Source organism: Pseudomonas sp. NPDC078416 (assembly GCF_050268485.1).
Taxonomy (GTDB): Bacteria; Pseudomonadota; Gammaproteobacteria; order Pseudomonadales; family Pseudomonadaceae; genus Aquipseudomonas.
In genome coordinates, this window is the sequence record NZ_JBNNGV010000027.1 from 1 (window position 1) to 54,593 (window position 54,593).

The following is a 54,593-nucleotide window of genomic DNA, read 5'->3' on the forward strand; positions in this document are numbered from 1 at the left end:
TAGCGCGGGTTGTACTCGCGCTTGAGCACCTGGGCGCGGGAGGTACCGTCTTCGTGGACGACTTCCGGCACGCGGGTTTTCCACTCTTCCGCCACCGACAAGGCGTTCACCTACAACATCGACTCCCTGGCTGTCTTCAAGCAGAAAGACGCCGGCACTGCTGCCGGTCAGCAGGACATCGCCAAAATCGTGCTGGGTGAAAACTTCCAGAAAGTCTTCAGCATCAACAAAGGCTCGATCCCGGTTCGCAACGACATGCTGGCTGATATGGGCAAGTACGGTTTCGACTCGTGCGCCCAGACTGCTGCGAAGGACTTCCTGGCTGACGCCAAAACCGGCGGCCTGCAGCCAAGCATGGCTCACAACATGGCTACCACACTGGCCGTGCAGGGCGCTTTCTTTGATGTCGTGACCAACTACATCAACGACCCGAAAGCTGATCCGGCCGACGCCGCGAAAAAGCTGGGCGCTGCGATCAAGTCCGCTAAATAACGCGTAGCAGCAAAGTCTGTAGGAGCGCGCTTGCCCGCGATTGCGGTGTGTCATTGAACGACCATTGTCTGATTTGACGCATCGCGAGCAAGCTCACTCCTACAGAAGGCGGCGCGTTTGCACTCTTCATTTTTCTGTACTGGATTTCACCATGAGTTCTGTTGCTGTGTTCAGCAAAGCCTCGCCGTTCGATGCACTGCAGCGCTGGCTACCCAAACTGGTGCTGGCGCCCAGCATGTTCATCGTATTGGTGGGCTTTTACGGCTATATCCTGTGGACGTTCGTTCTGTCGTTCACCAACTCCACTTTCCTGCCGACCTACAAATTCGTGGGTCTGGCGCAATACGCACGGTTGTTCGACAACGACCGCTGGTGGGTAGCCAGCAAAAACCTCGCGGTGTTCGGTGGCATGTTCATCGGCATCAGCATGGTGGTTGGCGTCCTGCTGGCGGTCTTTCTGGACCAGCGCATTCGTCGCGAAGGCTTTATTCGCACCATCTATCTGTACCCGATGGCGCTCTCGATGATCGTCACCGGTACGGCCTGGAAATGGCTGCTGAACCCGGGCATGGGCCTGGACAAACTGCTGAGGGACTGGGGCTGGGAAGGCTTTCGCCTGGACTGGCTGATCGATCCGGACCGCGTGGTCTACTGCCTGGTTATCGCTGCGGTATGGCAGGCATCGGGTTTCATCATGGCGATGTTCCTGGCGGGCCTTCGCGGCGTCGATCAGTCGATCATCCGCGCCGCGCAGATTGATGGCGCGAGCATGCCGAAAATCTACTGGAAGGTCGTGCTGCCAAGCCTGCGTCCGGTGTTCTTCAGTGCGGTCATGATTCTGGCGCACATCGCTATCAAGAGCTTCGACCTGGTCGCTGCCATGACGGCGGGTGGCCCGGGCTACTCGTCCGACTTGCCGGCGATGTTCATGTACTCGTTCACCTTCAGCCGTGGCCAGATGGGTATGGGTTCCGCCAGCGCGATTCTGATGCTCGGCGCGATTCTCGCCATCCTCGTGCCTTATCTGTATTCCGAGCTGAGGGCCAAGCGCAATGACTAGTCTCGCCAACAAGCCCGCCCTGAGCCTGAGCCGCGTCGCCATCTATGCGGTGCTGATCGTCGCGGTGTTCATCTATCTGGTACCGCTGGTGGTCATGCTGTTGACCAGCTTCAAGTCGCCGGAAGACATCGGCAGCGGTAACCTGCTCAGCTGGCCGACCGAAGTCACCGCCATCGGCTGGATCAAAGCCTGGGCGACGGTAAAGGGCTACTTCTGGAACTCGTTCCTGATCACCGTCCCGGCGGTACTGATTTCCACCACCATTGGTGCGCTGAACGGCTACGTGCTGTCGATGTGGCGCTTCCGCGGTTCGCAGTTGTTCTTTGGCCTGCTGCTGTTCGGCTGCTTCCTGCCGTTCCAGACCGTCCTGCTGCCTGCGTCCTTTACCCTCGGCAAGATGGGCCTGGCCAGCACCACCACAGGTCTTGTTTTCGTCCACGTCGTATACGGTCTGGCGTTCACCACACTGTTCTTCCGCAACTACTACGTGAGTATTCCCGAGGCACTGGTGAAAGCGGCACGACTGGACGGTGCGGGGTTTTTCACCATCTTCCGCCGGATCATTCTGCCGATGTCGACGCCAATCATCATGGTCTGCCTGATCTGGCAGTTCACTCAGATCTGGAACGACTTCCTGTTCGGCGTCGTGTTCTCCAGTGGTGATTCGCAGCCGATCACGGTCGCGCTGAACAACCTGGTCAATACCAGCACCGGCGCCAAGGAATACAACGTTGATATGGCGGCGGCGATGATCGCCGGGCTGCCGACCCTGCTGGTCTACGTGGTCGCAGGCAAGTATTTCGTGCGCGGGCTGACGGCCGGCGCAGTCAAGGGGTAATCATGGCAACGCTTGAACTACGCAATGTAAACAAGACTTACGGGGCCGGTCTGCCGGACACCCTGAAGAACATCGAACTCTCCATCAAAGAAGGTGAGTTCCTGATTCTGGTCGGCCCTTCGGGCTGCGGTAAGTCGACCCTGATGAACTGCATCGCCGGGCTGGAAAACATCACCGGCGGCGCGATCATGATCGGTGATCAGGACGTCAGCGGCATGAGCCCGAAGGATCGCGACATCGCGATGGTGTTCCAGTCCTACGCGCTGTACCCGACCATGAGCGTGCGCGAGAACATCGAGTTCGGGCTGAAGATTCGCAAGATGGCCCAGGCCGACATCGACGCCGAAGTGGCGCGGGTCGCCAAGCTGCTGCAGATCGAGCACCTGCTCAACCGCAAGCCGGGGCAACTCTCCGGTGGTCAGCAACAGCGTGTGGCCATGGGCCGGGCGCTGGCCCGTCGTCCGAAGATCTACCTGTTCGACGAACCGCTTTCCAACCTCGACGCCAAACTGCGCGTCGAGATGCGTACCGAAATGAAGCTGATGCACCAGCGCCTGAAGACCACCACGGTCTACGTGACCCACGACCAGATCGAAGCCATGACCCTGGGCGACAAAGTGGCGGTCATGAAGGACGGCATCATTCAGCAGTTCGGCACGCCGAAGCAGATCTACAACGATCCGGCCAACCTGTTCGTGGCGAGCTTCATCGGCTCCCCGCCGATGAACTTCATCCCGCTGCGCCTGCAACGCAAGGACGGTCGTCTCGTCGCACTGCTGGACAGCGGTCAGGCCCGCTGCGAGCTGCCGATGAGCATGAATGACGCGGGTCTTGAGGACCGTGAGGTGATTTTGGGCCTGCGTCCCGAGCAGATCGTGCTAGCGTCCGGTGATGCTGCCGGTCTGCCGACCATTCGCGCGGAAGTCCAGGTGACCGAGCCGACTGGTCCGGATACGCTGGTATTCGTTACCCTCAACGAGAGCAAGGTCTGCTGCCGTCTGGCGCCGGATATTGCCCCTGCTGTGGGCGAGACCTTGACGCTGCAGTTTGATCCGGCGAAGGTTCTGCTGTTCGACGCGAAAACCGGCGAGCGACTCGGCGTGCTGGCACCGAGTCAGTCGGTGGAGAACATGGGGAATGTCACGCGGCTCAACCGCAACTGATCCCGACGTGCAGGAGCACTGCACAAACGAGCACCTGTGACGGGTGGATGTCTGCCGTACCAAACCCGTCATGCACACGATGTACGTGGTTACAACGCTGTTCAAAAGCTAATAACAATAAAACGAGGATCCAAGGGATGAAAAAGGTACGTAACAAGTCGCTTAACCAGTTTCAGCTGATCGGTGGGTTGTCTGTCCTGAGCGCGTTGACGATTTCCGGAACGGCGTCTGCAATGGAGCCTTTCAAAGCCAGCGAGCACATGACCGGTGACTGGGGTGGTCTGCGTCAAGAGCTGTACGACAAGGGTTACGACTTCCCGATCGAGTACGTGGGCGAAGCCGCCAGCAACCTCAACGGTGGCTATAACGACGACACGACTGCCCGCTACAGCGACCAGTTCGCGTTCGGCGTACAGATGGACCTGCAAAAAATCCTCGGCTGGCACGACGCGGAATTCAAGCTCGCGATCACCGAGCGTAGCGGCAGAAACATTTCCAACGACCGTATCGGCGATCCGCGTGCCGGCACGCTCAGCTCCTCCCAGGAAGTCTGGGGCCGTGGCCAGACCTGGCGTCTGACCCAGATGTGGGTCAAGCAGAAGTACTTCGACGGCAAGCTGGACATCAAGGTTGGTCGTTTCGGTGAAGGCGAAGACTTCAACAGCTTCCCTTGCGACTTCCAGAACCTTTCGTTCTGCGGCTCGCAGGTCGGTAACTACGTAAACACCTGGTACAACTGGCCTGTCAGCCAGTGGGCTGCACGCGTGAAGTACAACATCACGCCTGAGTTGTTCGCCCAGATCGGTGTCTACGAGCAGAACCCTTCGTACCTCGAAACCGGCAACAGCTTCAAACTCAGCGGCAGCGGCTCGAAAGGCACCGTCGTACCGGTTGAAGTGGTGTGGTCGCCAAACGTCAACTCGTTGCCGGGCGAATACCGTCTGGGCTACTACGTGAGCAACCCGAGCGCCGACGATCTTTACGAGAACGAAAACGGTCAGCCTCAGGCAATCGCCGGCGGTGACTTCAAGTCCCACAAAGACAAGCACGGCTGGTGGGTTGTGGCTCAGCAACAGCTGACTGCTCACAACGGCGACGCATCCCGTGGTCTGAGCATTTTCGCCAACGCGACGGTGCATGACAAAGCCACCAACTTCGTCGACAACTACCAGCAGGTCGGCTTCGTTTACAAAGGCCCGTTCGATGCACGTCCGAAGGATGACATCGGTGTCGGCATCGCGCGTATCCACGTGAACGATGATGCCCAGGACAACCGTCGTCTGGTCAACGCCGTCAACGGTATCGAGGACTACGACAACCCAGGCTACCTGCCGATCCAGAAGACCGAATACAACTCGGAAATCTACTACGGCGTGCACGTAACCGACTGGCTGACCGTGCGTCCCAACCTGCAGTACGTGAAGAGCCCGGGCGGTGTGGACGACGTTCAGAACGCACTGGTTGCCGGTATCAAGATTCAGTCGAAGTTCTAAGTTAAAAGCGGACGCTCCTCCGCGCTTCACAAACGATCAAGGGTCGTGTGTGCTTTACGGGCAGCCTGGCTGCCCGTTTTTTTTCGCGCTGTTTATTCCGCCGCAATGGCTCCGCGTTTGGAGCATTTTTTCTCGCGTGACGTGTGACCGCTATCTGGAGTGCGACAACGATGCCCTTCAGGGACCCCGGCTCAGCCGAGCATCCCCTTCAGCGTTTCTTCACCTCGGTGCGACCGCAACCGACCTTTCAGTGGGAACGCTACCAACAGCGTGATGTGCTGGTGATCAATCATGCGCAATGCCAGGCCGTGTTCAGTCGGCAGGGCGCTCAGCTGCTGCATTTCGAACCTGCCGGGCAGAAGCCCTGGCTGTGGTGTGCCGCGCACTGGCCTCTGGTCGGGGCGATCCGCGGCGGCGTGCCGGTCAGTTGGCCCTGGGTCGGTCGTCATCCGGGGGAGAGCGGCTGGCCGGCCAACGGCTGGGGCCGACTGCTCGACTGGAAATTGGTCGAAAGCCACGAGCACGAGGCGGGCGTGACCTTGCGCTGGCAACTCAAATTGTGGGACTGGCAGGCCGATCTCTACGCTGAGCTGGGGCAGGCGATGGAGCTGCGCCTGGAGACGCGTCACGACGACAGCGAGCCCTGCCACTTCGGCCATGGCTTGCACGCCTACTGGCGCATCAGCGATGTGGCGGACGTTGCGTTGCAGGGGCTCGACGGTGCCCACGGTTATGACGAACTCAGCCGCAGCGCCTGCGAGCAGAGGGGTGAGTTGCGCGTACAGGGCAGTTGTCAGCGGGTGTTCGAGCACGCCGGCATGCTTGAGTTGCAGGATGACGCCTGGCAGCGCCGGTTGAGCATCGACACGGGCGACAGCGACAGCACTGTGGTCTGGCACCCGGGCAGCCGACCCTTGCTCGGTGTAGGTGGCGATGAAGCCATGGGTTTTTTGCGGGTCGAGGCGGCGTCAGGTGTTGATGACTGCCTGAGCCTGGCGCCCGGTCAGCACGCCAGTTTGAGCCTGCAGGCGACGTTGGTGCACTGAGCGACGTGGCGACAAATGCGGTGGATCGACTCCCGCAAATGAGGCGCTCTCTTAATTCAACTCATCGTCGGCCGGGTACCGACTCGCGTTCAGGCTTTCCTTGATCTTGCGCAGATGAGGCTGAAAGTCGACACCCCGACGCAGGGTCATGCCGGTCGCCAGCACATCCAGCACCGTCAGCTGGACGATCCGCGACGTCATGGGCATATAAATGTCGGTGTCTTCCGGCAGCGGGATGTTCAGGCTCAACGTGCTGGCCTTTGCCAACGGCGAGTCGGCCGCCGTCAGGCCCAGCACCGACGCGCCGTTCTCCCGGGCGATGCGCGCCACTTCCACCAGCTCGCGAGTGCGCCCGGTGTAGGAAATGATCACGAACAGCTCGCCGGTGTGGGCCACCGAGGCCAGCATGCGCTGCACCAGCACGTCGGCATGGGCCGTGACCGCGAGATTGAAACGGAAGAATTTGTGCTGCGCGTCCAGTGCCACCGGCGCCGAAGCCCCGAGGCCGAAGAAGTGGATCTGCCGCGCCTGAATCAACAAGTCGACCGCTTTGCTGATCAGGTTGGGATCGAGCACCTGGCAGACGCTGTCGAGGGACGCGATGGCACTGCCAAAAATCTTGCGGGTGTAGGCTTCCGGGTTGTCATCGGCTTCCACCGCGCGGCTGACGTAGGCGGCGCCGCTGGCCAGGCTCTGGGCCAGCTGCAGTTTCAGCTCTGGATAACCACTGACATCGAATGAGCGGCAGAAACGATTGACCGTCGGCTCACTGACTTTCGCGGCCTGGGCCAGCGCAGCGATGCTGAACCGCGTGGCCTGCTGCGGATTGCTCAGAATCGCCTCGGCGACCTTGCGCTCGGCCTTGTTCAGCTCTTCCAGACGACTCTGGATCTGCTCCAGAAGATTGCGTACACGGTCCATTGTTTGTCCTTCTGATGAAACGGCGACAGGCCGGGCAACAGGCCTTTATTTGCAGAGTGGGAATTTGGGCCTTTAGCCTGTCGCAAAGGTGGCCTATCGTACTGAGGGCCTGTGGTGATCACCACTCTAATGTGGTTCTGGTGGAAATGTTGTGGTTATTACTACATTCGGCCTTGAGTAACGCCTTTAAAAAAGGTATTTGTAGCTTAACTTGATAAAAGAACCAACATTATGCTCTCGATTACGGTTGAACCGTGCACTTTTGCGTTGTTTGGCGCCTTGGGTGACCTGGCGGTACGCAAACTGTTTCCTGCGTTGTACCAGCTTGATCGAGCTGGACTGCTGCATGCCGAGACCCGAATTATTGCGTTGGCCCGTGAGCCAGGGACCCCTGAAGAGCACCTGGCCTACATCGACAAAAGCCTGCGTCGTTTCGTCCCCGAGGCGCAGCTTGAGACCGAGCACGTGGAGCGTTTTCAGGCCCGCCTGAGTTACCTGCACGTGGACTTCCTCAAGGGCGAGGATTACGTCGCGCTCGCCGAAGCGGTTGGCGACGCGCCGACCATGATCGCCTACTTCGCGACTCCGGCGTCGGTCTACGGCGCCATCTGCGAGAACCTCGCGCTGGTCGGGCTGACCGACCGCACTCGCGCCGTGCTGGAAAAACCCATCGGCCACGACCTCGCGTCGTCCCGTCGCGTCAATGACGCCGTTGCCAAGTTCCTGCCTGAAACCCGCATCTACCGGATCGACCACTATCTGGGCAAGGACACGGTGCAGAACCTCATTGCCCTGCGGTTTGCCAATAGCCTGTTCGAGACGCAGTGGAACCAGAACCACATCTCCCACGTGGAAATCACCGTGGCGGAGAAGGTTGGCATCGAAGGGCGCTGGGGCTATTTCGACCAGGCCGGTCAACTGCGCGACATGATTCAGAACCACCTGCTGCAGCTGTTGTGCCTGATCGCGATGGACCCGCCCAGCGACCTGTCCGCCGACAGTATTCGTGACGAGAAGGTGAAAGTACTTAAGGCACTGGCGCCGTTCACGCCGGAGCGCCTTGCCACCCAAGTGGTGCGCGGTCAGTACATCGCCGGCTACAGCGAGGGCAAGCCGGTCCCGGGTTATCTGGAGGAAGAAAACTCCAACACCCAGAGCGACACCGAAACCTTCGTCGCCATTCGTGCCGACATCCGTAACTGGCGCTGGTCGGGCGTGCCGTTCTATCTGCGTACCGGCAAGCGCATGCCGCAGAAGCTGTCGCAGATCGTGATCCACTTCAAAGAGCCGCCGCACTACATCTTTGCCCCTGAGCAGCGCTTGCAGATCAGCAACCGCCTGATCATCCGCCTGCAGCCCGATGAAGGCATCTCGCTGCAAGTGATGACCAAGGATCAGGGGCTGGACAAAGGCATGCAGCTGCGCAGCAACCCTTTGCAGCTGAGCTTTTCCGACGCCTACCGCAGCGCCCGTGTGCCGGACGCCTACGAGCGGTTGCTGCTGGAGGTCATGCGTGGCAATCAGAACCTGTTTGTCCGCAAAGACGAAATCGAATACGCCTGGCAATGGTGCGACCAGTTGATCGCTGGCTGGAAAAAGGCGGGCGACGCGCCCAAGCCTTACCCGGCCGGTTCCTGGGGGCCAATGAGCTCCATTGCTTTGATTACGCGTGACGGGAGATCCTGGTATGGCGATATGTGAACTTGAATTTCCGGCGGGTCTGAAGGCCCACGAATTCGACAATGCTGAAGTGCTGGCGAACGCGCTGGCCGATCACGTGGCCGAGCGACTGACGGCTGCGATTTCCAGCAACCCGCACGGCACCGCGACATTGGTGGTGTCCGGCGGCAAAAGCCCGGTGGCGTTTTTCAAGGCGCTGGCGCAGAAGCCACTTGAGTGGTCGAAAGTCTGCGTCAGCCTGGCCGACGAGCGCTGGGTGCCGACCGAGCACGCTGACAGCAACGAAGGCCTGCTCAAGCGTTTCCTGTTTCAAGGGCCGGCGGCCGAGGCGGAGCTCTTTAGCCTGTACCGTGCGACCACGACAGTGGATGAAGCCGCGGCTGCAACTGACGAGGCGCTCAGGGAGCTGCCGAAGATCGACGTGCTGATTCTGGGCATGGGCGACGACGGCCACACTGCGTCGCTGTTCCCCAACAGCCCGCATCTGAAGGAAGCGCTGGACCTCAACAGTGAGCGTCGTTGCCTGCCCATGCTCGCACCGACCGTCCCGCATCAGCGTCTGACCCTGACGCGTCCGGTGCTGGCGTCGGCAGCGACCACCATCCTGTCCGTTTCCGGCCAGGCCAAACTCGACACCTTGCGCGCGGCACTGGCAGGCGATGACCTCGCCGAAATGCCCGTGCGCGCGTTCCTCAACCCGTCTCTAGAGATCTACTGGTGCCCATAAGCAAAGGATCAGCCGCCATGGAAAATACCCAAGTGAAACAGCCGTTGAATAGCATGGCGAGCAAGATTGCCCAGATCGACGCACTCTGCGCGAAAGCGAAGATTCTGCCGGTCATTACCATTGCCCGTGAACAGGATGTTCTGCCGCTGGCCGATGCCCTGGCCGCTGGTGGCCTGAATGCGCTGGAAATCACCCTGCGCTCCGAGTTCGGCCTCAAAGCCATTCGCATGCTGCGTGATGCGCGCCCAGAGCTGAGCGTTGGCGCCGGCACCATTCTCGACCGCCACATGCTCAAGGCGGCCGAGGAAGCGGGTTCACAGTTCATCGTCACCCCCGGCAGCACCCAGGATCTGCTGGAAGCCGCCGCGCTGAGCGAATTGCCGCTGCTGCCAGGCATCAGCAGCGCTTCGGAAATCATGATCGGTTACGCGCTGGGTTATCGTCGCTTCAAACTGTTCCCGGCGGAAATCAGTGGCGGCGTTGGTGCAATCAAAGCACTGGGCGGTCCATTCCCGGAAGTGCGCTTCTGCCCAACCGGCGGCGTCAGTGCGGCCAACCTGAAAAGTTACATGGCGCTGCCCAACGTGATGTGCGTCGGCGGTACCTGGATGATCGATAACGCGTGGGTGAAGAACGGCGACTGGCAGCGGATTACCGACGCCACTGCCGAAGCCATCGCGTTGTTCGACTGAGTCTGGATTTGCCGGTCAGGCGCAGGCTTCGACAGCTTCCGTTCAAGTGGAGGCTGGTTAACTGCTGAGCATGATCCGTTTATGGCGCCCTTCGGGGCGTTGCTGCAGAAGTCGTTGTTGCATGGCTTTTTAACGGTGTTCCTTGGTCGGGAACGCCGTTTTTTTTTGCGCTGTTTACACGCAATACATATGTACCGCACAGGCAGCACCCGGAGCGCTTATCTTTACCGCTCCTTTGTAGTTCGTTTCTCGATGGATTTACGGCGCCTTCGTCATGAAGGCGCCGTCTTTTTTTCTGCGGTCCTTTCGGGGGCCTTGATCCCGGCGCTGAATGTGGGTGCAGGCCTCACGCCAACGCGCGGAGCGCTGCCACCAACTGGTCAACGTCCTTTGCCGACGTGGTGAATCCCGGCGTGATGCGAATGCACGTCCCGCAGGCCGAACCTTCCCGCGTCACCGCAAAAATGCCGTGTTCATCGAGCAGGCGCTTGACCATGAGTTCCTGATCCACGTGACGGCTGAACCGGAATGACGTGATCCCGCAATACAGGCGTGGGTCGTCCGGCGTCAGCACATCGATGCCTTCAATGGTGCGCGCCTGAGTGACCCATAGGTCTCGCAGGTAAGCCAGGCGTGCGCCTTTGGCCGGAGCACCGCCCATGGCCCGATGGTCGGCGAACACTTTGGGCAGTGTCATCAGCGCCGGGATATTCGGCGTCCCGTACGGCACGCGGCCGAGGATGTCGTCCGCACCGTAGCGTTCGTCTGCCATGTCGGGGTCGATGGCACTCAGGCGTTCCTGCTTCACATAGATGAAGCCCAGGCTTAGCGGCGCGCCGATCCATTTCTGCAGGTTGAAGCCGGCGAACGACACGCCAAGGTCGGCAAGCTCGAAATCCAGCAGACCCAAGGCATGGGCACCATCCAGAATGACCTCAATGCCATGGGCCTTGGCCAGCTCGGCGATGGCCTTCACCGGCATCACCAGCCCGGTCCGATGGGTGACGTAAGTCAGCGCCACCAGCTTGAGTCGTGGGTGAGCGGCAAACGCTTCGCGGTAGGTCTGCAGCAACCCATCGTGGCTCGCGGGGTGCTGATGAGTGACTTCGATCACCTCCACACCACGGTTCTTCGCCAGCCAGCGCATGCCGGTCTGCACGCTGTTGTAATCCAGGTCGCTGACCAGCACCTGGTCGCCAGGCATGAGGCCGTTGTAGTTGCGGATCAGCGCTTGCACCGATTCCGAAGCGGAGCGGGTGAGGGCGACTTCGCGCGACGGCACGTTGAGCAGATCGGCAAGGTCTGCGCGAATGGTCTCGCTGTCCTCGGTATCAAACTTCTGCCGCACGTAGACCGAGTTGCTGCGATTGACGTAAGCGAGGTTCTGCTCGTAATCCTTGAGTGCCGCGCGGGTCATGCGGCCGAAATAGCCGTATTCGAAATTCACCGGTCCGGGCTCGACATCGTATTGCGCCGCGACCTGCTGCCAGAACGCTTCGTCCCGAGCCTGTTCATCCGCCCATTCCGTTATTGCGTATGCAGTGCTGTTCATAAAGCGGCTCGCTTTTATCAGTGGACGTTTTAGTTGAAGCGTATGGGCGTTTTCGAAGGGCCCGGCCGCAGCGGTTCGCGCGGTCGCGTGCGCAGAGGGTCCAGCAGTGCCGAGAGGCCGTTGTGATCGATCTCGTGCATCAGTGCCAATAGGCTGCCCAGCTCGCCTGCGGGAAAACCCTGTCGGGCAAACCAGTTCAGGTAGTCGCCCGGCAGATCTGCCAGCAATCTCCCCTGATACTTGCCGAACGGCATTTCGCGCGTCACTAACAGCTTGAGTTTCTCCGGGTTCATCCAATAACCGCTTATCCGTTCGAGTGAACTGGAAAGATACGTGCATTCTGCAATTGCGCAAACACACAGATCATGCAGAAAGCGCGGCGCGACTGTCGCTTGATATTATTAAGTCATTGAAAAATATGGATATTTATTATCGGAAAAAACTGGCATGCACAGTGCAATATCTACCCTATCGAGTGTTTCGTTAACCAGACCTTTGATAAACCTGCCAGAAAGGAACCGCAAAATGTCGGATATCAACAAAGAAGCCATCTCTATTCTGAATGACTTGATCGAGACCAGCATTGACGGTGAGAAAGGTTTTCACACTGCTGCTGAAGACGCCAAGAACCCGGAAATCAAGGCCTACCTGCTTTCCCGCTCTTCTGGCTGCAAGACTTCTGTAGCCGAGCTGCAAGCTGAAGTGCGTGCACTGGGCGGCGATCCAGAAGATTCTTCCAGCATTGCTGGCGGCGCACACCGTCTGTGGGTCAACCTGAAAAGCGCACTGAGCGGCAAGAACGACGAAGCAGTCCTCAACGAAGTCGAAAGCGGTGAAGACCACGCGCTCAAGGCTTACAAAGAAGCGTCGCAGAAAGCGACCGAGAAAAACCTGCCGGTCAACGTTACCAGCTTGATCCAGCGTCAGCTGCAGGGCGTACAAGCGAACCATGACAAGGTCAAAGCCTTGCGCAACACCGTTCGTGCTGCCAACAAGTAATTCGCGGTAGTTCGAAAAAGCGCCAGCCAGTCTGGCGTTTTTTTATGCCTGCTGTTCGGCTGAGGGCGTAACGTACGGTTCGACTTCCACGCGATTCCTGCCATTTTTCTTGGCACGGTACAGGGCACGATCTGCAGCATGAAACAGCAGTTCGGGCTGATCGTGGGTTACCGGCAGATGCGTGGCGACGCCGATGCTCACGGTGATGGGCACTGTGTCTTCGGCAAAGGGCGGAAGCGCTTCGATTGCCTGACGCAGCTTTTCTGCAATGACACAGGCACCTGCCTTGTCGGTTTCCGGAAGCACCACCATGAATTCTTCACCGCCATACCGGGCGGCGAGGTCACCCGGCCTGCGGATGCTGGCGGCCAGCGTTTGGGCAACGCTGCGCAGAGCGACGTCGCCGCCATGATGCCCGTGCCGATCGTTGAAAGCCTTGAAGTGGTCCACGTCGATCATCAGTAGGGCAAGAGGCCTGCCCGAACGCATGCCGCGCGCCCATTCCTGCTTGAGCACCTGATCCAGCCTGCGCCGATTGGCCAGGCCGGTCAGCCCGTCTGTAGAGGCCAGCCCGGCCAGTTCGCGCTCGGCGTTCTGTCGCAGGCGCAGCTGGCGGCCCAACAGCCAGGACAGCAAAAGGATTCCGACGCACAGCAAACCGGTCGCGCCCGCCACCAGCAGCGCATTGCGTTTCCATACGGCGTAGACGTCATCCCGCGATTGAGCGACCACGACAATCAAGGGCAAGTCTCCAACCCGTGAGAACGTGTAGAGCCGCTGCGCACCATCGAGCTCGGACACCGCCGCAAAGCTGCCGTTGACCTCTTGCAGGATGCGTTTGAAGTTGGGGCGCATGCTGAAGTTCTGGCCGACAAAGGTGCGATTGTTTTCATCGGGTTGCCGGGCGAGCAGGACGCCATCCGCGCTTAGCAGGTTCACAGTGCTGGTAGGGCCGATGTCCAGCGTGCGAAACAATTGGTCGAAGTAGGACAGGCGCATTGATGCACTGGCAATGCCGACAAACTGGCCATTGGCGGAGGGGAGGCGGCGACTGAAGCTGATGCACAGGTCCTTGAAGCCCCAGCGCGACAGAAAAGGTCCGTCGACCACCAGTGCCAGCGAGCCGCTGTCCCGGTGTTTCTGAAAACCCGGCCGATCGGAAAAGTTGTCCTGCCGAGGCGTCAACGAGGTGGAGTCGGCGACGATGCGCCCGGTGTCATCGAGCAGCACCAGGTCGCCCTTGTAAGGCGCCGCCGTGGCCCGGTCGAAGAGCACCAGCTGCCGTAACTCCGGCGAAATCGTCATGACATCGGGGCGTCGCCATGCAGCGATCAGGCCCTGAAGAGAGGTGTCGTACAGCTCGGCATTACGCTGCACATCAGCGTCGATCAGCTGTACCACATTGTTGGCCGAGCGCACTGCGGCTTCGTTGGCGGTGTCCAGCTCCCGAAACAGCAACCAGGTCACGATGGCGAGGATGGCTGCCACGGCCACGGCGCTGCCCAGCATCAGCATCTTCTCGGAACCTGATCTGATCCCTCGCGAAAATGGAGGCATGGCTGTCAGTGGCATCGATCATCTCTGACGGGGAATGGAGGCGTCGTGCAGGCTAGGGACTTATTCGCCTTCGTCAAACTTGTTGTTGATCAGTTCCACCAGTCCTGCCAGCGCGGCATCGGCGTCCTCACCTTCGGTGGCCAGGTGGATCAGGGTGCCCTTGCCGGCAGCCAGCATCATGACGGCCATGATGCTTTTGCCATCGACCATGGTTTCCGGCGTCCGGCCAACCCTGATCTGACACGGGTACTTGCCGGCGACACCCACGAACTTGGCGGCGGCCCGGGCGTGCAGACCCAGCTTGTTGATGATGGTGATTTCTAGAGCGGGCATCGCGATGGAGGTCCTTTCAGCTTAGGTCGCGGTGGCGGACCTGAACATTCTTGAGCGATTGCTGCAGCACCTGACCCAGACGTTCGGTCAGGTAGACAGAGCGGTGGTGTCCGCCGGTGCAGCCAATGGCAATAGTGACGTAGGCGCGGTTGCTGGCGGCGAAGCGGGGCAACCACTTATTAAGGTACGAAAAGATGTCCTGAAACATTTCTTCGACGTCCGGTTGCGCCGCGAGGTAATCGGTAACCGGCTTGTCGAGGCCCGACTGCTCGCGCAGCTCGGGTTTCCAGTAGGGGTTGGGCAGGCAGCGCACGTCGAACACCAGGTCGGCGTCCACGGGCATACCGCGCTTGAAGCCGAAGGATTCGATGAGGAAGGCGGTGCCCGGTTCGGGTTTGTTCAGCAGGCGCAGTTTAAGAATGTCGCGCAGCTGGTAGAGATTCAGGTGCGTGGTGTCGACGGTCAGATCCGCCAGGTCGATGATCGGGCCGAGCAACGTCTTCTCGTCACGGATCGCTTCGGCCAACGAGCGCGTTGCCGTGCTCAGCGGGTGACGACGGCGAGTTTCGGAAAAGCGCTTGAGCAGGGTTGATTCATCGGCGTCGAGGAACAGCACGTCGCACTGGATATGCCGGGCACGAACCTCGGCGAGCATCCGCGGGAATCGCGTCAGGTGACTGGGCAGATTGCGCGCGTCAATCGAGACCGCCAGCAGGGGCTCAGCCAATTCGGTATTGATCAGTGCGCGCTCGGCCAGTTCCGGGAGCAGCCCGGCGGGCAGGTTATCGACGCAATAGAATCCGCTGTCTTCAAGGACATCGAGGGCCGTGCTCTTGCCGGAGCCGGAGCGGCCGCTGACGATGATCATGCGCATGATCAGTGACCGTTCTGGACGTCGATCACGACGTTGTAGAGCTCTTCAGCGGTTTTGGCACCGCGCAGCCGCTTACGCACCTCGGCCTGATCAAGCATGCTGGCGATCTGGCGCAGCAGTTCGAGGTGGGCATCGGTGGCCGCTTCCGGGACCAGCAGCACAAACAGCAGGTCAACCGGTGCGCCGTCGATGGCGTCGAAATCAATGGGTTTTTCGAGATGCAGCACGGCGCTGACAGGCGTTGAACAGCCCTTCAAGCGGCAGTGGGGAATGGCGATGCCATTACCGAATCCGGTAGAGCCGAGCTTTTCACGGGCAATAAGACTTTCAAACACCACCTGCTCATCAAGATCAGGCACTTGCTTGCTGATCACGTTGGCGATGTTTTGGAGTACGGCTTTTTTGCTGCCGCCTGGCACGTTCACAAGTGAACGGCCAGGGGTCAGGATATTTTCAAGTCGGATCATGAGTGGGGAGTGTCAGCGAGCAGTCGCGCCTTGCAGCAGACTTTGCTGTTTTTCCTTATGTTTTTTGAGTTGGCGGTCAAGCTTGTCGGCAAGCAGGTCAATGGCTGCATACATGTCGTCGTGTTCGGCGTTGGCAACCACTTCAGCGCCAGGAACGTGCAGGGTGGCTTCGATCTTCTGCTTGAGCTTCTCGACCTCCATCGTGACCTGCACATTCGTGATCTTGTCGAAATGGCGTTCCAGTCGGGCGAGTTTCTCGCCGATGTAGGTCCGCAGAGGTTCGGTCACTTCCAGCTGGTGTCCACTGATGTTGACTTGCATACAGCTTCTCCTTCGTTGCCAGTGCATTAAGAGGCAGGCGTAATGCCTGCCACTGGAACGCTTTGACGTGTGACCTTTACATCAGTCGCTTGCGTTCGCTGGACGGCGAAATCCCAAGGGATTCGCGGTACTTGGCGACTGTGCGACGGGCCACTTGAATGCCTTGTGCTTCCAGTAAACCAGCGATCTTGCTGTCACTCAACGGCTTTTTCTGATTTTCCGCAGCGACCAGTTTTTTGATGATCGCGCGAATCGCCGTGGACGAGCATTCGCCGCCTTCGGAGGTGCTGACGTGGCTGGAAAAGAAATATTTGAGTTCGTAGATCCCGCGCGGCGTGTGCATGAACTTTTGCGTGGTCACCCGGGAAATCGTCGATTCATGCATGCCGACCGCTTCAGCGATGTCATGCAGAACCAGCGGTTTCATGGCCTCGTCGCCGTACTCGAGGAAGCCGCGCTGGTGTTCAACGATTTGCGTCGCCACCTTCATCAGGGTCTCGTTACGGCTCTGCAGGCTCTTGATGAACCAGCGAGCTTCCTGCAGCTGATTGCGCATGAACGTGTTGTCGGCGCTGGTATCGGCGCGACGCACGAACCCTGCGTACTGGGGATTGACCCGCAGGCGCGGCACGGATTCCTGGTTCAGCTCCACCAGCCAGCGCTCGTTGTCCTTGCGCACGATGACGTCGGGCACGACGTACTCGGCTTCGCTGGACTCGATCTGCGAACCGGGGCGCGGGTTGAGGCTCTGCACCAGTTCGATGACCTGACGCAGGTCGTCTTCCTTGAGCTTCATGCGGCGCATCAGTTGCGCGTAGTCGCGGCTGCCCAACAGGTCGATGTATTCGCTGACCAGCTTCTGCGCTTCCGCCAGCCACCTGGTTTTGGCCGGCAACTGGCGAAGCTGCAGCAGCAGGCATTCGCTCAGGTTGCGAGCACCGATGCCGGCAGGCTCGAACTGCTGAATGCGGTGCAGAACGGCTTCGATTTCGTCCAGCTCGATATCGAGCTCGGGATCGAACGCGTCGAGCATTTCTTCGAGTGTTTCGTCGAGGTAGCCCTGGTTGTTGATGCAGTCGATCAGGGTCACGGCGATCAGGCGGTCGGTGTCCGACATTGGCGCCAGGTTGAGTTGCCAGAGCAGGTGGCTTTGCAGGCTCTCGCCAACGGAGGTGCGGGTGGTGAAATCCCACTCGTCATCGTCGTTGCTGGGCAGGCTGCTGGCGCTGGTTTGGTAGACGTCTTCCCACGCGGTGTCGACGGGCAGCTCGTTGGGAATGCGCTCGTTCCAGTCGCCCTCATCGAGGTTGTCGACGGTTGGCGCCGATTCCTGGTAGGTGGGTTCCTGAACATCAGCGTTGGGCTTTTGCTCTACGTTATCCGCCAGGGGGTCGGCGTTATCGAAATCGTCGCCTTCCTCCTGCCGTTCCAGCATCGGGTTCGACTCCAGCGCCTCCTGAATCTCCTGTTGGAGATCCAGTGTCGACAACTGAAGCAAGCGGATTGCCTGTTGCAGCTGAGGCGTCATCGTCAGCTGCTGGCCCATTCTCAAGACTAGCGAAGGTTTCATGGCAGGGCTTAACACCTTATTCGCCGGCGCACTGCGCGCCATTTACTACCAGGGCGCCGAGGGCGCCAACTTAAGCAAATTATATGCCTGAAGCTGGAGGGTTTGCCTAGAGTGTGATGACAATTAAAAAACGAGGTCGGCGATGGCGCACGTTGCGGGGTACCGCACAACCTCATGTCATCACTGCGGTTACAGGCGGAACTCGTGACCCAGATACACTTCCTTGACCAACTGGTTGGCCAGGATGGATTCGGCGTCGCCTTCGGCAATCAGCTGCCCATCGTTGACGATGTAGGCGGTTTCGCAGATGTCTAGCGTCTCACGCACGTTGTGGTCGGTGATCAGCACGCCGATCCCTTTGGCCTTGAGGTGGTGGATGATCTGCTTGATGTCGCCTACGGAAATAGGGTCGACACCGGCGAAGGGTTCATCGAGCAGAATGAATTTTGGCGAAGTGGCGAGGGCGCGTGCGATTTCCACGCGGCGACGTTCGCCGCCCGACAGGCTCATGCCCAGATTGTCGCGAATGTGGGTGATGTGGAATTCCTGCAGCAGGCTCTCCAGCTCCTTGCGGCGGGCAGCGCGATCGAGCTCTTTGCGGGTCTCCAGGATCGCCATGATGTTGTCCGAGACGGAGAGCTTGCGGAAGATCGACGCTTCCTGTGGCAGGTAGCCAATACCGGCGCGTGCGCGCCCGTGCATCGGCTGGTGGCTGACGTCCTGGTCGTCGATCAGGACGCGACCCTGATCCGCCTGAACCAGCCCGACGATCATGTAGAAACAGGTGGTCTTGCCGGCGCCGTTGGGGCCAAGCAGGCCGACAATCTGGCCGCTCTCGATGGACAGGCTGACGTCACGGACGACCTGGCGGCTTTTGTAGGCCTTGGCCAGGTGTTGGGCTTTCAGCGTCGCCATTACTGGGCCTTCTGCTGGTCGGTTTTCTTTTTCGGCTGGATGACCATGTCGATGCGAGGGCGTGGAGCGGTGATTTTGGTGCCATTGGCACGACCTGCGTTCACGACCTGCTTGACGGTGTCATAGACGATTTTCTCGCCTTCGGACGTATTGCCGTCGTTCACAACCTTGGCCTTGTCGATCAGCACAATGCGGTTCTGGGCCGCGAAGTACTGGATGGTGACACCCCATGCCTGAACGATCGGCTTGTCCACCGATGGCTTCTGCTCGTAATAGGCCAGGTTGCCCACGGACGTGAATACGTCCACGTCGCCTTGCGGTGTACGGGTGATGGTCACGGTGTTGCCGGTGATCTTCATCGTGCCCTGGGTAATGATGACATTGCCTTTGTAAGTGGCGATGCCTTGCTTGTCGTCCAGCTGCGCGTCATCCGACTGGATGTGGATGGGTTGATCGCGATCCGTCGGCAGAGACCAGGCGCTCGCGCTTCCCAGTGCTGCGCCCAGGCCGAGCAAAAAAGGAAGGGTTTTAACGAGCCTCATACTGTCCTCTTACGTTGGATAGCAGGTTCATCCTGCTTTCTTTCAGATACGCTTTCATACCCGTGCCGGTCGTTACACCGCCAAGGCCGTCGATTCTAACGGGTTGGGCAGTTTCCGCATATTGCTTCTGCGGGAATACAGTCATGCGGCTGCTGGTGATGATGGTGGTGCGGTTCTTTTCGTCGGTGCGGTTGATGCGCACCGAGTCGATCAGCTCGACGTGATCTCCCCCTGGCGACACTTCGGCGCGAACGCTCTGTACGTGCCACGGGAAGGTCGAGCCGCGATACATCTGCAGCACCGGCGTGGTCATCAGGGTGACGTCGGTGGCTTTCAAGTGCTCGACTTTGTCGGCGGTCATGTCGTACTGCATGGTCCCGTCGGGCAGGTACTGAATGCTGTGGGCGTTGGTCGCGTAGTAATCGACAGCGCTTTCATCCACGGCAGCCTTGGGTTGGTCCAGAAAGCTTTCCGGACTGATGTTCCAGTAGCCGACCGCTGCCAGCAGCAGTGCCAGCACACCGAACAGCAGAAACGTACGAAACTTTTTGCTCAGCATAAATGCACTTCTATAGATAGGCGGCGTGAGCCGCTTCGAGGTTGCCCTGAGCGTTCAGGATCAACTCGCAGAATTCGCGGGCAGCGCCTTCGCCGCCGCGTGCCTGGGTAATGCCGTGGGCATGCTCGCGGACAAAGCTGGCAGCATTGGCAACAGCCATGCCCAGGCCGACCCGGCGAATGACCGGCAGATCAGGCAAATCGTCACCCAGGTACGCGACCTGCTCGTAGCTTAGATTCAGTTGCTGCAAAAGCTCGTCAAGGACCACGAGTTTGTCTTCGCGGCCCTGATAAAGGTGTGCGATGCCGAGGTTCTTCGCACGCCGCTCAACCACGGGCGTCTTGCGTCCGCTGATGATGGCAGTCGTCACACCCGAATTGATGAGCATCTTGATGCCCTGGCCGTCGAGGGTGTTGAACGTCTTGAACTCGCTGCCGTCTTCGAGGAAATACAGGCGCCCGTCGGTCAGTACGCCATCGACGTCGAAAATCGCCAGCTTGATGTTCTTGCCGCGTTGCATCAGGTCATTCATATCGGCGCTCATTTACATGACTCCTGCGCGGAGCAGGTCTTGAAGGTTGAACGCGCCAACCGGGCGATCGTTCTCGTCGACCACGATGAGTGCGCCGATCTTGTTGTCTTCCATGATTTTCAAGGCTTCGGCCGCGAGCATTTCCGGGCGCACGGTCTTGCCGTGTACGGTCATCACTTCATCGATGATCGCCTGGCGTATATCGATCGGGCGATCCAGCGTGCGACGCAAGTCACCGTCCGTGAAGATACCGGCAAGGCGGCCGTCGCTCTCCAGGATGGCGGTCATGCCCAGCCCCTTGCGGGTCATTTCCATCAGCGAGTCGCGAAGTGGCGTACCCCGCGCAACCTGCGGCAGGTTGGCGCCAGTGTGCATGACATGCTCGACCTTCAACAGCAGCCGACGACCCAGCGCTCCGCCCGGATGGGAAAAGGCGAAGTCCTCGGCGGTGAAGCCTCTGGCGTCCAGCAGTGCAACGGCCAGGGCGTCACCCATGACCAGCGCCGCCGTGGTGGAGGAGGTGGGCGCCAGATTCAGCGGACAGGCTTCTTTTTCGACCCGCGCGTTGAGGTTGACGTCAGCGGCCTTGGCCAGCGTTGAGTCCGGGTTGCCGGTGAGGCTGATCATCTTGATGCCCAGGCGCTTGATCAGCGGCAGCAACGTGACGATCTCGGCGGTCGTGCCCGAGTTGGAGAGGGCCAGAATGATGTCGGCGCTGGTGATCATGCCCATGTCGCCGTGGCTGGCCTCGGCCGGGTGCACGAAAAACGAAGGGGTGCCGGTGCTGGCGAGGGTCGCGGCGATCTTCTTGCCGATATGCCCCGATTTGCCCATGCCGACCACGACCACGCGGCCCTGGCTGCCCAGAATCATGTCGCACGCACTGACGAAATCGGCATCGATATGCGCAAGCAAACCTTCCACGGCTTCTATTTCAAGGCGGATGGTGCTTTTTGCCGATTCAATCAGGTTGCGCGCATTGGACATATCGGAAGGGGTCGCTTGGTCAAAAGCCGGGGATTATAGCGGCAATGTTCAAAAGCCTCACGCTTCATCGTTGTTGTTTGTTTAATGAAAGGACGCGTCCTTCAGCAACTGCGTGATAACGGCTGGCGATGGGTACGAAATTTCCACACCGTCCTTAATGCACTTCTTTGTTTGCGACTAGCCACGTTGGAGCTTGGGCGAGGTGCGACAGCGGTGGTATAGTCCGCCGCTTGTTCGGCCCCTCCAAAAGTGTGTCGTTCTTCAAGAACGCGGCATCTGAGAGACAGGTTGCATCGCAAGGAGTTTAGATGAGTGCCGATAACGCCTACGCGGTCGAGCTGAAGGGCGTGTCCTTCAAGCGCGGTACGCGCAGCATCTTCAATAATGTGGACATCCGCATCCCCCGGGGCAAAGTCACCGGCATCATGGGACCTTCGGGCAGTGGTAAAACCACCCTGCTGCGACTGATGGGAGCACAACTGCGTCCGAGCGCTGGCGAAGTCTGGGTCAATGGCCAGAATTTGCCGAAACTTTCGCGCAGCGATCTGTTCGATGCCCGCAAGCAAATGGGCGTTCTCTTTCAGAGCGGCGCGCTGTTTACCGACCTCGACGTTTTCGAAAACGTGGCGTTCCCGCTGCGGGTTCATACCAAGCTGCCTGAAGACATGATCCGCGACATCGTTCTGCTGAAATTGCAGGCGGTCGGGCTTCGTGGTGCAGTCGATCTGATGCCCGACGAGCTGTCGGGTGGCATGAAGCGCCGTGTTGCACTGGCGCGCGCCATCGCGCTGGATCCCCAGATCCTCATGTACGACGAGCCCTTCGTGGGCCAGGACCCTATCGCCATGGGCGTGCTGGTTCGGCTGATCCGGCTGCTCAATGATGCGCTGGGTATCACCAGTATCGTGGTGTCCCACGACCTCGCCGAGACGGCCAGCATCGCCGACTATCTCTATGTCGTCGGTGACGGTCAGGTGCTGGGGCAGGGTACGCCGCAGGAACTGATGGAGTCGGATAACCCTCGCATACGTCAGTTCATGACGGGCGATCCCGACGGGCCGGTGCCTTTCCATTATCCGGCGCCGGATTATCGCGACGATCTTTTGGGGAAGCGCTGATGCGCAGAAAGTCTTTAATGGATCGCGTACGCCTGATGGGGCGTTCGGCGATCGACATAGTTGCAGTGTTGGGTCGTTCAGGTATTTTTCTGGTTCATGCGTTGCTTGGGCGCGGCGGAATCGGCGGCGGCTTCCAGTTGCTCCTCCGTCAGCTGCACTCGGTGGGCGTCATGTCCCTGGCCATTATCGTCGTGTCCGGCGTGTTCATCGGCATGGTGCTGGCGCTGCAAGGCTTCAGCATTCTCGCCAAGTATGGCTCCGAGCAGGCCGTGGGGCAGATGGTTGCCCTCACGTTGCTGCGTGAACTCGGCCCGGTCGTCACCGCTCTATTGTTCGCCGGTCGTGCAGGCTCTGCGCTGACCGCCGAAATCGGCAACATGAAATCCACCGAGCAGTTGTCCAGCCTGGAGATGATTGGCGTCGATCCTCTGAAATACATCGTCGCGCCACGTCTCTGGGCAGGCTTCATCTCGCTGCCGGTGCTGGCGCTGATTTTCAGTGTGGTCGGCATCTGGGGTGGTTCGTGGGTCGCGGTCGACTGGCTGGGCGTTTACGAAGGCTCTTTCTGGGCCAACATGCAGAACAGTGTTTCGTTTACCGATGATGTACTCAACGGTGTCATCAAGAGCGTCGTGTTCGCTTTTGTCGTCACCTGGATTGCCGTGTTCCAGGGCTATGACTGCGAGCCCACGTCCGAAGGGATCAGTCGCGCCACGACCAAGACCGTGGTTTACGCCTCATTGGCCGTACTGGGCCTGGACTTTATTATGACCGCCTTGATGTTTGGAGACTTCTGATGCAAAACCGCACCCTCGAAACCGGTGTAGGCCTGTTTCTGCTGGCCGGGATCCTGGCTTTGCTCCTGCTCGCCCTGCGCGTCAGCGGTCTGAGCGCAAGCGCCAACACCGACACTTATAAACTTTACGCAAATTTCGACAATATCGCCGGTTTGACTGTCAGAGCGAAAGTGACCATGGCCGGTGTGAACATTGGCAAGGTCACAGCAATCGATCTGGATCACGATACCTTCATGGGGCGTGTGACGATGGAAGTGAACAAGCGGGTCAACAATCTGCCCTCGGATTCCACCGCTTCCATCCTGACCGCAGGCCTGCTGGGTGAAAAATACATCGGCATCAGTGTCGGTGGCGATGACCAGCTGTTGAAAGACGGCGGCACCATCCATGACACCCAGTCCTCGTTGGTACTCGAAGACCTGATCGGTAAATTCCTGCTCAATTCAGTGGGCAAAGATGCCAAATGAGGAGTTTTTTCATGATCTCGATTCTGCGCCGTGGCCTTCTGGTGCTGCTGGCCGCCCTGCCTTTGTTCGCTAACGCAGCGGCGTCCGATGCTTCCGCCCACGACCTGGTTGATCGCACCACCAAGCAATTGCTGGCTGACCTGTCCGCCAACAAGGAAACCTACAAGTCCAACCCGCAAGCCTTTTACGATGCGCTTAACGGCATCGTTGGGCCGGTCATCGACGCTGATGGCATCTCCAAAAGCATCATGACCGTGAAGTATTCGCGCAACGCCACCCCGGCGCAGATGCAACGCTTCCAGGAAAACTTCAAGCGCAGCCTGATCCAGTTCTATGGCAACGCGCTGCTCGAGTACAACAACCAGGGCATCACCGTTTCCCCGGCCAAGCAGGAAGCCGCTGACCGCACTTCCGTCGACATGTCGGTCAAGGGCAACAACGGCGCGGTTTATCCTGTTTCCTACACCCTCGTCAAAATCGGCGGTGAATGGAAAGTGCGTAACGTGATCATCAACGGCATCAACATTGGCAAGCTGTTCCGCGATCAGTTCGCCGATGCCATGCAGCGCAACGGTAACAACCTGGACAAAACCATCGACGGTTGGGCTGGCGAAGTCGCCAAGGCCAAGGAGACTTCGGAAGCCTCTAGCGACAAGGTCGTCAAATGAGTGAAGCGTCCGTTACTGCCACTGACGGCGGAGAGCTGATGCTCTCCGGCGTGGTCGACTATCGGACCGGTCCCGCCTTGCGCGAGCAGGGCGCGGCGCTGATCAAGGCAAGCACTGCTTCGGCGCTGACACTGGATTGCTCCGGTGTCGAAAAGTCCAGCAGTGTCGGCCTTTCATTGCTCCTCGCCTTCATGCGCGATGCCCAGGCGGCGGGCAAGTCAGTCACCGTCCGGGCGTTGCCAGAAGACATGCAGGAAATCGCCAAAGTCTCTGAACTGACCGAGTTGTTGCAGCACCATTAATTGCTTTCATCGATCAAGCCCCTCGTCTGTCCCTTGCAAAGTAGGGTTCGCAACGAGAGGGCTTTTTTGTATGATGGCCGACCCGCGCGCGTAGGGCGCCGATAGAGGTTAAGCATGCAGGCCGTAGAGGTTAAAAGCTTCCTGGAAGCAAAGTTGCCAGACATCCAGGTCGAAGTTGAAGGCGAAGGCTGTAATTTCCAGCTGAACCTGATCAGCGACGAACTGGCCGCACTGAGCCCGGTCAAGCGCCAGCAGCAGATCTACACGCATTTGAACCCATGGATCGCCGATGGCAGCATCCACGCGGTCACCATGAAATTTTTCAGCCGCGCTGCATGGGCCGAGCGCACCTGAGCCAACACGGCGTCGAGATTCCAATGGATAAACTGATTATTACTGGCGGCATTCGTCTTGATGGCGAAATCCGCATCTCCGGGGCAAAGAATTCTGCCCTGCCGATTCTTGCAGCCACGCTGCTGGCTGATGGTCCTGTGACCGTCGCCAACCTGCCGCACCTGCACGACATCACCACCATGATCGAGCTGTTCGGTCGCATGGGCATTGAGCCAATCATCGACGAGAAGCTCAGCGTCGAAATCGATCCGCGTACCATCAAGACCCTGGTCGCTCCGTACGAACTGGTGAAAACCATGCGTGCGTCGATCCTCGTTCTGGGGCCGATGGTTGCCCGTTTCGGTGAAGCCGAAGTGGCACTGCCTGGCGGTTGCGCCATTGGTTCGCGGCCGGTCGATCTGCACATCCGTGGTCTTGAAGCCATGGGCGCGATCATCGATGTCGAAGGCGGTTACATCAAGGCCAAGGCGCCGGAAGGCGGCCTCCGTGGTGCGCACTTCTTCTTCGACACCGTCAGCGTCACCGGTACCGAGAACATCATGATGGCCGCTGCCCTGGCCAACGGCCGCAGCGTCCTGCAAAACGCCGCGCGTGAACCCGAAGTCGTCGACCTGGCGAACTTCATCAACGCCATGGGCGGTAAAGTCTCTGGCGCCGGCACCGACACCATCACCATCGATGGCGTCAAACGCCTGGGTTCGGCGACCTACCGCGTCATGCCCGACCGTATCGAAACCGGCACCTATCTGGTGGCGGCGGCGGCAACCGGCGGCCGTGTGAAGCTCAAGGACACCGATCCGACGATTCTCGAAGCAGTACTCGAGAAGCTGCGTGAAGCCGGTGCCGAGATCACCACGGGCAGCAATTGGATCGAGCTGAACATGCACGGCAAACGTCCCAAAGCGGTCAACGTGCGCACTGCGCCGTACCCGGCTTTCCCGACCGACATGCAGGCGCAGTTCATCTCCCTGAACGCCATTGCCGAGGGTACTGGTACGGTCATCGAAACCATCTTCGAAAACCGCTTCATGCATGTGTATGAAATGCACCGCATGGGCGCGCAGATTCAGGTCGAGGGCAATACCGCGATCGTCACCGGCTGCACCAAGCTCAAAGGCGCGCCAGTGATGGCGACCGACCTGCGTGCTTCGGCGAGCCTGGTCATTTCAGCGCTGGTTGCCGAAGGCGACACGCTGATCGACCGCATTTACCACATCGACCGTGGTTACGAGTGCATCGAAGAAAAACTGCAGATGCTGGGCGCGAAGATCCGTCGCGTTCCGGGCTAGTCAGCTGCTGCGCGTTCGCCCGGGTCGATGTGATCGACGCGGGCGACGTGTCTGGCCATCGCGCCAAGACTTTCTGATTCGTTCACTGCGGCTTCTTGAGCCGCAGGTTGTCGGGCGCCAGTTGCGACCCGGCACGCGCTGCTGATAAGGACTGACGTTTCCCATGTTGACCATCGCACTGTCCAAGGGCCGTATCCTCGACGACACCCTGCCGCTGCTCGCTGCGGCGGGCATCGTGCCGACCGAGAATCCGGACAAGAGCCGCAAGCTGATCATCCCCACAACCCAGGCCGATGTGCGCCTGTTGATCGTGCGTGCGACCGACGTGCCGACCTACGTCGAGCATGGCGCTGCGGATCTCGGCGTCGCAGGCAAGGACGTGCTGATGGAATACGGCGGCCAAGGGCTGTATGAGCCCCTCGACCTGCAAATCGCCCAGTGCAAGCTGATGACCGCAGGCGCGGTCGGCGCGGTCGAACCCAAGGGTCGCCTGCGTGTTGCGACCAAGTTCGTCAATGTTGCCAAGCGCTACTACGCCGAACAGGGCCGTCAGGTCGACATCATCAAGCTGTATGGCTCTATGGAACTGGCACCGCTTGTGGGCCTGGCCGACAAGATCATCGACGTCGTCGACACCGGCAACACGCTGCGGGCCAACGGCCTCGAACCGCAAGACATGATTGCCCACATCAGCTCGCGTCTGGTGGTGAACAAGGCCTCCATGAAAATGCAGCACGCCCGTATTCAGTCGTTGATCGACACCCTGCGCACAGCCGTGGAGTCGCGACACCGCGGTTGACTGTATCGCGTGACCCTCAACAGGATCACGCCCAGCTATCCGTGTCATAGCCAAATTTCTCAGGTGCCCGCGCGGATGGCTTGCTAGCTTAGGCATCTGCCTATCCTCGCAACTGACATCGCCACCTGAGAAATTGCCATCATTGAGGCCCACGCTATGACCACTCCCAACGCTATTCGTCGACTCAACGCTGCCGATCCGGACTTCGCCCGTCATCTGGATCATCTGCTGAGCTGGGAAAGTGTGTCTGACGACTCGGTCAATGAGCGTGTGCTGGACATCATCAAGAACGTGCGCGAGCGCGGCGATGCGGCCCTGGTGGAATACACCCGCCGCTTCGATGGCCTGGACGTGGCGTCAATGGCGGACCTGATTCTGCCGCGCGAGCGCCTGGAGCTTGCACTGACCCGCATCACGCCGGACCAGCGTCAGGCCCTCGAAAAAGCAGCCGACCGCGTGCGCAGTTACCACGAGCGGCAGAAGCAGGATTCCTGGAGCTACACCGAAGCCGACGGCACCGTCCTGGGCCAGAAAGTTACCCCGCTGGATCGCGCCGGGCTGTACGTGCCGGGCGGTAAAGCGTCCTACCCGTCTTCGGTGTTGATGAACGCCATTCCCGCCAAAGTCGCCGGCGTAGGCGAAGTAGTCATGGTCGTGCCGACCCCGCGCGGCGAACTCAACGAGCTGGTACTGGCGGCGGCGTGCATCGCCGGTGTCGATCGCGTGTTCACCATCGGCGGCGCCCAGGCGGTTGCGGCGCTGGCCTATGGCACGGAAAGCGTGCCGCAGGTGGATAAGGTTGTTGGCCCGGGCAACATCTATGTGGCCACCGCCAAGCGTCACGTGTTCGGTCAGGTGGGCATCGACATGATCGCCGGCCCATCGGAGATTCTGGTGGTGTGCGACGGCCAGACCGACCCGGACTGGATCGCCATGGACCTGTTCTCTCAGGCCGAGCACGACGAAGACGCCCAGGCGATTCTGGTCAGCCCGGATGCTGACTTCCTCGATCGCGTCGCGGCCAGCATCGCCAAACTGATGCCGACCATGGAGCGCGCGGAAATCATCCAGACCTCGATCAACGGCCGCGGCGCCTTGATCAAAGTGGCCGACATGAATCAGGCCATTGAAGTCGCGAACCGGATTGCGCCGGAGCACCTGGAGTTGTCGGTGGCGGATCCCGAGGCCTGGCTGCCGCAGATTCGCCACGCCGGCGCGATCTTCATGGGCCGCCACACGTCCGAAGCGCTGGGCGACTACTGCGCCGGTCCCAACCACGTGTTGCCGACGTCGGGCACCGCACGGTTCTCGTCGCCGCTGGGCGTGTACGATTTCCAGAAGCGCTCATCGATTATTTTCTGCTCGGAGCAGGGTGCGTCCGAACTGGGCAAAACGGCCTCGGTACTGGCACGCGGCGAGTCATTGACCGCCCACGCCCGCAGTGCCGAATACCGCATCGTCGACACCGAACAAGAGGGCAAATGAGCATGAGCAAATTCTGGAGTCCCTTCGTCAACGACCTGGTGCCTTATGTGCCGGGTGAGCAGCCCAAGCTGACCAAACTGGTGAAGCTCAACACCAACGAAAACCCCTATGGTCCGTCGCCCAAGGCGATCGAGGCCATGCGTGCTGCGGTCAGTGACGAGCTGCGCCTGTATCCCGACCCCAACAGTGACGCGCTGAAGCAAGCCGTAGCGCGTTATTACGGCGTCGACGCCAATCGCGTGTTTCTGGGCAACGGTTCGGACGAGGTGCTGGCCCACGCCTACAACGCGTTCTTCCGTCAGGACAAACCGCTGCTGTTCCCGGACATCAGCTACAGCTTCTATCCGGTGTATTGCGGCCTGTATGGCGTCGATTACGAAGCCGTGCCGCTGGACGAGCAGTTTCAGATTCGCGTCGAAGATTATGCGCGTCCCAATGGCGGCATCATTTTCCCGAACCCAAACGCACCCACCGGCTGCCTGTTGGCACTCGATGCCGTCGAGCAGATCCTCAGGAACAGTCCGGATTCGGTGGTGATCGTCGACGAGGCGTACATCGACTTCGGCGGCGAAACCGCGATAAGCCTGGTGGAGCGCTATCCGAACCTGCTGGTTACTCAAACGCTGTCCAAATCACGCTCCCTCGCCGGGTTGCGGGTAGGCCTTGCGGTGGGCCATCCGGACCTGATCGAAGCGCTGGAGCGGGTCAAGAACAGCTTCAACTCCTATCCGCTGGACCGCATGGCGATTGTCGGCGCAGCGGCAGCGTTCGATGACCGTGAGTATTTCGAGCGCACCTGCCAGCGCGTGATCGCCAGCCGCGAAGCGCTTGTCGAGCAGTTGGAAGGCAAGGGCTTTGACGTGCTGCCCTCGGCGGCGAACTTCATCTTCGCCCGTCACCCTCAGCATGACGCTGCCGGTCTGGCGGCGAAGGTGCGCGAGCAGGGCGTGATCGTGCGTCACTTCAAGCAGGGGCGCATCGCGCAATTCCTGCGCATCACCATCGGCACACCTGAACAGAATCAGGCGCTGGTGGATGCGCTGGGGGATTTGTCGAACTGAGTTGACGGTCGCTTGACGGCGACCGATCAATTCTCCGCCGCAGGCGCCGTTGTCTGCGGCGGGCGCACGCCCACTTCGGCGTTCAGTTTCAGCTCCTTGCCGTTGCGCATGACCTCAATGGCGATCTTGTCGCTCGGCTTGGTGCGCGCCACCTGATTCATTGACCGGCGCCCATCGCCTGCCGGCTCGCCGTTGATGCTCAAAATCACATCACCCAGTTGCAATCCGGCTTTCTGAGCCGGGCCGTCGCGGAAAATCCCGGCGACCACGATGCCTGGACGATCCTTCAGGCCGAAGGATTCCGACAGCTCCTGTGTCAGCGGCTGTACCTCAATGCCCAGCCAGCCGCGAATCACCTGACCGTGCTCGATGATCGACTTCATCACCTCCAACGCCAGCTTGGTCGGAATTGCAAAACCGATGCCTTGGGAACCACCGGATTTGGAGAAGATCGCCGTGTTGATACCGGTCAGGTTGCCGTTGGCGTCCACCAGCGCGCCACCCGAGTTGCCGGGGTTGATCGCCGCATCGGTCTGAATGAAGTCTTCGTAGGTGTTGAGGCCCAGCTGGTTACGGCCGGTGGCACTGATGATGCCCATGGTCACGGTCTGGCCGACGCCAAACGGGTTACCGATGGCCAGAGCAACGTCGCCGATGCGGATGGCGTCGGAACGGCCAAGGGTAATGGAAGGCAGATTCTTGAGGTCGATCTTCAGAACCGCAAGATCGGTCTCGGGGTCGCTGCCGACCACTTTGGCAATCGTCTCGCGACCGTCTTTCAGCGCCACGACAATCTGGTCGGCGCCGGAGGTGACGTGGTTGTTGGTCAGCAGGTAGCCTTCCGGGCTCATGATCACGGCCGATCCCAGGCTCGACTGCATGCGCTTTTGTTTAGGCAGGTTGTCGCCGAAGAAGCGGCGAAACTGCGGGTCGTCGAACAGCGGATGGTTGGGTTTGTTGTTGTTATTGACCATCTTGGTCGTGTACAGATTGGCCACGGCGGGGGCCGCGTTGCTGACAGCGTCTGCGTACGAGACCGGACCCTGTTGCACGAAGGCCTGTTGTGGCGCTTGCTGCAGGTTCACGTCCTGGCTCGGCAGCCCGACCCACTGGGGATAGCGCTGGATAATCAATAAAGCGATAAGCACACCAGCGAGCAAGGGCCAGCCGAGAAAACGCAGCGCTTTGAACATTGAGCGGAGTCCTGAAGGTAGAAGCGCCTAGCTGCGCCATAATGGCCGGCATTATACGAGGACCGACACGGTCTGGACTGCATATTTAGGAGACTTTTATGGCGGTTGCCTTGAGCACCCTGGTGGAAGAAGCGGACCGCTATCTCGGTAGCGCGCGGATTCAGGATTATTGCCCCAACGGCCTGCAGGTCGAGGGCCGGCCGCAGGTCAGTCGGATCGTCTCCGGTGTTACGGCGAGTCAAGCGTTGCTGGACGCGGCGGTGGAGGCGAATGCCGATCTGGTGCTGGTGCATCATGGCTATTTCTGGAAAGGGGAGAACCCCTGCATCACCGGCATGAAACAGCGTCGCCTGAAAACGTTGCTCAAGCACGACATCAGCCTGCTGTCCTACCACTTGCCCCTCGACCTGCACGCCGACGTGGGCAATAACGTTCAGCTGGCCCAGCAACTGGAGATTACCGTCGAAGGCCCGTTGGACCCGGACAATCCGCGCATCGTCGGGCTGGTCGGCTCACTCAGCGAAGCGATGACGCCACGGGATTTCGCCCACCGCGTGCAGACTGCATTGGGACGCGAGCCGCTGCTCATCGAAGGCGACGGCATGATTCGCCGGGTAGGCTGGTGCACCGGGGGCGGGCAGGGCTACATCGACCAAGCCGTGCTGGCCGGCGTGGATCTGTATTTGAGCGGAGAAGCGTCCGAGCAGACCTTTCACAGCGCGCGGGAAAACGGCATCAGTTTCATTGCCGCCGGTCATCACGCCACCGAGCGCTACGGGGTGCAGGCACTGGGTGATTACCTGGCGCGACGCTTTGCCCTGGAGCATCTGTTCATCGACTGCCCGAACCCGATTTAACGAGCCAGAGGTCCAATGCCTGAGCTATATGGTTAGATCGTTTCGATCTATCCCCGCCGCTGAATAGAATCAGGCCCCATGATAAAGTGCCTCGCTCGACAGAGCCCGCAGGCTCTCCATACACGTACGTTATCCCGTGAGTAACCATGGTCGACAAACTGACGCATCTGAAACAGCTGGAGGCGGAAAGCATCCACATTATCCGCGAGGTCGCTGCCGAGTTCGATAACCCGGTGATGCTGTACTCCGTCGGTAAGGACTCTGCCGTGATGCTGCATCTGGCGCGCAAGGCCTTCTTTCCAGGCAAGCTGCCGTTCCCGGTGATGCACGTCGACACCCGCTGGAAATTCCAGGAGATGTACCGGTTCCGCGACAAGATGGTCGAGGAAATGGGCCTGGACCTGATCGTGCACGTGAACCCGGACGGCGTCGCGCAGGGTATCAACCCGCTGACCCACGGCAGCTCCAAGCACACCGATATCATGAAAACCCAGGGTCTCAAGCAGGCCCTCGACAAGCACGGCTTCGATGCCGCGTTCGGCGGCGCCCGTCGTGACGAAGAGAAATCCCGCGCCAAAGAGCGTGTGTATTCCTTCCGTGACACCAAGCACCGCTGGGACCCGAAAAACCAGCGTCCCGAGCTGTGGAACGTGTACAACGGCAACGTCAACAAAGGCGAGTCGATCCGCGTGTTCCCGCTCTCCAACTGGACCGAGCTGGACATCTGGCAGTACATCTACCTCGAAGGCATCCCGATCGTCCCGCTGTATTTCGCCGCCGAGCGCGAAGTCATCGAGATGAATGGCACCTGGATCATGATCGACGACGATCGCCTGCGGAATCACCTGTCCGACGAGGACAAGAAGCGCATCGTCAAGAAAAAGGTCCGCTTCCGCACACTGGGCGACTACCCGTTGACGGGCGCTGTCGAGTCCGAGGCCACCAGCCTCACCGACATCATTCAGGAAATGCTCCTGACGCGAACTTCCGAGCGCCAGGGCCGGGTCATCGACCACGATGGCGCCGGCTCCATGGAAGAAAAGAAACGTCAGGGTTATTTCTAATTAGGGTGTCTGAACATGTCGCATCAATCTGAATTGATCAGCGAGGACATCCTCGCCTATCTGGGCCAGCACGAACGCAAGGAAATGCTGCGCTTCCTGACCTGTGGCAACGTCGACGACGGCAAGAGCACGTTGATCGGGCGTCTGCTGCACGATTCCAAGATGATCTACGAAGATCACCTGGAAGCCATCACCCGTGATTCGAAAAAATCCGGCACCACGGGCGACGAAGTCGATCTGGCGCTGCTGGTCGACGGCCTGCAGGCCGAACGGGAGCAGGGCATCACCATTGATGTCGCCTATCGCTACTTCTCCACTGCCAAGCGCAAATTCATCATCGCCGACACCCCCGGCCATGAGCAGTACACCCGCAACATGGCCACCGGTGCTTCCACCTGTGACCTGGCGATCATTCTGGTCGACGCCCGCTACGGCGTGCAGACCCAGACCAAGCGCCACAGTTACATCGCCTCGTTGCTGGGCATCAAGCACATCGTGGTCGCCATCAACAAGATGGACCTCAATGGCTTCGACGAGACCATCTTCGAGCAGATCAAGGCCGATTACCTGGCGTTCGCCGACCGCATTGCGCTGAAGCCGACCACCATGGCATTCGTGCCGATGTCGGCCCTCAAGGGCGACAACGTCGTCAACCGGAGCGAGCGCTCGCCGTGGTACACCGGCAAGTCGCTGATGGAGATTCTCGAAACCGTCGAGATCGCCAACGACCGCAATTTCACCGACCTGCGTTTCCCGGTGCAGTACGTCAACCGTCCGAACCTGAACTTCCGCGGTTTCGCCGGCACCCTGGCCAGCGGCATCGTGCACAAGGGCGACGAAGTGGTTGTGCTGCCGTCCGGCAAGAGCAGCCGTGTGAAATCCATCGTCACCTTCGAAGGCGAGCTGGAGCATGCGGGCCCGGGGCAGGCCGTGACACTGACAATGGAAGACGAGATCGACATCTCCCGTGGCGACCTGTTGGTGCATGCCGACAACGTCCCGCAAGTCGCTGATGCCTTCGACGCCATGCTGGTGTGGATGGCCGAAGAGCCAATGCTGCCGGGCAAGAAATACGACATCAAACGCGCCACGTCCTACGTGCCGGGTTCGATTGCCAGCATCACTCATCGTGTTGACGTGAACACCCTGGAAGAAGGCCCGGCCAGTTCGCTGCAGCTGAATGAAATCGGCCGCGTGAAGATCGCACTGGACGCACCGATTGCCCTCGATGGTTACGACAGCAACCGCACCACGGGCGCGTTCATCGTCATCGATCGTTTGACCAACGGCACCGTGGCGGCGGGCATGATCATCGCCAAACCGGTGGTTGCGGGTGGCGGGAGTCATCACGGCGCGCTGGCCCATGTTTCGACAGAAGAGCGCGCTCAGCGCTTCGGCCAGAAGCCGGCGACCGTGCTGTTCAGCGGTTTGTCGGGTGCAGGCAAGAGCACGCTGGCGTATGCCGTGGAGCGCAAGCTTTTCGACATGGGCCGTGCGGTGTTCGTCCTTGATGGCCAGAACCTGCGTCACGACCTCAACAAGGGCTTGCCGCAGGATCGCGCCGGTCGTACCGAGAACTGGCGTCGTGCCGCCCACGTTGCGCGTCAGTTCAACGAAGCGGGCCTGCTGACCCTCGCGGCGTTCGTCGCGCCGGACGCGGGCGGTCGGCAGAATGCCAAGGCCCTGATCGGCGATGATCGACTGATCACCGTGTACGTTCAGGCATCGCCGCAGGTCTGCCGCGAGCGTGACCCTCAGGGGCTCTACGCCGCCGACAAGGACAACATCCCGGGTGAATCCTTCCCGTATGACGTCCCGCTGGACGCCGACCTGGTCATCGACACGCAGTCGCTGAACGTCGAGGAAGGCGTCAAGCAAGTGCTGGATCTGTTGCGGACCCGCGGCGTGATCTAAACGCTGTTCGTCATTCAAGAAGCCCGCCTGTGATGGCGGGTTTTTTGTTTCCTGGCCACGGTGAACATCGGGGGTTGATGAAAAAGCCGGTTCGCCAGCAAGCCGGCTCCTACGGATTGGGGCCGTGTCGCAGATGGGGTGTCTGGCGCAATTCCAGTGTAGGAGCGCGCTTGCCCGCGAAGGCGTCGTGTCAGAAACATCCATACCGACTGACACACCGTCTTCGCGGGCAAGCGCGCTCCTACATTGATCCGTCGTCGTATCGGGATGACATGGCTGGCGTGGAACTCGTACATACCGGATTCCCATGAGCCAAACGCCCGCAAAAAAGCCCGCCCCTGATCACCTCAGGGGCGGGCTTTTGGTGAAGCGTGAGCGCTTACTTCTTCAAACCGTAATGCTCATCCAGCATGCCGGGGGAGTCGGGCGACTTGGGCGCGTAGTCCTTCGGCGGTTCGGCAGCAGTGCGCGGTGGCGTCAGGCGATCCCGTGGCGGATGGAGCGCGTCCGGGTGCAGCGCGGCCAGCAGGCGTTGACGGGTGATGTCGTCGGTGGCCAGGCGGTTGGCGCCTTCGGCCAGATGCTCCTGAACATCGTGGTAGCTCTGCGACAGCTTCTGCACCAGATTGGCGGTGCTGTTGAAGTGGGTGATCACCTCGTTCTGATACGTATCGAAACGCTCCTGAACGTCATCCAGCTGGCGCTGAGTCCCGTTAGGCACGGCATTGGGCAGCGCGCGCGCCACGAAGAAACCGATGATTACACCAACCACCAGGGCGATGGTCGGCAGCAACCAAACTAAGAGCGAGTAATCCACGAGTCCTTCCTCTATAAACGGCTTTGCTTTACGTTAACGGCTCGAACCTGCGCTGTATAGCGGCGACGCGTCGCCAGCATGCCAGCCACAGACAATCAGCTAGACGAGTCGACCCAATTGAAGGTCACGGAGTTCATTCTTGCTCATGCGTGAGACCCCTGTATTCATCGATGGCCCGGCGGGCCAACTCGAAGCGTTGTATCTCGATCTGGACGAGGCCAGAGGCATCGCGCTGATATGCCATCCTAACCCGGTTCAGGGCGGCACCATGCTCAATAAAGTGATCTCGACCCTGCAGCGCACCGCGCGCGATGCCGGTCTGATCACCCTGCGCTTCAACTATCGCGGCGTTGGCGCCAGCGCCGGCAGCTCGGACATGGGCGAGGGTGAAGTCGACGACGCACAGGCGGCGGCGAGCTGGCTGCGCGACAAACATCCCGACCTACCCATGACTTTGTTCGGATTTTCCTTCGGTGGTTTCGTGGCGGCTACCCTGGGCGGGCGCCTTGAGGCTGAGGGCGAAACCTTGAAGCATCTGTTCATGGTCGCGCCTGCCGTGATGCGTATCGCCAACGCGGAGGCATTGCCGCAGAAGGGGGCGCTGACGGTCATTCAGCCGGACACCGATGAAGTCGTTGACCCACAACTCGTATACGACTGGTCTGACAAACTCCCGCGCCCCCATGAGCTGCTGAAAGTGGCAGAATGCGGGCACTTTTTTCACGGCAAGCTGACCGATCTCAAGGATCTGATTCTGCCGCGCCTTTCGAATTGATCGCAGCACCCAAAATAAGCGACTAGCCATGACCACTCGTATCCTGACCGGTATCACCACCACCGGCACGCCGCACCTGGGCAATTACGCCGGCGCCATTCGCCCGGCCATCGTTGCCAGCCGCCAGAGCGACGCTGACTCGTTCTACTTTCTGGCTGACTACCACGCGCTGATCAAATGCGATGACCCGCTGCGCATTCAGCGCTCGCGTCTGGAAATCGCCGCGACCTGGCTCGCGGCAGGGCTGGACGTCGAGCGCGTGACGTTCTACCGCCAGTCCGACATTCCGGAAATCCCCGAACTGACCTGGCTGCTGACCTGCGTGGCCGGCAAGGGCCTGCTCAACCGCGCCCACGCCTACAAGGCCTCGGTGGACAAGAACGTCGAAGCCGGTGAAGACCCCGACGCCGGCATCACCATGGGCCTGTTCAGCTATCCGGTGCTGATGGCCGCCGACATCCTGATGTTCAACGCCCATCAAGTGCCGGTCGGCCGCGATCAGATCCAGCACGTCGAAATGGCGCGCGACATCGGTCAGCGCTTCAATCACCTGTTCGGCAACGGCAAAGAGTTCTTCGTGATGCCGGAAGCGCTGATCGAAGAAAGCGTCGCGACCCTGCCTGGCCTGGACGGCCGCAAGATGTCGAAGAGCTACGACAACACCGTCCCGCTGTTCACCAGCGCCAAAGACATGAAAGAAGCGATCTCGCGCATCGTCACTGACTCGCGCCTGCCGGGCGAAGCCAAGGATCCGGACACGTCGCACCTGTTCACGCTGTATCAGGCATTCGCCACGAAAGAGCAAGGCGACGAGTTCCGCGCCGACCTGTTGCAGGGTTTGGGTTGGGGCGATGCCAAGCAGCGCCTGTTCCAGTTGCTGGACGCCGAGCTGGGCGAAGCCCGCGAGCACTACCATCGCCTGATCGAGCGCCCCGCTGACCTGGAAGACATCCTGCAAGCGGGCGCCGAGAAGGCCCGTCGTGTGGCCACGCCGTTTCTGGGCGAGCTGCGCGAAGCGGTCGGCCTGCGCTCATTCCGCACCGCCGCGCACACCGTCACGGCGACCAAAAAGAAGGCCAGCAAAGGCGCGCGCTTTGTCAGTTTTCGCGAGGACGACGGCAGCTTCCGCTTCCGGCTGCTGGCGGCCGATGGCGAGCAACTGCTGCTGTCGCGCAATTTCGCAGACGGCAAGGCGGCCGGCGCCGTGACCAAACGGCTGCAGCAGGGCGGTGAGCTGGACATTCGGCCCGAAGGCGATGCCTTCACCCTGTGGCTGAGTGATGCCTGTGTCGCCGACAGCCCGGCGTTCGCTGATGCCGCCGCCCGCGATGCCGCAATCGAGAGCCTGAAACTGGCGCTGGCGCCACAACAGGATTAATTGCCATTCCAATGGGCCGTCGCTACAGTGACGGCCCGTTTTTGCTGCCTTTGCAAGCGACTATGACCCCTCTAGAACGATACCAAGCTGACCTGAAGCGTCCGGACTTTTTCCACGACGCCGCGCAAGAGAATGCGGTGCGCCATCTGCAGCGTCTGTACGACGATCTGGTCGCCGCCCATGACCGCAAGCCGGGATTGCTGGGCAAGCTGTTCGGCAAGAAAGAAGCCCCGATTGTGAAGGGGCTGTATTTCTGGGGCGGTGTGGGCCGGGGCAAGACCTACCTGGTGGACACCTTCTTCGAAGCGCTGCCGTTTGAAGACAAGACGCGCACGCACTTCCACCGCTTCATGAAGCGCGTGCACGAGGAAATGAAAAACCTCAAGGGCGAGAAGAACCCGCTGACCCTGATCGCCAAGCAGTTTTCCGAAGAAGCGCGGGTGATCTGTTTCGACGAATTCTTCGTATCGGACATTACCGACGCGATGATCCTCGGCACGCTGATGGAAGAGCTGTTCAAGAACGGCGTGACCCTGGTCGCGACGTCGAACATCGTCCCCGACGGTCTCTACAAGGACGGTCTGCAGCGTGCCCGCTTCCTGCCGGCGATTGCGCTGATCAAGCAGAACACCGAGATCGTCAACGTCGACAGCGGTGTTGATTATCGCCTGCGTCACCTGGAGCAAGCCGAGCTGTTCCACTTCCCGCTGAACGAAGCGGCAGAGGAGAGCCTGCGCAAGAGCTTCCGTGCGCTGACCCCGGAATGCACCAAGGCCATCGAAAACGATGTGCTGATCATCGAGAATCGGCAGATCAAGGCGATTCGTACCTGCGACGACGTGGCGTGGTTCGACTTCCGTGAGCTGTGCGACGGCCCGCGTAGCCAGAACGACTACATCGAACTCGGCAAGATCTTCCATGCGGTGCTGCTCAGTGGCGTCGAGCAGATGAGCGTGACCACCGACGACATCGCGCGTCGATTCATCAACATGGTCGACGAGTTCTACGACCGCAACGTCAAGTTGATCATCTCGGCGGAAGTCGAACTGAAAGACCTGTACACCGGCGGCCGCCTGAACTTCGAATTCCAGCGCACGCTCAGTCGTTTGCTGGAAATGCAGTCCCACGAATTCCTGTCGCGGGCGCATAAGCCCTGATATCGCTCAGTTGGGGGCTTTCCGGGAGACTCTGTCGGAACGCAGACCTGTAGGAGCCGGCTTGCTGGCGAACGCGTCGTGTCAGTCGGCTTATTGAGCGCAGACCCACTGCATTCGCCAGCAAGCCGGCTCCTACCATACGAATCAGCCAAAACCCTGCATGTCCGCAGGGTTTTTCCGTTTCATGCCGCCTGCTGAAACTGCTGGCGGTACTGGTTCGGTGACAGGTCGGTGTGTTGGCGGAACAGGCGTGCGAAGAAGCTGGCGTCGTCGTAGCCCACTTCGTAGCTGATGGTTTTGATGCTCTTGCGTGAGCCCGACAGCAGGCCCTTGGCGGTTTCGATGCGCAGGCGTTGCAGGTAGTGCAGCGGCTTGTCGCCTGTTGCGGTCTGGAACCGGCGCATGAAGTTGCGGATACTCATGCCGTGCTCGCGGGCCACATCCTCGAAACGGAATTTGTCGGCGAAGTGCTCCTCAAGCCAGTGCTGAATCTGCAGGATAATCACGTCCTGGTGCAGCTTCTGCCCGCCAAAACCAATCCGTCCCGGCGCGTAGCTGCGCTGCACTTCATAGAGAATGTCACGGGCGACGGTCTGTGCGACATGGGCCCCGCAGAAGCGCTCGATCAGGTAGATATAAAGATCACACGCTGAAATCGTGCCGCCTGCGCAATACAGGTTATCGGCGTCGGTCAGGTGCTTTTCCTGATTCAGCAGCACGTTCGGAAAACGCTCGGCAAACTCGTTGAAAAACCGCCAGTAGGTGGTCGCCTCCTTGCCATCGAGCAGCCCCGCATCCCCAAGCCAGAACACGCCGCTGGCCTCACCGCAGAGCACGGCGCCGCGCGCATGTTGCTCACGCAGCCACGGCAGGATTTGCGGATAGCGTTCACGCAGGGTGTCGAAATCTTCGACGAAAGCGGGAAGGATGATGATATCGCTGTGTTCAAGCACACCGTCTACAGGGATGACGACGTCGCTGAAACTGCGGACTTCCTTGCCGTCCGGGCTGACCAGTCGGGTTTCGAAGGCCGGTTTGAAGCCCTGTCCCAACTGCTTGCCGTAGCGCAGGCTGGCGAGGTGAAAGAAGTCTTTGGCTTGCATGAGCGTGGAGGCAAAAATTCCATCGATCGCAAGAATGCTGACACGCCGCAACGGCGCGTTTGGTTGGATAGACATAGTCTTTTGTTCTTATATGGGAAAGTGGTCAAGCAACGGCGTGATCGTCTTATTTTTTGTCGGATGTGTCCAGTGTCGCCGTCATCCCGCTGGGCCTACGCTCTGCTGAGGTTTTGTCCGACAATCCTTCGCATCAGGTGCAGCCATGCTTCCCAGAACACTCTTCAGCTCAGAGCACGAGCTTTTCCGAAATAGCGTGCGCAAGTTCTTCGAACAGCATGCGGCACCCTTTCATGCCCAGTGGGAAAAGCAGGGCCACATCGACCGTACCCTGTGGAACCGGGCCGGGGAGCAGGGCATGTTGTGTTCGCACCTGCCGGAAGAATACGGCGGCATGGGCGCTGATTTCCTCTACACCACCGTGGTGATCGAGGAGATCTCGCGCCTCGGCCTGACCGGCATCGGTTTTTCCCTGCATTCGGACATCGTCGCGCCGTACATCCTGCATTACGGCAGTGAGGCGCTGAAGCTCAAATATTTGCCCAAACTGGTCTCGGGGGAGCTGGTCACTGCCATCGCGATGACCGAGCCCGGCGCGGGGTCCGATCTGCAAGGGGTCAAGACCACCGCGGTGCTGGATGGCGAGGAGTACGTCATCAATGGTTCGAAGACCTTCATCACCAACGGGTTTCTCGCTGATCTGGTGATCGTCGTTGCAAAGACCGATCCCAAGGCGGGCGCGAAGGGCACCAGTCTGTTTGTCGTGGAAGCGGGTACGCCGGGCTTTGCGAAGGGCAAGCGCCTGGAGAAGGTCGGGATGAAGGCGCAGGACACGTCGGAATTGTTCTTCCAGGACGTGAGAGTGCCCAAGGAGAACCTGCTGGGTCAGGCCGGGATGGGTTTTGCGTATCTGATGCAGGAACTGCCCCAAGAGCGTCTGACGGTCGCCATCGGTGCCATCGCATCCGCCGAAGCCGCCCTGCAATGGACGCTCGACTACACGCGAGAGCGCAAGGCGTTTGGCAAGGCCATCATCGATTTCCAGAACACCCGCTTCAAACTGGCCGAAATCGCCACTGAAGTTCAGATTGGTCGTACATTCATTGACCGATGCCTGGAGTTGCATCTGGAAGGGAAGCTGGATGTGCCGACGGCAGCCATGGCGAAATACTGGTCAACCGACCTGCAATGCAAGGTGCTGGACGAATGCGTGCAGCTGCATGGCGGCTATGGCTTCATGTGGGAATACCCGATCGCCCGGGCGTGGGCAGACGCGCGAGTGCAGCGGATTTATGCGGGGACCAACGAAATCATGAAAGAGATCATTGCCCGGTCGCTGTAGGACGAGCAAATCGATCACTGTAGGAGCGTGGCTTGTCCCGCGATCGGCGGGGAACCCGTCGCAAATGCGGTAAATGCGGTGTTTCCGAGAGACTGCATTGGTCGCATTTGCTGACGGTTTCCGGCAGGTCGCGGGACAAGCCACGCTCCTACAGTGGGTATGTCAGGTGTTAAGGCGCAGGATTCGGCTGATCCTTGTGAATCGCCTCGATGCCCGCCAGCACTTCATCCGACAGCACCAGTTCCGCGCTCGCCAGGTTGCTTTCCAGCTGCTCCAGCGTGGTGGCACCGATGATGTTGCTGGTGACGAAGCTGCGGCTGGTTACGAACGCCAGGGCCATCTGCGCCGGATCAAGACCGTGCTCGCGAGCCAGCGCAACGTAGCGTGCGCAGGCCGCTTCCGATTGTGGATTGAAGTAGCGCGTGAAGCGGCTGTACAGACTCAAGCGGCCCTTGGCAGGGCGGGCGCCGTCGGCGTACTTGCCAGACAACATGCCGAAGGCCATGGGCGAATAGGCCAGCAAGCCGCATTGCTCGCGAATCGCCACTTCTGCCAGTCCCACCTCGAAGCTGCGGTTGAGCAAGTTGTAGGGGTTCTGAATGGACACGGGGCGCGTCAGGCCATGAGCATCCGATTCGGCGAGAAACTTCATGGTGCCCCACGGCGTTTCGTTGGACAGACCCACGTGGCGGATCTTGCCGGCCTTGACCTGCTCGTCCAGGGCTTCTAGCACTTCCAGCAGCGGGGTGAACTGTTCCTCACTGTGGTTGTAACCCAGCTTGCCGAAGAAGTTGGTGCTGCGCTCAGGCCAGTGCAGTTGATACAGATCGAGGTAATCGGTCTGCAGGCGTTTGAGGCTGGCATCCAGCGCCGCGACGATGTGATCGCGGTTGAATTTCAGCTGACCGTCACGGATGTAGTCGATGCCGTTGCCGGGACCGGCGATCTTGCTGGCGAGGATCCAATCGGCACGGTCGCCGCTCTGCTTGAACCAGTTGCCGAGGATCGTCTCGGTGCTGGCGTAGGTTTCTTTCTTCGGCGGGACCGGATACATCTCGGCAGTGTCGATGAAATTGATGCCGGCGGCCTTGGCCCGTTCGATCTGCGCGAAGGCCTCGGACTGGCTGTTCTGCTCGCCCCAGGTCATGGTGCCGAGGCAGATTGCGCTGACATTGAGGTCGGTTCTGCCCAGTTGGCGGTAGTCCATTTGGCTCTCCTGTTTAAAAGAGCCATAAAAGCAGGTTGAAATTTTTTTCGCAATCTGCATAATTCCGCTCCTCTTTGTCGCTGGAGTGATGCCCCGCGCCAAAAGAAACCGCTGCGATCGAACGCGCTGACCCGAGCCCCCTATAGCGTTCGTGCCCGGCGGCCTTTGACTTGTCAAAGACCGTACTAATGAGTATGCTCCGCCGTCTATTTTTCAGGGCGGCCTTTGAGGCTATAAAGAATGAAAACTTTTACCGCTAAACCGGAAACAGTAAAGCGCGACTGGTTCGTCGTCGACGCTGCTGGTCAGACCCTGGGTCGTCTGGCCACTGAAATCGCGAGCCGTCTGCGTGGCAAGCACAAGCCGGAATACACTCCGCACGTTGACACCGGCGACTACATCGTCGTGATCAATGCCGAGCAGATCCGTGTGACCGGTGCCAAGACCACCGACAAGATCTACTACTCTCACTCCGGTTTCCCGGGCGGGATCAAGTCGATCAACTTTGAAAAGCTGATCGCCAAAGCTCCTGAGCGCGTGATCGAGACCGCGGTCAAAGGCATGCTGCCTAAGAACCCGCTGGGTCGCGACATGTATCGTAAGCTGAAAGTCTATGCGGGCGCTGCACACCCTCATACTGCTCAGCAGCCCCAAGAACTGAAGTTTTAACGGAATAGTTCATTATGTCGGCGACTCAAAATTACGGCACTGGCCGTCGCAAGACCGCAACCGCTCGCGTTTTCCTGCGTCCGGGCACCGGTAACATCTCCATCAACAACCGTTCCCTGGACTCGTTCTTCGGTCGCGAAACTGCCCGCATGGTAGTTCGTCAGCCGCTGGAACTGACTCAGACTGTCGAAAAATTCGACATCTACGTCACTGTCATCGGCGGTGGTGTGAGTGGTCAAGCTGGCGCAATCCGCCACGGTATCACCCGCGCTCTGATGCAATACGACGAAACCCTGCGTGGCGCTCTGCGCAAAGCTGGCTTCGTCACTCGCGATGCTCGCGAAGTTGAACGTAAGAAAGTCGGTCTGCGTAAAGCGCGTAAGCGTCCGCAGTACTCGAAGCGTTAATTCGCTTCCGTTCAAAAAGAACGCTCAGTTTCTATACGAAGCTGGGCGTTTTTTTATGGCTGTCTTTTATGGCTGTCTATTATTGATTCCGAGGGCCTGCCGGGAGATCTCGGATGTTGACGGGAGAGGACCGAATGGCCGATGACGGCGTAAACACGGCCCGGCGTCGCTTTCTTGTGACGGCCACGTCTGTAGTAGGCGCAGCAGGAGCAGTCGGCGCCGCCGTGCCGTTTGTGGGTTCGTGGTTCCCGAGTGCCAAAGCCAGGGCGGCGGGAGCGCCTGTCAAAGTCAACATCAGCAAGATTGAGCCGGGTCAGCAGATGATCGCCGAATGGCGCGGTCAGCCGGTGTTCATTGTTCGTCGCACGCCAGAAATCCTTTCCAATCTGGGCCAGATCACCGGCCAGCTTTCCGACCCCGAATCAAACGACTCCACACAGCCTGCCTACGTCGATCCGATGGTCCGTTCGATCCGGCCTGAAATCCTGCTGTTGATCGGCATTTGTACCCATCTTGGCTGCTCGCCTACTTTTCGCCCCGAAGTCGCATCCGTTGACTTGGGCAAGGATTGGGTCGGCGGTTATTTCTGCCCTTGTCATGGCTCAAGGTACGACCTGGCCGGACGCGTCTACAAATCTCAGCCTGCACCGCTGAATCTGCCAGTGCCGCCGCATTCCTACGAGTCGGACTCAATCATCGTCATCGGTGTCGATCAGGAGCAAGCGTGATGAGCAAGCTCATGGACTGGATCAATGCGCGCTTTCCGGCGACCTCAATGTGGGAAAACCACCTCAGCAAGTACTACGTACCCAGGAACCTCAATTTCTTCTACATTTTCGGTGTTCTGGCGCTGCTGGTGCTGGTCAACCAGATCCTCACGGGGATCTGGTTGACCATGAGTTATACGCCCACGGCCGAGGGGGCCTTTGCCTCGGTCGAGTCCATCATGCGTGACGTCGAATACGGCTCGATTCTGCGCCTGTTGCATTCGACCGGCGCGTCGGCGTTCGTCATCGTCATCTACCTGCACATGTTTCGCGGCCTGCTGTACGGCTCGTATCAGAAGCCGCGCGAGTTGGTCTGGATCTTCGGCATGCTGATGTATCTGGCGCTGATGGCGGAAGCGTTCACGGGCTACTTGCTGCCGTGGGGGCAGATGTCGTATTGGGGCGCTCAGGTGATCATTTCGCTGTTCGGCGCGATTCCCATCATCGGAGCCGACCTCGCCCAGTGGATTCGGGGGGATTATCTGGTCTCCGGCATCACCCTCAACCGGTTCTTCGCGCTGCACGTCGTGGCCTTGCCGATCGTGATCGTCGGCCTCGTCGTGCTGCATATCCTGGCGCTGCATGAAGTGGGCTCGAACAACCCCGACGGCGTCGACATCAAGAAGTACAAGGACGAGAACGGCAACCCTTTGGACGGCATTCCTTTTCATCCGTACTACACGGTCAAGGATCTGCTCGGCGTCGTGGTGTTTCTGTTCATCTTCTGTTCGGTAGTGTTTTTCTTCCCCGAGATGGGCGGCTACTTCCTCGAGAAGCCGAACTTCGAACAGGCCAACGCCTTAAAGACCCCAGAGCACATTGCGCCGGTGTGGTACTTCACACCGTTCTACGCGATCTTGCGCGCCATCCCGGACAAGCTTCTCGGCGTCATGGCCATGGGTGCAGCCATCGCGGTGCTGTTCGTGCTGCCGTGGCTTGATCGCAGCCCGGTCAAATCGATGCGCTACAAGGGTTGGCTGAGTCGCTTCTGGCTGTTGCTGTTTTGCGTGTCCTTCGTGACGCTCGGGGTGCTGGGCATACTGCCGCCAAGCACCGGGCGTGCATGGCTGTCGCAGGCCTGCACCTTCACGTATTTCGCCTACTTCATCCTGATGCCGTTCTACACGCGCATGGAGCGGACGAAGCCAGTGCCGGACAGGGTGACGAGCTGATGAAAACGCTACTCGCTGTCTTGCTCCTTGGCCTGTTGCCGGTGTTGTCGTTCGCCGCTGATCAGGGCGCGGACCTTGAAAGCGTGGACATCGAGTTGTCCGACAAGGCGGCCCTGCAAGATGGTGCGCAGACCTTCGTCAATTACTGCATGGGGTGCCACAGCGCCAGGTTTCAGCGCTATGAACGCGTCGCGGACGATCTCGGTATCTCCCACGACCGGATGCTGGAAAAGCTGGCACCTGCCGGGGCGAAAATCGGCGATCACATGACCATTGGCATGCAGCCGGCGGATGCGAAGAACTGGTTTGGCGCAGTGCCGCCCGATCTGACCCTCGTCGCCCGCGTTCGCGGAACTGACTGGCTCTATGGCTACCTGCGTTCGTTCTACGAGGACCCGACGCGGCCGTGGGGCGTGAACAACACCGTCTTACCCAACGTTGCCATGCCCAACGTGCTGGAAGGGCTTCAGGGACGTCAGAGGCTCGGTTGCAAGGAGGTTCAGCGCGTCGACGGCGGCGAAGAACACGCCGACATGACCCTGAGTCACGAAGCCTGCGATCAACGGGTCATCGTCCCCGGCACGGGCACGCTGACCAAAGCGCAATTCGACGAGAAGGTGAAGAACCTCGTGACCTTCCTCGCTTACTCGGCCAACCCGGACAAGCTGCAGCATCAGCGCATCGGCACCTACGTGCTGCTTTATCTCGCCGTGCTGTTCATCCTGGTCTACCTGCTCAAGCGTGAATTCTGGAAGGACGTCCATTGAGCGGGACGTCTGATTCGCGGTTCTGCGCCGCTTGCCGCTGCGCTGTTTCAGGTAAAGGAGGGAGAGCAGGTATAGTGGCGGGCTGAAGATTGCAGAATCTACCTTGAGTAAATGAGCTATCTTGTCGCCCGCGTTGAACACCTGATCATCGTGGACGTCGCCGAAAGCGCCCTCGCGGCGCATCCGTATTTCTGCTTTTTGAATATCTACAAGCGAGGAGGACCGCCATGGGCGTGACCAATCGGTTGGCCTGTTACTCCGACCCCGCCGACCACTATTCCCATCGCGTGCGCATTGTGCTCGCCGAGAAAGGTGTCAGCGCCGAGATCATCGAAGTTGTCGCGGGCCGTCATCCGCCCAAATTGATCGAGGTGAATCCGTACGGCAGCGTGCCAACTCTGGTTGATCGTGACCTGGCGTTGTACGAGTCGACGGTGGTAATGGAATACCTGGACGAACGTTATCCCCATCCGCCGCTGCTCCCGGTTTATCCGGTGGCGCGTGCCAACAGCCGCTTGCTGATCCACCGGATTCAGCGCGACTGGTGCGGTCTGGTGGACCTGATTCTGGACCCGCGCAGCAAAGAAGCCGCACGTGTTCAGGCGCGCAAGGAACTGCGCGAAAGTCTGACCGGCGTGTCGCCGTTGTTCGCGGATAAGCCTTTTTTCCTGAGCGACGAGCAAAGTCTGGTCGACTGCTGTCTATTGCCCATACTCTGGCGCCTGCCGATTCTGGGTATCGAATTGCCGCGGCCCGCCAAGCCGCTGCTTGATTATATGGAGCGCCAATTTGCGCGTGAGGCATTTCAGGCAAGTCTGTCTGGTGTCGAACGCGACATGCGCTAAGGCCTTAGGAGCCGTTTGATGAACTCCAGTCGCCCTTATCTGATCCGCGCTTTGTATGAGTGGATCGTGGATAACGATTGCACACCCCACGTACTCGTCAATGCCGAGTACCCAGCGGTGCAAGTCCCGCAAGGCTTTGCCAATGACGGGCAGATCGTCCTGAACATCTCGCCGAGCGCCGTTCGCCATCTGCACATGGACAACGACGCGGTGAGTTTCGAAGGCCGCTTCGGCGGCGTTCCCCACAGCCTGTACGTGCCGATTGCCGCCATCATGGGCATTTATGCCCGGGAGAACGGACAGGGTATGGTCTTCGACCTGGAGCCCGCCGTGGACGAAGACGAAGATCTGGACGTCGAAGACGATATGCCGCCACCGAACGACGAGCCACCACGCCCTACGGGCCGGCCGAGTCTGAAAGTGGTCAAGTAAGTCGTTTGTGCAGTGATAAAAAAGGCGATCCCGAGGGATCGCCTTTTTTGTGCCTGTTGAGTGGCTATGTAGGAGCGCGCTTGCCCGCCAACGCTATGTGCTTAACCCCACTTGAGAGGCTGAAACACCGCCACTCGCGGGCAAGCGCACTCCTGGAAAAGCACATCAATCGATGTACTCAAACAGCTTCACGATCTTCTGTACGCCGCCGACGCCTTGCACCAGGTTGGTGGCGCGGGTGGCTTCTGCCTGGGTCAACAGGCCCAGCAGGTAGACGATGCCGTTCTCAGTCACGACCTTGATGCGCGAGCCCGGGATGGTGCTGTCGGTGAGCATTTCGGTTTTGATCTTGCTTGTCAGCCAGGCGTCGTTGCTGCGCGCCAGCATCGAGGACGGGCCGGTGACCTGCAGCTCGTTGTTGACCTTCTTGACCTTTTGCACCTGACTGGCGGTTTGCTCGGCCAGTTGCTTGAGGTCGGCGCGCGGTGTCTGGCCGGCCAGCAGGACGATGCCGTTGAAGCTCGTCACGACGATGTGCGATGCATTGTCCAGATCAGGGTTGGCCTTGGCGATGTTGACGGAGACCTTGGTCTCGATCAGCGAGTCGTCGATCTTGCTGCCGAAGGTGCGTGTACCGCGATCGTCATCGATCGGTGCTTCGCGGCTGGCGTTGATCACCGAGCTGCATCCGCTGATGCCCAGGCAGAGCGTCAGGGCCAGCAGGCTAAGACGTTTGGATATCATTCTTCACTCCCGAACAGTTGGCTGTCGATCAAGTCGCAAAGGCAGTGGATCGCCAGCAGGTGGACTTCCTGGATACGTGCAGTAACTTTTGCCGGGACGCGGATTTCAACGTCCTCCGGCAACAGCAACGACGCAACGTCGCCGCCATCGCGACCGGTCAAGGCTACGACAATCATTTCACGATCATGTGCGGCCTGGATGGCCTGAATAATGTTCGCCGAATTGCCGCTGGTGGAAATCGCCAGCAGCACATCGCCCGGCTGACCCAGCGCACGAATCTGTTTGGAGAAGATTTCGTTGTAGCTGTAGTCGTTGGCGATGGAGGTGATGGTGGAGGTGTCAGTGGTCAGCGCGATGGCGGGCAAGCTCGGTCGCTCGCGTTCGAAACGGTTGAGCAGCTCCGAAGAAAAGTGCTGGGCATCGCCAGCCGAACCGCCGTTACCGCAGGCGAGCATCTTGCCCTCATTGAGCAGGGCGTTGACCATCACTTGGCTGGCTTGCTCGATGTGGGGTGCAACAACATCCATCGCCTGTTGCTTGGTGTCGATGCTGGCCTGAAAAAGCTGGCGAATTCGGGATTGCATGTCCATCTATGAAAACCTTAATAGGGGCGGCTGGTCGGGGCGGCGTCCGATAAGTCATCGGCGTCCCGGCACAAAACTGTGCAGCCCGCAAAGCAAAGAGCAAAAGAGCCAGTGTGGTTCGTTGGGTGCTAAGGGATAAAGCGCAACACGGTTCCCGGCTAAAGCCGGTCCTACAGGGCTTGATGCGCCTCCAGTGGGACCGGCTTTAGCCGGAAAGGCGGCCGATCTTACGCTGCAAACCCCACGCAATCATCGCGTTTTCAACAATCGAACGCATTTGTCAGCCAATTCAGCACCGGTGAGGTGCCAGGGTCACCATTGATCGCGACGACGTCGAAGCGACACGGTGAATCGGCCCAGCGCCCCTCGCTTTGCAGAAAGGATTGAGCCGCCAGCGTGAGCTTTTCCTGCTTGCGAAAATCGACGCTTTCCAGTGCTCCACCCCAACCGGCGTGGCGACGATACCGAACTTCGACGAATACTACTGTATCGCCGTCGAGCATGACCAGATCAAGCTCGCCGCGTTTGCATGACCAGTTGCGGGTAATCAGCTGCAACCCATGCTGTTGCAGGTGACGCAGGGCGTAGGCTTCTGCCTCGCGCCCTGCCGTTTGACGGGTGTTGCCTGAGGTCAAGGCGCGGTGTCCGGCAGGCGCTGGACCTTGCCGTCAACGAACTCTGCCCATGGCAGTTGACGCTCGATGCGTTGGCCCTGACCAATCGCAAGACTGCCGGACAGGCCGTCGATGCGGCTGTCAGGCAAGGTTTTCAGCTGAGTCAGTCGTGGCGCCAGACGGTACGCATCGATGCCCATGGCGTAGAGACGGCCGAGGCTGCCGGCGGCTTGTGGCCATTGAGCGGTCACTTGCTGGCGCAACGGGTCGTTGGCGTTCAGCAACCACGGTGTTTCGCAGAAGCGCACGCCGTTCAGGTCGTTGTACATCGCCGGGTCGCCGCTGTTGGTGAACAGGTGCGAAGTGGCATAGACCGGAACATCGCCAGCGTACTGGAACACCATGGTCGGCTTGATCTGCTGAGCCTGCTGAGGCGTTGCGGCGAGGAACATGAAGTCCACGTCCTGGCGGCGGGAAGGCTGAGCGGCCATCTGCGTGCCAGTGGCGCTTTGCACGCGCTGGGCGCGGCCTTCGCTGTTGCGCAGCTGGAACAGATCGGCAACCTGCTGGGCGAGTGCGACCGGCTGATCGATGCGTTCAGCACCCAGCAAGGTGCCGCCCTTGGCCTGCCAGCTTTGACGGAAGGCCTCCAGCACGCGATCACCCCATTCGCCCTTCGGCACCATGGCCACCGCACTGCGCTTGCCATCGGCCCAGGCACGGCGCGCCACTTCGCGGGCTTCGTCTTCAGCGGCCAGACCGAACTGGAACAGCTCGGCAGGACCCTGAGTGCCGGAATCGCTGTAGTTCAGTGCCAGCGTGGTGATCGGCAGTTGAGGGCGAGCGCTCAGCTGTTTAACCAGTGGTTTCTCCAGCGGGCCGACCACCAGTTGTACGCCGGCCGCTTTTGCTTGCGCATAAAAAGCGTCCATCGAGGTGACGCGGGAGCTGTCGAACACTTCGATCGCAGGTGGCTTCTCGCCGGCCTGCTGAGCTTGATAGTTCGCGGCCATGAAGCCGTCACGCAGGGCGCGGGAGACCGAGGCGAGCGGGCCGTCTTGGGGCAGCAGCAACGCGATCTTGGTCAACGGCTGGCTCTTCAGGTCACGCAATTGCGCGAGCGCGGTCGGCAACTGACGCGCCGCAGGGTGTTGCGGGTTCTGCGCTTTCCAGTTGTCGATGGCCGCCTGTTGCTGTTCCAGCGTGCCGGCGCCCTTGACCGCGCGGGCCAGGCTCAGCCAGCCGCCCATGTCATCGTTGGCCGAGCTTTGCAGCTGCTCGGGTGGCAGCGCGGCAACCAGCGTCCAGATAGCGTCGTTGTTGGCGTTCAGGGCATCGCCTTGCAGCAGCGGGCCCATGAACACGCGCTCGCTCGCAGCTGCGAGGGTCTGGCCGTCTGCTTCAAAAGCCCGGGCGCGAACGGTGTGAGCACGGGTTTGCAAGTCAACCGGCATTTCGCCCAGATGCTGCATGCTCGGGTGATTGAGGGCGGTCAGCGCGGCTTTCGGCTGGCTGCGACCCAATGCCAGTTCGGCAGACAGGGTGTTGGCGTAGATTTGTTTGTCAGTCTTGAGCTGGTCCATTTGCACCTGCTCAAGGATGCTCGCGGCGCGGCTCGGGTTGTTCTGGCGCGCTGCCAGGTCGGCCGCCGTCAGTTTCAGCAAAGCTGCCTGATCCGGCGACTTTGCCGCAGCGGCCTGTTCGAGCAGTTGTTCGATGCTGGCATCGGGGGAGCGAGGCAATTCGCCAAGGCTGGAGGAGGGCGAACCGGCACAGGCAGCCAGGAGGGCAGCGAGGCAGAGGGCAGAGAACAGCCGCAGGCAAGCGATCATGTGTATGTTCCTGATACTCGAGCAAATTAGCGTGGAAGTGTACCCAAGCACTGGCCCGGGCGCGACGTTGAAGGCGTTAAAGCGGCGATATGGGTCGTCTCCAGGCGCGTCAGCTGACCTGAGTCGGACTGTCGCGGAGTCGCTGCCGTGTTGCTGGGGTTCGTGCTGCTTTTCCGGACTCACGGGGTGCGGGGGCCTGTTTTGTCGGCCGCAGCCTGTACAATGCAGGCTTTTACACAACATGAGGTGTGCGCTTTGACTGCTCCAGGTGCTTCGAATTCCACTACAGGCGCGCTTTATGTGGTGGCCACGCCAATCGGCAACCTGGATGACATAAGCGCCCGTGCCCTAAAGGTGCTGCGCGATGTTTCGCTGATTGCCGCCGAGGATACCCGCCACTCGTTACGCCTGATGCAGCACTTCGGCATCCCTACGCCGCTGGCGGCCTGTCACGAGCACAACGAGCGCGAGGAGGGCAGCCGCTTCATCACGCGCCTGCTGGCCGGTGATAACGTTGCGCTGATATCCGATGCCGGCACGCCGCTCATTTCCGACCCTGGCTACCACTTGGTGCGTCAGGCCCGGGCAGCAGGCATTCAGGTGATCCCGGTCCCGGGCGCCTGCGCATTGATCGCGGCGCTCTCGGCGGCGGGGTTGCCGTCGGACCGATTCATCTTCGAAGGCTTCTTGCCGGCCAAGTCGGTGGGCCGAAAGGCGCGGCTCGAACTCGTCAAGGAAGAACCGCGCACGCTTATCTTCTATGAAGCGCCCCACCGCATTCTCGAATGCCTTCAGGACATGGAAGAAGTCTTCGGTCCGGACCGTCCCGCCGTGCTTGGGCGCGAATTGACCAAAACGTTCGAAACCCTCAAGGGACTGCCGCTGTCCGAGTTGCGTGCCTTCGTAGAGGGCGACAGTAATCAGCAGCGAGGCGAGTGCGTTGTGCTGGTGGCAGGCTGGAGTGAACCCGAAGGCGAGGATGTGATTGGCGCCGAAGCGCGGCGGGTGCTGGATCTGCTGCTGGAAGAAATGCCCCTCAAGCGTGCGGCCGCATTGGCAGCGGAAATCACCGGCGTACGCAAGAACCTGCTGTATCAGGTGGCGCTGGACAAACAGAAAGACGTGTGAGGGGATGTCGCGGGCAGCGTGGCATATGGCTGGAAACCCGATTAAAGCTTGTTCTTGAGCCGTCCTCCCATTAACCTTGGCGGCGGAGAGTCGATTGGACAGTCGCTGCCTTTCATTGTTCTGCAATGGAGGGGGGAGGAAAGTCCGGGCTCCATAGGGCGGAGTGCCAGGTAACGCCTGGGGGGCGCGAGCCTACGGAAAGTGCCACAGAAAATAACCGCCTAAGCACTTCGGTGCCGGTAAGGGTGAAAAGGTGCGGTAAGAGCGCACCGCACGTCTGGCAACAGTTCGTGGCTAGGTAAACCCCACTCGGAGCAAGACCAAATAGGGTTCCAAGGCGTGGCCCGCGCTGGAACCGGGTAGGTTGCTAAAGATGTCCAGTGATGGCCATCGTAGAGGAATGACTGTCCTCGACAGAACCCGGCTTACAGATCGACTCTCCACCTCCTTTTCTTCCCCTCGTTTGTACGATTTATCCCCTTCCGTAATACCAAAAAAATCTTAAACCTCACAAATCACTTTAACTTCGAACGCCATTCGTTTGTTCATCCTCGGAAATATCCGTAGGACCGATCCGAAATCCGCCACATCTCCTGCGTAAGTGCTCCTAAATATCCGTCCTATAAGGGTTTTCCTCGTGAAGTCGCCTTGACGGTGTGGTGGGCGCATTCCTATAGTGTGCGCAAGTGGCGGAAAGTGGCGTGAAGTGGGTTTTTTGACCGCAAAAAGATAATATTTGGAGATCGCGCCTGTGTTCCGTGGTGCTAACGCAATCAATCTCGACGCAAAGGGCCGTCTCGCTATGCCGAGCCGGTACCGTGACGAGTTGGATTCGCGTAGCGCCGGCCAGATGATTGTCACCATTGATACCGTCGACCCGTGCTTGTGCATCTATCCGCTTCCCGAGTGGGAGCTGATTGAGGCCAAGTTGCGTGAGCTCGCCACATTCCGTGAAGAAAACCGTCGCCTGCAGCGGCTGTTGATCGGTAACGCGGTGGATCTGGAGCTGGACGGCAGCGGGCGTTTCCTGGTGCCGCCACGTTTGCGTGAATACGCCAACCTCGATAAGCGAGTGATGCTGGTAGGCCAGCTCAACAAGTTTCAACTGTGGGATGAGGACGCCTGGAACGCACTTGCTGATGCGGACTTGGCGGCCATTCAAAAACCGGGTGCGATGCCCGATGAACTGCGTGATTTGATCCTGTGACTACGAATAGCGGCTTTACCCACATCACCGTACTGCTCGAAGAAGCCGTCGAGGCTCTCGCGGTGCGCGCCGATGGCTGCTATCTGGATGGCACATTTGGTCGTGGCGGACATAGCCGCCTTATATTGCAGAACCTGGGTCCGGAGGGTCGGCTGCTCGGATTCGATAAAGATCCCCAAGCGATTGCCACCGGGCAAACGCTGGCGGCCGAAGACGGCCGCTTTGTCATTGTGCAGCGCAGCTTTGCTGAACTGGGCGCAGAGGCTCAAGAGCGAGGGTTGGCGGGCAAGGTCAGCGGCATTCTTCTGGATCTCGGTGTGTCGTCGCCACAACTGGACGACCCCGAGCGCGGTTTCAGCTTCATGAACGATGGCCCCCTCGACATGCGCATGGACCCGTCCCGCGGCGTCAGCGCAGCCGAGTTCGTCAATACCGCGCCCGCCGAAGAAATCGCCCGCGTTTTCAAAGAATACGGCGAAGAGCGTTTCTCCCGCCGGATGGCAGGTGCCGTCGTGGCCCGTCGCGAGACTCAACCGTTCGAACGCACCGGCGATCTGGCAGAAGTGCTGAAGGTCGCCAACCCGGCGTGGGAAAAGGGCAAGAACCCTGCGACCCGCGCGTTCCAGGGGCTGCGCATTCACGTCAACAACGAACTCGGTGATCTGGAAGCGGGCCTTGAGGCTGCGCTGGAAGCCCTCGAAGTCGGCGGCCGTCTGGTGGTCATCAGCTTCCACTCGCTGGAAGACCGCATCGTCAAATTGTTCATGCGCAAGCTGGTCAAGGGCGAAGCCGATAACCTGCCGCGCAACCTGCCGATCCGTCATCAGGCTTTCGAGCCGCGTATTAAATTGATCGGCAAGGCGCAGTTCGCTTCCGATGATGAAACCCGCGCCAATCCGCGTTCGCGCAGCGCCGTCATGCGCGTCGCGGAGAAACTCCGATG

59 protein-coding genes, 1 other RNA gene and 2 pseudogenes (2 of these 62 only partly in view) are annotated in these 54,593 nt (G+C 59.9%); 39 read left to right on the forward strand and 23 right to left on the reverse strand.

Going from position 1 to position 54,593, the window contains the following annotated elements; translation table 11 throughout:
- Positions 1-95: pseudogene (locus ACQKEN_RS20025) on the reverse strand (hypothetical protein); the annotation flags it as partial.
- On the opposite strand from ACQKEN_RS20025, the pseudogene ACQKEN_RS20030 reads away from it, so the two are divergent.
- The 6 genes and pseudogenes from ACQKEN_RS20030 to ACQKEN_RS20055 all read left to right on the forward strand — a co-directional run.
- Positions 94-492, forward strand: a pseudogene (locus ACQKEN_RS20030) (sugar ABC transporter substrate-binding protein); the annotation flags it as partial. The pseudogenes ACQKEN_RS20025 and ACQKEN_RS20030 sit on opposite strands and share 2 nt — an antisense overlap.
- Positions 493-643: 151 nt before the next feature.
- Positions 644-1,552 carry a carbohydrate ABC transporter permease gene (locus ACQKEN_RS20035; RefSeq protein ID WP_037014845.1) on the forward strand — a complete coding sequence of 303 codons (909 nt, stop codon included), beginning with the start codon at positions 644-646 and terminating at the stop codon, positions 1,550-1,552.
- A complete protein-coding gene (locus tag ACQKEN_RS20040; RefSeq protein WP_074884325.1) occupies positions 1,545-2,390 on the forward strand; it encodes a carbohydrate ABC transporter permease in 846 nt (281 codons plus the stop codon). Before ACQKEN_RS20035 ends, ACQKEN_RS20040 begins: the two co-directional genes overlap by 8 nt.
- Before the next feature lie 2 nt (positions 2,391-2,392).
- Positions 2,393-3,553, forward strand: coding sequence for an ABC transporter ATP-binding protein (locus tag ACQKEN_RS20045; protein WP_282369628.1), 1,161 nt, complete (start codon positions 2,393-2,395; stop codon positions 3,551-3,553).
- Between the two features lie 137 nt (positions 3,554-3,690).
- Complete coding sequence (locus tag ACQKEN_RS20050) at positions 3,691-5,046, forward strand: carbohydrate porin (protein ID WP_427688167.1); 1,356 nt, start codon at positions 3,691-3,693, stop codon at positions 5,044-5,046.
- 170 nt (positions 5,047-5,216) lie between these two features.
- Complete coding sequence (locus ACQKEN_RS20055; protein ID WP_427688169.1) at positions 5,217-6,092, forward strand: D-hexose-6-phosphate mutarotase; 876 nt, start codon at positions 5,217-5,219, stop codon at positions 6,090-6,092.
- Positions 6,093-6,143: 51 nt separating this feature from the next.
- On the opposite strand, the gene ACQKEN_RS20060 is transcribed toward ACQKEN_RS20055, so the two are convergent.
- Positions 6,144-7,013, reverse strand: a complete 870-nt coding sequence (locus tag ACQKEN_RS20060; protein WP_065992054.1) for a MurR/RpiR family transcriptional regulator — start codon at positions 7,011-7,013, stop codon at positions 6,144-6,146.
- 231 nt (positions 7,014-7,244) lie between these two features.
- Here ACQKEN_RS20060 and zwf point away from each other — a divergent pair, with 231 nt between their 5' ends.
- Genes zwf through ACQKEN_RS20075 form a run of 3 tightly spaced genes read left to right on the forward strand, consistent with a single transcriptional unit; the run spans position 7,245 to position 10,112 of the window.
- A complete protein-coding gene (gene zwf / locus ACQKEN_RS20065) occupies positions 7,245-8,714 on the forward strand; it encodes a glucose-6-phosphate dehydrogenase (protein ID WP_122535895.1) in 1,470 nt (489 codons plus the stop codon).
- Positions 8,701-9,420, forward strand: coding sequence for a 6-phosphogluconolactonase (gene pgl / locus ACQKEN_RS20070; protein WP_427688172.1), 720 nt, complete (start codon positions 8,701-8,703; stop codon positions 9,418-9,420). Before zwf ends, pgl begins: the two co-directional genes overlap by 14 nt.
- A gap of 17 nt (positions 9,421-9,437) precedes the next feature.
- Positions 9,438-10,112 carry a bifunctional 4-hydroxy-2-oxoglutarate aldolase/2-dehydro-3-deoxy-phosphogluconate aldolase gene (locus ACQKEN_RS20075; protein WP_122535897.1) on the forward strand — a complete coding sequence of 225 codons (675 nt, stop codon included), beginning with the start codon at positions 9,438-9,440 and terminating at the stop codon, positions 10,110-10,112.
- A 346-nt stretch (positions 10,113-10,458) separates the two neighbouring features.
- Here ACQKEN_RS20075 and ACQKEN_RS20080 read toward each other — a convergent pair whose 3' ends face one another.
- Together ACQKEN_RS20080 and ACQKEN_RS20085 are read right to left on the reverse strand one after the other, a co-directional pair.
- Positions 10,459-11,664 carry an aminotransferase class V-fold PLP-dependent enzyme gene (locus tag ACQKEN_RS20080; RefSeq protein ID WP_427688174.1) on the reverse strand — a complete coding sequence of 402 codons (1,206 nt, stop codon included), beginning with the start codon at positions 11,662-11,664 and terminating at the stop codon, positions 10,459-10,461.
- 29 nt (positions 11,665-11,693) lie between these two features.
- A complete protein-coding gene (locus tag ACQKEN_RS20085; RefSeq protein WP_133772135.1) occupies positions 11,694-11,957 on the reverse strand; it encodes a DUF3820 family protein in 264 nt (87 codons plus the stop codon).
- A gap of 232 nt (positions 11,958-12,189) precedes the next feature.
- Between ACQKEN_RS20085 and ACQKEN_RS20090 the strand changes: the two genes are divergently transcribed.
- A complete protein-coding gene (locus ACQKEN_RS20090) occupies positions 12,190-12,663 on the forward strand; it encodes a PA2169 family four-helix-bundle protein (protein ID WP_074884350.1) in 474 nt (157 codons plus the stop codon).
- Positions 12,664-12,705: 42 nt separating this feature from the next.
- Here the strand turns inward: ACQKEN_RS20090 and ACQKEN_RS20095 are convergent, their stop codons facing one another.
- From ACQKEN_RS20095 to ACQKEN_RS20145, 11 genes are all read right to left on the reverse strand, one after another.
- The gene (locus tag ACQKEN_RS20095; protein ID WP_427688177.1) at positions 12,706-14,178 is read right to left on the reverse strand and encodes a sensor domain-containing diguanylate cyclase; all 1,473 of its coding nucleotides are present in this window, start codon (positions 14,176-14,178) and stop codon (positions 12,706-12,708) included.
- Positions 14,179-14,280: 102 nt separating this feature from the next.
- Complete coding sequence (locus tag ACQKEN_RS20100; protein ID WP_133772141.1) at positions 14,281-14,553, reverse strand: HPr family phosphocarrier protein; 273 nt, start codon at positions 14,551-14,553, stop codon at positions 14,281-14,283.
- 16 nt (positions 14,554-14,569) lie between these two features.
- A complete protein-coding gene (rapZ, locus tag ACQKEN_RS20105) occupies positions 14,570-15,427 on the reverse strand; it encodes an RNase adapter RapZ (RefSeq protein WP_427688179.1) in 858 nt (285 codons plus the stop codon).
- A gap of 2 nt (positions 15,428-15,429) precedes the next feature.
- Positions 15,430-15,894 (reverse strand): PTS IIA-like nitrogen regulatory protein PtsN, encoded by a 465-nt coding sequence (gene ptsN / locus ACQKEN_RS20110; protein ID WP_427688181.1) that lies wholly within the window; start codon positions 15,892-15,894, stop codon positions 15,430-15,432.
- A gap of 12 nt (positions 15,895-15,906) precedes the next feature.
- Positions 15,907-16,215 carry a ribosome hibernation-promoting factor, HPF/YfiA family gene (gene hpf / locus ACQKEN_RS20115; RefSeq protein WP_037014798.1) on the reverse strand — a complete coding sequence of 103 codons (309 nt, stop codon included), beginning with the start codon at positions 16,213-16,215 and terminating at the stop codon, positions 15,907-15,909.
- A gap of 76 nt (positions 16,216-16,291) precedes the next feature.
- Positions 16,292-17,785 (reverse strand): RNA polymerase factor sigma-54, encoded by a 1,494-nt coding sequence (locus tag ACQKEN_RS20120; protein ID WP_427688184.1) that lies wholly within the window; start codon positions 17,783-17,785, stop codon positions 16,292-16,294.
- A 189-nt stretch (positions 17,786-17,974) separates the two neighbouring features.
- Positions 17,975-18,700, reverse strand: coding sequence for an LPS export ABC transporter ATP-binding protein (lptB, locus tag ACQKEN_RS20125; RefSeq protein WP_074884367.1), 726 nt, complete (start codon positions 18,698-18,700; stop codon positions 17,975-17,977).
- Complete coding sequence (gene lptA, locus ACQKEN_RS20130) at positions 18,700-19,242, reverse strand: lipopolysaccharide transport periplasmic protein LptA (protein ID WP_265388438.1); 543 nt, start codon at positions 19,240-19,242, stop codon at positions 18,700-18,702. The genes lptB and lptA overlap by 1 nt, the downstream gene beginning before the upstream one ends.
- Positions 19,229-19,801, reverse strand: a complete 573-nt coding sequence (gene lptC, locus ACQKEN_RS20135; RefSeq protein WP_037014789.1) for an LPS export ABC transporter periplasmic protein LptC — start codon at positions 19,799-19,801, stop codon at positions 19,229-19,231. Before lptC ends, lptA begins: the two co-directional genes overlap by 14 nt.
- A 10-nt stretch (positions 19,802-19,811) precedes the next feature.
- Positions 19,812-20,345, reverse strand: coding sequence for a 3-deoxy-manno-octulosonate-8-phosphatase KdsC (gene kdsC, locus ACQKEN_RS20140; RefSeq protein WP_427688187.1), 534 nt, complete (start codon positions 20,343-20,345; stop codon positions 19,812-19,814).
- A complete protein-coding gene (locus ACQKEN_RS20145) occupies positions 20,346-21,320 on the reverse strand; it encodes a KpsF/GutQ family sugar-phosphate isomerase (protein ID WP_427688189.1) in 975 nt (324 codons plus the stop codon). It abuts the gene before it with no gap.
- A 308-nt stretch (positions 21,321-21,628) separates the two neighbouring features.
- Here ACQKEN_RS20145 and ACQKEN_RS20150 point away from each other — a divergent pair, with 308 nt between their 5' ends.
- The 10 genes from ACQKEN_RS20150 (at position 21,629) to hisC (ending at position 29,660) form a co-directional block, all read left to right on the forward strand.
- Positions 21,629-22,438 (forward strand): ATP-binding cassette domain-containing protein, encoded by an 810-nt coding sequence (locus tag ACQKEN_RS20150; RefSeq protein ID WP_133772155.1) that lies wholly within the window; start codon positions 21,629-21,631, stop codon positions 22,436-22,438.
- On the forward strand, positions 22,438-23,235 hold the full coding sequence (gene mlaE / locus ACQKEN_RS20155; protein WP_192132717.1) for a lipid asymmetry maintenance ABC transporter permease subunit MlaE: 798 nt from the start codon (positions 22,438-22,440) through the stop codon (positions 23,233-23,235). Before ACQKEN_RS20150 ends, mlaE begins: the two co-directional genes overlap by 1 nt.
- On the forward strand, positions 23,235-23,702 hold the full coding sequence (gene mlaD / locus ACQKEN_RS20160; protein WP_427688192.1) for an outer membrane lipid asymmetry maintenance protein MlaD: 468 nt from the start codon (positions 23,235-23,237) through the stop codon (positions 23,700-23,702). Before mlaE ends, mlaD begins: the two co-directional genes overlap by 1 nt.
- 11 nt (positions 23,703-23,713) lie before the next feature.
- Positions 23,714-24,370, forward strand: coding sequence for an MlaC/ttg2D family ABC transporter substrate-binding protein (locus ACQKEN_RS20165; protein ID WP_427688194.1), 657 nt, complete (start codon positions 23,714-23,716; stop codon positions 24,368-24,370).
- Entirely contained in the window at positions 24,367-24,672 is a 306-nt protein-coding gene (locus tag ACQKEN_RS20170; RefSeq protein ID WP_427688196.1) for an STAS domain-containing protein, read from the forward strand. Before ACQKEN_RS20165 ends, ACQKEN_RS20170 begins: the two co-directional genes overlap by 4 nt.
- A gap of 114 nt (positions 24,673-24,786) precedes the next feature.
- Complete coding sequence (locus tag ACQKEN_RS20175) at positions 24,787-25,026, forward strand: BolA family protein (protein WP_037014766.1); 240 nt, start codon at positions 24,787-24,789, stop codon at positions 25,024-25,026.
- Between the two features lie 23 nt (positions 25,027-25,049).
- The gene (murA, locus tag ACQKEN_RS20180) at positions 25,050-26,315 is read left to right on the forward strand and encodes a UDP-N-acetylglucosamine 1-carboxyvinyltransferase (RefSeq protein ID WP_065993161.1); all 1,266 of its coding nucleotides are present in this window, start codon (positions 25,050-25,052) and stop codon (positions 26,313-26,315) included.
- A gap of 163 nt (positions 26,316-26,478) precedes the next feature.
- Positions 26,479-27,114 (forward strand): ATP phosphoribosyltransferase, encoded by a 636-nt coding sequence (gene hisG / locus ACQKEN_RS20185; protein ID WP_065992096.1) that lies wholly within the window; start codon positions 26,479-26,481, stop codon positions 27,112-27,114.
- 156 nt (positions 27,115-27,270) lie between these two features.
- The gene (hisD, locus tag ACQKEN_RS20190; RefSeq protein WP_427688199.1) at positions 27,271-28,599 is read left to right on the forward strand and encodes a histidinol dehydrogenase; all 1,329 of its coding nucleotides are present in this window, start codon (positions 27,271-27,273) and stop codon (positions 28,597-28,599) included.
- A 2-nt stretch (positions 28,600-28,601) separates the two neighbouring features.
- The gene (gene hisC, locus ACQKEN_RS20195; RefSeq protein ID WP_427688243.1) at positions 28,602-29,660 is read left to right on the forward strand and encodes a histidinol-phosphate transaminase; all 1,059 of its coding nucleotides are present in this window, start codon (positions 28,602-28,604) and stop codon (positions 29,658-29,660) included.
- A 26-nt stretch (positions 29,661-29,686) separates the two neighbouring features.
- On the opposite strand, the gene algW is transcribed toward hisC, so the two are convergent.
- Positions 29,687-30,853 (reverse strand): Do family serine endopeptidase AlgW, encoded by a 1,167-nt coding sequence (gene algW / locus ACQKEN_RS20200; protein WP_427688201.1) that lies wholly within the window; start codon positions 30,851-30,853, stop codon positions 29,687-29,689.
- 98 nt (positions 30,854-30,951) lie between these two features.
- Here algW and ACQKEN_RS20205 point away from each other — a divergent pair, with 98 nt between their 5' ends.
- The 3 genes from ACQKEN_RS20205 to cysN all read left to right on the forward strand — a co-directional run bounded on the left by ACQKEN_RS20205 (position 30,952) and on the right by cysN (position 34,688).
- The gene (locus ACQKEN_RS20205; RefSeq protein ID WP_265388451.1) at positions 30,952-31,710 is read left to right on the forward strand and encodes a Nif3-like dinuclear metal center hexameric protein; all 759 of its coding nucleotides are present in this window, start codon (positions 30,952-30,954) and stop codon (positions 31,708-31,710) included.
- Positions 31,711-31,856: 146 nt separating this feature from the next.
- Entirely contained in the window at positions 31,857-32,774 is a 918-nt protein-coding gene (gene cysD / locus ACQKEN_RS20210) for a sulfate adenylyltransferase subunit CysD (RefSeq protein ID WP_065992104.1), read from the forward strand.
- A gap of 15 nt (positions 32,775-32,789) precedes the next feature.
- On the forward strand, positions 32,790-34,688 hold the full coding sequence (cysN, locus tag ACQKEN_RS20215) for a sulfate adenylyltransferase subunit CysN (protein ID WP_427688204.1): 1,899 nt from the start codon (positions 32,790-32,792) through the stop codon (positions 34,686-34,688).
- A 379-nt stretch (positions 34,689-35,067) separates the two neighbouring features.
- Here the strand turns inward: cysN and ACQKEN_RS20220 are convergent, their stop codons facing one another.
- Positions 35,068-35,505 (reverse strand): YhcB family protein, encoded by a 438-nt coding sequence (locus ACQKEN_RS20220; protein ID WP_427688206.1) that lies wholly within the window; start codon positions 35,503-35,505, stop codon positions 35,068-35,070.
- 145 nt (positions 35,506-35,650) lie between these two features.
- On the opposite strand from ACQKEN_RS20220, the gene ACQKEN_RS20225 reads away from it, so the two are divergent.
- The 3 genes from ACQKEN_RS20225 to zapE all read left to right on the forward strand — a co-directional run bounded on the left by ACQKEN_RS20225 (position 35,651) and on the right by zapE (position 38,815).
- Positions 35,651-36,280 carry an alpha/beta hydrolase gene (locus ACQKEN_RS20225; protein WP_427688208.1) on the forward strand — a complete coding sequence of 210 codons (630 nt, stop codon included), beginning with the start codon at positions 35,651-35,653 and terminating at the stop codon, positions 36,278-36,280.
- A 28-nt stretch (positions 36,281-36,308) separates the two neighbouring features.
- Positions 36,309-37,658 (forward strand): tryptophan--tRNA ligase, encoded by a 1,350-nt coding sequence (locus ACQKEN_RS20230; protein WP_427688210.1) that lies wholly within the window; start codon positions 36,309-36,311, stop codon positions 37,656-37,658.
- 62 nt (positions 37,659-37,720) lie between these two features.
- Positions 37,721-38,815: a cell division protein ZapE gene (gene zapE / locus ACQKEN_RS20235; RefSeq protein ID WP_065992112.1), complete on the forward strand. Its 1,095-nt coding sequence runs from the start codon at positions 37,721-37,723 to the stop codon at positions 38,813-38,815.
- A 182-nt stretch (positions 38,816-38,997) separates the two neighbouring features.
- Here the strand turns inward: zapE and ACQKEN_RS20240 are convergent, their stop codons facing one another.
- Positions 38,998-39,918, reverse strand: a complete 921-nt coding sequence (locus ACQKEN_RS20240; protein ID WP_172612965.1) for a GlxA family transcriptional regulator — start codon at positions 39,916-39,918, stop codon at positions 38,998-39,000.
- Positions 39,919-40,138: 220 nt separating this feature from the next.
- On the opposite strand from ACQKEN_RS20240, the gene ACQKEN_RS20245 reads away from it, so the two are divergent.
- The gene (locus tag ACQKEN_RS20245) at positions 40,139-41,275 is read left to right on the forward strand and encodes an acyl-CoA dehydrogenase family protein (RefSeq protein ID WP_427688213.1); all 1,137 of its coding nucleotides are present in this window, start codon (positions 40,139-40,141) and stop codon (positions 41,273-41,275) included.
- Positions 41,276-41,444: 169 nt separating this feature from the next.
- On the opposite strand, the gene ACQKEN_RS20250 is transcribed toward ACQKEN_RS20245, so the two are convergent.
- Positions 41,445-42,482, reverse strand: coding sequence for an NADP(H)-dependent aldo-keto reductase (locus ACQKEN_RS20250; protein ID WP_427688215.1), 1,038 nt, complete (start codon positions 42,480-42,482; stop codon positions 41,445-41,447).
- 240 nt (positions 42,483-42,722) lie between these two features.
- On the opposite strand from ACQKEN_RS20250, the gene rplM reads away from it, so the two are divergent.
- The 7 genes from rplM to ACQKEN_RS20285 all read left to right on the forward strand — a co-directional run bounded on the left by rplM (position 42,723) and on the right by ACQKEN_RS20285 (position 47,541).
- Positions 42,723-43,151: a 50S ribosomal protein L13 gene (gene rplM, locus ACQKEN_RS20255; protein WP_019693576.1), complete on the forward strand. Its 429-nt coding sequence runs from the start codon at positions 42,723-42,725 to the stop codon at positions 43,149-43,151.
- A 14-nt stretch (positions 43,152-43,165) separates the two neighbouring features.
- Complete coding sequence (rpsI, locus tag ACQKEN_RS20260; protein WP_065992123.1) at positions 43,166-43,558, forward strand: 30S ribosomal protein S9; 393 nt, start codon at positions 43,166-43,168, stop codon at positions 43,556-43,558.
- Positions 43,559-43,692: 134 nt separating this feature from the next.
- A complete protein-coding gene (gene petA / locus ACQKEN_RS20265; RefSeq protein WP_427688218.1) occupies positions 43,693-44,286 on the forward strand; it encodes a ubiquinol-cytochrome c reductase iron-sulfur subunit in 594 nt (197 codons plus the stop codon).
- A complete protein-coding gene (locus ACQKEN_RS20270; protein ID WP_427688219.1) occupies positions 44,286-45,497 on the forward strand; it encodes a cytochrome b in 1,212 nt (403 codons plus the stop codon). The genes petA and ACQKEN_RS20270 overlap by 1 nt, the downstream gene beginning before the upstream one ends.
- Entirely contained in the window at positions 45,497-46,264 is a 768-nt protein-coding gene (locus ACQKEN_RS20275) for a cytochrome c1 (protein WP_427688222.1), read from the forward strand. Before ACQKEN_RS20270 ends, ACQKEN_RS20275 begins: the two co-directional genes overlap by 1 nt.
- A gap of 227 nt (positions 46,265-46,491) precedes the next feature.
- Complete coding sequence (locus ACQKEN_RS20280; protein ID WP_074884434.1) at positions 46,492-47,109, forward strand: glutathione S-transferase N-terminal domain-containing protein; 618 nt, start codon at positions 46,492-46,494, stop codon at positions 47,107-47,109.
- 18 nt (positions 47,110-47,127) lie between these two features.
- Positions 47,128-47,541 carry a ClpXP protease specificity-enhancing factor gene (locus ACQKEN_RS20285; RefSeq protein WP_065992131.1) on the forward strand — a complete coding sequence of 138 codons (414 nt, stop codon included), beginning with the start codon at positions 47,128-47,130 and terminating at the stop codon, positions 47,539-47,541.
- A 165-nt stretch (positions 47,542-47,706) separates the two neighbouring features.
- Here ACQKEN_RS20285 and ACQKEN_RS20290 read toward each other — a convergent pair whose 3' ends face one another.
- From ACQKEN_RS20290 to ACQKEN_RS20305, 4 genes are all read right to left on the reverse strand, one after another.
- Positions 47,707-48,285, reverse strand: a complete 579-nt coding sequence (locus tag ACQKEN_RS20290; RefSeq protein ID WP_133772193.1) for a BON domain-containing protein — start codon at positions 48,283-48,285, stop codon at positions 47,707-47,709.
- Positions 48,282-48,875, reverse strand: coding sequence for a phosphoheptose isomerase (locus tag ACQKEN_RS20295; RefSeq protein ID WP_065992135.1), 594 nt, complete (start codon positions 48,873-48,875; stop codon positions 48,282-48,284). Before ACQKEN_RS20295 ends, ACQKEN_RS20290 begins: the two co-directional genes overlap by 4 nt.
- Before the next feature lie 254 nt (positions 48,876-49,129).
- Positions 49,130-49,504: a YraN family protein gene (locus ACQKEN_RS20300; RefSeq protein ID WP_427688224.1), complete on the reverse strand. Its 375-nt coding sequence runs from the start codon at positions 49,502-49,504 to the stop codon at positions 49,130-49,132.
- Positions 49,501-51,315 carry a penicillin-binding protein activator gene (locus tag ACQKEN_RS20305; protein WP_108120720.1) on the reverse strand — a complete coding sequence of 605 codons (1,815 nt, stop codon included), beginning with the start codon at positions 51,313-51,315 and terminating at the stop codon, positions 49,501-49,503. The genes ACQKEN_RS20300 and ACQKEN_RS20305 overlap by 4 nt, the downstream gene beginning before the upstream one ends.
- 222 nt (positions 51,316-51,537) lie before the next feature.
- On the opposite strand from ACQKEN_RS20305, the gene rsmI reads away from it, so the two are divergent.
- Positions 51,538-52,443 carry a 16S rRNA (cytidine(1402)-2'-O)-methyltransferase gene (rsmI, locus tag ACQKEN_RS20310; RefSeq protein ID WP_427688227.1) on the forward strand — a complete coding sequence of 302 codons (906 nt, stop codon included), beginning with the start codon at positions 51,538-51,540 and terminating at the stop codon, positions 52,441-52,443.
- 86 nt (positions 52,444-52,529) lie between these two features.
- Positions 52,530-52,887: RNase P RNA component class A (rnpB, locus tag ACQKEN_RS20315), an RNA gene on the forward strand.
- A 307-nt stretch (positions 52,888-53,194) separates the two neighbouring features.
- On the forward strand, positions 53,195-53,650 hold the full coding sequence (gene mraZ / locus ACQKEN_RS20320; protein WP_074884760.1) for a division/cell wall cluster transcriptional repressor MraZ: 456 nt from the start codon (positions 53,195-53,197) through the stop codon (positions 53,648-53,650).
- On the forward strand, positions 53,647-54,593 hold the 5' portion of the coding sequence (gene rsmH, locus ACQKEN_RS20325; protein WP_427688229.1) for a 16S rRNA (cytosine(1402)-N(4))-methyltransferase RsmH. It continues 1 nt past the right edge of the window; the window shows 947 of its 948 coding nt (coding positions 1-947); its start codon is at positions 53,647-53,649; the stop codon is cut by the window's right edge — 2 of its three bases fall inside, at positions 54,592-54,593. The genes mraZ and rsmH overlap by 4 nt, the downstream gene beginning before the upstream one ends.
- A protein-coding gene (gene ftsL, locus ACQKEN_RS20330; protein ID WP_037014701.1) for a cell division protein FtsL crosses the window boundary here: on the forward strand, positions 54,591-54,593 show its start. Its footprint extends 291 nt past the window's final position; 3 of the gene's 294 nt are visible here — the first part of the coding sequence; the start codon lies at positions 54,591-54,593; its stop codon lies beyond the right edge, outside the window. The genes rsmH and ftsL overlap by 4 nt, the downstream gene beginning before the upstream one ends.

Coding starts and splice junctions, on each gene's coding strand:
- ACQKEN_RS20035 (WP_037014845.1), top strand. CDS start 644: ATGAGTTCTGTTGCTGTGTTCAGCAAAGCCTCGCCGTTCGATGCACTG.
- ACQKEN_RS20040 (WP_074884325.1), top strand. CDS start 1,545: ATGACTAGTCTCGCCAACAAGCCCGCCCTGAGCCTGAGCCGCGTCGCC.
- ACQKEN_RS20045 (WP_282369628.1), top strand. CDS start 2,393: ATGGCAACGCTTGAACTACGCAATGTAAACAAGACTTACGGGGCCGGT.
- ACQKEN_RS20050 (WP_427688167.1), top strand. CDS start 3,691: ATGAAAAAGGTACGTAACAAGTCGCTTAACCAGTTTCAGCTGATCGGT.
- ACQKEN_RS20055 (WP_427688169.1), top strand. CDS start 5,217: ATGCCCTTCAGGGACCCCGGCTCAGCCGAGCATCCCCTTCAGCGTTTC.
- ACQKEN_RS20060 (WP_065992054.1), bottom strand. CDS start 7,013: ATGGACCGTGTACGCAATCTTCTGGAGCAGATCCAGAGTCGTCTGGAA.
- zwf (WP_122535895.1), top strand. CDS start 7,245: ATGCTCTCGATTACGGTTGAACCGTGCACTTTTGCGTTGTTTGGCGCC.
- pgl (WP_427688172.1), top strand. CDS start 8,701: ATGGCGATATGTGAACTTGAATTTCCGGCGGGTCTGAAGGCCCACGAA.
- ACQKEN_RS20075 (WP_122535897.1), top strand. CDS start 9,438: ATGGAAAATACCCAAGTGAAACAGCCGTTGAATAGCATGGCGAGCAAG.
- ACQKEN_RS20080 (WP_427688174.1), bottom strand. CDS start 11,664: ATGAACAGCACTGCATACGCAATAACGGAATGGGCGGATGAACAGGCT.
- ACQKEN_RS20085 (WP_133772135.1), bottom strand. CDS start 11,957: ATGAACCCGGAGAAACTCAAGCTGTTAGTGACGCGCGAAATGCCGTTC.
- ACQKEN_RS20090 (WP_074884350.1), top strand. CDS start 12,190: ATGTCGGATATCAACAAAGAAGCCATCTCTATTCTGAATGACTTGATC.
- ACQKEN_RS20095 (WP_427688177.1), bottom strand. CDS start 14,178: ATGCTGATGCTGGGCAGCGCCGTGGCCGTGGCAGCCATCCTCGCCATC.
- ACQKEN_RS20100 (WP_133772141.1), bottom strand. CDS start 14,553: ATGCCCGCTCTAGAAATCACCATCATCAACAAGCTGGGTCTGCACGCC.
- rapZ (WP_427688179.1), bottom strand. CDS start 15,427: ATGCGCATGATCATCGTCAGCGGCCGCTCCGGCTCCGGCAAGAGCACG.
- ptsN (WP_427688181.1), bottom strand. CDS start 15,894: ATGATCCGACTTGAAAATATCCTGACCCCTGGCCGTTCACTTGTGAAC.
- hpf (WP_037014798.1), bottom strand. CDS start 16,215: ATGCAAGTCAACATCAGTGGACACCAGCTGGAAGTGACCGAACCTCTG.
- ACQKEN_RS20120 (WP_427688184.1), bottom strand. CDS start 17,785: ATGAAACCTTCGCTAGTCTTGAGAATGGGCCAGCAGCTGACGATGACG.
- lptB (WP_074884367.1), bottom strand. CDS start 18,700: ATGGCGACGCTGAAAGCCCAACACCTGGCCAAGGCCTACAAAAGCCGC.
- lptA (WP_265388438.1), bottom strand. CDS start 19,242: ATGAGGCTCGTTAAAACCCTTCCTTTTTTGCTCGGCCTGGGCGCAGCA.
- lptC (WP_037014789.1), bottom strand. CDS start 19,801: ATGCTGAGCAAAAAGTTTCGTACGTTTCTGCTGTTCGGTGTGCTGGCA.
- kdsC (WP_427688187.1), bottom strand. CDS start 20,345: ATGAGCGCCGATATGAATGACCTGATGCAACGCGGCAAGAACATCAAG.
- ACQKEN_RS20145 (WP_427688189.1), bottom strand. CDS start 21,320: ATGTCCAATGCGCGCAACCTGATTGAATCGGCAAAAAGCACCATCCGC.
- ACQKEN_RS20150 (WP_133772155.1), top strand. CDS start 21,629: ATGAGTGCCGATAACGCCTACGCGGTCGAGCTGAAGGGCGTGTCCTTC.
- mlaE (WP_192132717.1), top strand. CDS start 22,438: ATGCGCAGAAAGTCTTTAATGGATCGCGTACGCCTGATGGGGCGTTCG.
- mlaD (WP_427688192.1), top strand. CDS start 23,235: ATGCAAAACCGCACCCTCGAAACCGGTGTAGGCCTGTTTCTGCTGGCC.
- ACQKEN_RS20165 (WP_427688194.1), top strand. CDS start 23,714: ATGATCTCGATTCTGCGCCGTGGCCTTCTGGTGCTGCTGGCCGCCCTG.
- ACQKEN_RS20170 (WP_427688196.1), top strand. CDS start 24,367: ATGAGTGAAGCGTCCGTTACTGCCACTGACGGCGGAGAGCTGATGCTC.
- ACQKEN_RS20175 (WP_037014766.1), top strand. CDS start 24,787: ATGCAGGCCGTAGAGGTTAAAAGCTTCCTGGAAGCAAAGTTGCCAGAC.
- murA (WP_065993161.1), top strand. CDS start 25,050: ATGGATAAACTGATTATTACTGGCGGCATTCGTCTTGATGGCGAAATC.
- hisG (WP_065992096.1), top strand. CDS start 26,479: ATGTTGACCATCGCACTGTCCAAGGGCCGTATCCTCGACGACACCCTG.
- hisD (WP_427688199.1), top strand. CDS start 27,271: ATGACCACTCCCAACGCTATTCGTCGACTCAACGCTGCCGATCCGGAC.
- hisC (WP_427688243.1), top strand. CDS start 28,602: ATGAGCAAATTCTGGAGTCCCTTCGTCAACGACCTGGTGCCTTATGTG.
- algW (WP_427688201.1), bottom strand. CDS start 30,853: ATGTTCAAAGCGCTGCGTTTTCTCGGCTGGCCCTTGCTCGCTGGTGTG.
- ACQKEN_RS20205 (WP_265388451.1), top strand. CDS start 30,952: ATGGCGGTTGCCTTGAGCACCCTGGTGGAAGAAGCGGACCGCTATCTC.
- cysD (WP_065992104.1), top strand. CDS start 31,857: ATGGTCGACAAACTGACGCATCTGAAACAGCTGGAGGCGGAAAGCATC.
- cysN (WP_427688204.1), top strand. CDS start 32,790: ATGTCGCATCAATCTGAATTGATCAGCGAGGACATCCTCGCCTATCTG.
- ACQKEN_RS20225 (WP_427688208.1), top strand. CDS start 35,651: ATGCGTGAGACCCCTGTATTCATCGATGGCCCGGCGGGCCAACTCGAA.
- ACQKEN_RS20230 (WP_427688210.1), top strand. CDS start 36,309: ATGACCACTCGTATCCTGACCGGTATCACCACCACCGGCACGCCGCAC.
- zapE (WP_065992112.1), top strand. CDS start 37,721: ATGACCCCTCTAGAACGATACCAAGCTGACCTGAAGCGTCCGGACTTT.
- ACQKEN_RS20240 (WP_172612965.1), bottom strand. CDS start 39,918: ATGCAAGCCAAAGACTTCTTTCACCTCGCCAGCCTGCGCTACGGCAAG.
- ACQKEN_RS20245 (WP_427688213.1), top strand. CDS start 40,139: ATGCTTCCCAGAACACTCTTCAGCTCAGAGCACGAGCTTTTCCGAAAT.
- ACQKEN_RS20250 (WP_427688215.1), bottom strand. CDS start 42,482: ATGGACTACCGCCAACTGGGCAGAACCGACCTCAATGTCAGCGCAATC.
- rplM (WP_019693576.1), top strand. CDS start 42,723: ATGAAAACTTTTACCGCTAAACCGGAAACAGTAAAGCGCGACTGGTTC.
- rpsI (WP_065992123.1), top strand. CDS start 43,166: ATGTCGGCGACTCAAAATTACGGCACTGGCCGTCGCAAGACCGCAACC.
- petA (WP_427688218.1), top strand. CDS start 43,693: ATGGCCGATGACGGCGTAAACACGGCCCGGCGTCGCTTTCTTGTGACG.
- ACQKEN_RS20270 (WP_427688219.1), top strand. CDS start 44,286: ATGAGCAAGCTCATGGACTGGATCAATGCGCGCTTTCCGGCGACCTCA.
- ACQKEN_RS20275 (WP_427688222.1), top strand. CDS start 45,497: ATGAAAACGCTACTCGCTGTCTTGCTCCTTGGCCTGTTGCCGGTGTTG.
- ACQKEN_RS20280 (WP_074884434.1), top strand. CDS start 46,492: ATGGGCGTGACCAATCGGTTGGCCTGTTACTCCGACCCCGCCGACCAC.
- ACQKEN_RS20285 (WP_065992131.1), top strand. CDS start 47,128: ATGAACTCCAGTCGCCCTTATCTGATCCGCGCTTTGTATGAGTGGATC.
- ACQKEN_RS20290 (WP_133772193.1), bottom strand. CDS start 48,285: ATGATATCCAAACGTCTTAGCCTGCTGGCCCTGACGCTCTGCCTGGGC.
- ACQKEN_RS20295 (WP_065992135.1), bottom strand. CDS start 48,875: ATGGACATGCAATCCCGAATTCGCCAGCTTTTTCAGGCCAGCATCGAC.
- ACQKEN_RS20305 (WP_108120720.1), bottom strand. CDS start 51,315: ATGATCGCTTGCCTGCGGCTGTTCTCTGCCCTCTGCCTCGCTGCCCTC.
- rsmI (WP_427688227.1), top strand. CDS start 51,538: ATGCAGGCTTTTACACAACATGAGGTGTGCGCTTTGACTGCTCCAGGT.